Genomic DNA, 54,337 nt, shown 5'->3' with positions numbered 1-54,337 from the left:
CGCTTCGCCGAGCTGCATCGCCAGCGCGCTGGCGATGCAGCTCAACTCCCATCAACCCCCAACACCATCGATTAACCTTCGCCCCGGACTTCCACTTCTGATTGGTACGTCTACAGGGGGCAGGTCAAGGTCAACAATCACACAGTTGCCCAGCCTGGCACAGTCATCACTGCCGGTGAGTTGCCATGTGAGCCGGTTGCAAAGTCATGGACCGTGTCTGGCTCCACTTGCAACGCAAGTTTGCCGCGGACATTCTCACGGCTGGCTGGTACGGCTGTTGACTCGTTGAATCCCACTACCGGGCAAGCGACTTACACTTGTTCGAATGGCGTCTGGGCTGGTACACCTACGACGTCAAGTTGCATCACAACGACCTGTGCTGCTCAAGCCAACTATTGGACAGCGAGCGCTACTTGTGGAGCGAATTTTCCGACGCTCAACAGCGGTCAGTCTCTAACCCTGCCAAGCGTGAACGGTAATACTGGCTCTGCAACCTTCATGTGTAACGCTGGCTCGTGGCAGCTGACGTCAAATGGTGGATGCGCTGCGCCCGCTCCACCCAAGGGATGCACTACTCAAGAGGCAGCTACCGGGCTGAACCGCATCCCTGGAACCCAGTATCGTCTGCGCAACCAGATGGAGAGCGGCACGGGCTACTCAACTGGTCAAGCATCAGGTAGACCCGTGGGACCTGATGGATACCCTGGCGTTGGGATCCCGAACATCGCCAGCGGCGGTGTCATGTACATTGGAGCAGCTATGGCTGAACAGGTGTTCGCCAGATACCAGTGCAATAACGGCTACCTCACTCGTCAATCAGGGTGGATCTACTGGAACAGCCGTGAGGCATTCACGTCATGGATGCACAACAACAGAGGTTGTATCGGCCCCCACTGCCTCGGTGTAAATGGTGGCGTGTGGGTTCCCGATACCCTGTACCTTCCAAATTGATGGTCTGAACCGCCCTAGTGGCGGATCAGTCTGGCGACATGTCTCGTCAGGCTTCCAAGTGCAGTGACAGAGGATCACAAGCAGGTTCGTTTGACTAGAAGAATCTTCCCGGCGACGGTAGAATTCAACCACCTTGCTCTCCCGAGCATTCGCACGCCCACCGCGTGACTTCAACCTGACGGGGTCTATCCCGTCGACGAGGCCCCATATCAGGGAACTGATATGCACAGCTGCTTCGCCATGTCGGACTGCTCGTCCATGTTTGCGCCTTCACTGGGCAAGCATGTTCAACGTCAGCCGAGCATCACCGAGAAGACAAATGGCCGTTGACACGGAGCCCCTCCGACCAGTCAATGCCACGTTTGATGACAACTGATCATCAAGCACGTCTCCACTACGCAACCCTGCAGGGAATTCTCCCTGCAGGGAGGGTTCCTTTGCGCTTTTTACCCAAAGGAAATCCCATGAAGTTCAACATCGTCTCCAAAATCCGGAACACTCCCGCCAGCTCGATCGCGGTAGCGATGACAGAGATCCTCGCGTTCATCGTCGTCGCTTTCATGATGATGATCCCTGATCCGGCACAAGCCCAGTCGGGCAACGTGTATGGCAACGGTCAAGTGCAGGTCTATTCGCAGGCCGAAGAAGCAGTCGTGATGCAAGTCCGCATCAAGGCCGCCGAACCGACTTGGCAGACTCGCACAGCTGGCGCCGGTATCGGCGCTGCTGTCGGTGGCGCAATCGGCTCCAGCGCGAAGAACCAACATGTGGGTGCCCTCGTGGGTGCCGCGCTTGGTGGGATCTTTGGCGAGCGTGCCGCGAGCGCTGTGATGACGAGTGACGCGCAGGAAATTGTGCTGCAGGTCTTCGGACCCAACGGCAGGCCTGCGCGGGTAGTCACCATTGTGCAACCTGCTCCCTATGACCACCTGGTCTCGGGCGAGCGTGTCTACTTGAGCAACACTGCTGGCAAATGGCGTGTGATCAAGCGGTCGGAAGGTAACGTCGCCTTCATTCGTTGAAGGTCGGAACGCACAGTGTCTGGTACAGCAACGCTAGCCAGATTCTCCAGAAACAAGAAAAAGGCCGATCGCTCACGCGGTCGGCCTTTTTTGTTCTGCAGTGGCTGGCGCCAGGTCTCGGCACAGGCCTACTTCAACCCGGACAACTCACGGGGCTGCTCCGAACTGTTCGCGTAGAGCTCGAGTGAGACCTTCTTCTTTAGCTTTCGCGCATGGGCAATAGCCGCGTCGTGCCTCTTGGACTGTCGCTCCTCAAAAACCACAACCTGGTCGGCGTGCTCGACAAGGTCTACCAGCATGCGGGGATTGAGTTTGCTCGTTGGCGTGCCAAGGTATTCCACGGGGATGAAGTGGCTCAGGCACCAGTCGTGTACGCGCCAGGGCGTGCGACCCATCGACGTGCTCACCAAGGTCCAGGTGGGCAGGGCAGATACAAGCTTGGCCACCGCCTTACCCACAATCTGATCGGGCGCCGCGTCAGCGCCGATGAAGGCGATGCGAGGGCCACCACGCCACACGTCAAAGCGCCCAAGGCAGGCTTCCACAAACCGCTCTGGAAGCGCCATCGGGGCGAGTCCGGCTTTGACGGTGGCCAGATCCAAGGAGCGAAGGGAGAGCTCAGGCCGTTGAACTGCCAGGAAGCCCAGTCCTGCGATGAGGATTGATGGGCGAACGAGGTTCCAGTCCGAGCGCCAGGCGCTCTGGCGCAGCTTGGTATAGCGCCTGACCTCTTTCAGGCTAGGTTGAAACAGCACTGCGTCGCGGTGTTCAGGGTGATGCGGCATGAACTTGGCCGCCTCGTACCAGTGGAGCACGGATGCGTAGACATGCTGCATGCGCGAACTATCGCCACCTGAGCGAACCCATGGGCCGAGAAAGGCGGTGGTCAAGAGGTCGGCGGCATTGTCCATCGGACCAATGTACGACCAAAGGTTGAGGCGCCTGCCCGCGCAACACAGGGGTTTTGGCCCGTAGAACGCGGTCAGTCCAGTGCTGGGCCAGGTTCTTTGACGAAGCACCTTTCAACCCCCTATTATGGGCGCTGATTGGCAGTTTCCTGCCTTCGCTGGCGACATGCCAGCATGCAACGAATGACCAACCCGGCCCCCGGGTGCTTGAGGCAAATAGCCTCGGCGCAGAGGTCACATCCCAAGGCGAGTTCGACCAGTTGACGCAGATGCGCCGACAGAGCCGAGCTACGTCCTGGCCAAGGTCGACAGACCAAACTGGAAAACACAACATGAACGACAACAAACGAAGCGGCGCCGTGACCCCCACGCGCGGCGTCGGGCTGGAGCTCGAGCGCCAGCGGAAGGGACCCCATGGCACGAAACCACTTTGACATCGAGCGTCCGCGCCGAATCAGCATCGCAATCGCCGGCTACGACGGCGCAGCGAGCAGCAAGGCGCGCGACGAGCGCAGAGCCAAGGAGAAGGCGCGAAAGCAACGGGCGATGGTCGTTGCTCAGCAAACGCGCATCGAGAAGGCAGTGAAAGAAGCAACGGTGGCCGGCGCGCAGGCGCACGCAGACCTGGAGCAGATCAACCAGCTTTGCACATCACGAAAGCAAGCGCACGACATGAGCGCGCTGATGGATGCATTCCACCTCGGTGGCAGCAGCGACTCGGAAGACGACGCGATCCGCGAAGAAGCACTTCGGCAAGAGGAGCTGCGCGAGGAAGAGCGCCGCGAGGAGGAGCGCCGCGAGGAGGAGCGCCGTGACGAGGAGCTTCGCGAAGAAGAAGCCAACCGGAGCTGGGGTTGAGAAATGCGAGTTTCGCAATACAACCAGTTCCGCGTCCTGGACGCGTCTTCACCCGACTACGGCGCACTTGTGGCGAGCGGTGCAGTCGTTGATGTCAGCGCGATTGCTTCACGAACCACCAAGACAGCGTCGGTGGGTATCGAAGCTGATACCTACGAACGTTTCGTCGAGTGGAGCGCCCGCGCCATGCGTGAGCACGGAGTTCACCTGGAGCAGGGGCACCGCTTGACGGCGCTGATCGATGCGATCTCGCCCGTGTGGCCACAGGCGATGGCTGGCGAGTTCGTCTGCCGCACGGTCGACGCGCGCGGGCCCGATTCCCGGGCGCGACGCGCGCTGTTCACGCTGCGAGGACTCAAGCACAACGCAAGACAGGCCTGGGTTATCGAGGCGGCCAAACTCTGAACAACAAGTAACGAAGGTTCCCTCGCAAGAGGGGGCTTTTTCAAGGGTCCTGCATACAGAGTCCTTGAACAAGTTGGCGAATCGCCTATGACGATGCCGCCTTCACCGTACATCAGGAAGCCTTAGCGCGACCCGATGCTCCTCTGGAGTTCAAAGCCCAGGGGGGCCGACACCAACCTCAACAACCTTCGCGGGAATGCACGCCACTCCCGCAGGGGGGGGTGTGTTTCCCGCATTTCTTCGACAGAAATGGAGAAACGCATGGCATCCAATGCCCAACACAACCCGCGCAACGCCCAGGCGTCGCTGTGGGTGGGCGGCCTCACGCTGGAAGACTTCGAGATTCCGTCTCAGAAGTCCGAAATCGCGATGGTTGCCTCCGTCATCACGCAGGTGGCATTCGACATGGCAGAGCCCGTGTCGCAGCCGCCGCAAGATGGCGAGAACGTCGAAGTGCTCAGCAGCGCCCAGGCCGACAACGATGATGCTCTTGGCAATATCGTTGACCAGGTCCTGGCGGGGTGGGGTGAGAACGACAACGATCTGGACATTGCGATTCGCAAGACGCTGTGGCCCCTGATCGACTCGGATGAATACCGCCCCTCGGCTTCGGCCGAGCAGCGCATCCAGGCCAACATCGATGCAATCAGGCTGATGCAACGACTGTCGCAAGACAAGTCCAAGCCCGGTGCGCAGGAAATGGTCCAGCTGCTGAAGTACAGCGGCTGGGGTGGCTCCGCAAGGGTCTTTTCGCCGGACGGTTCGTCGCCGCACGCCTTCTCGGCGCTGCGCGATGAACTCAAGGCGTTGACCAGTGAGCGGGAGTTTGCAGCGATGCAGTCTTCCGTGAACACCGCGTTCTACACCGACCCGTATCTGGTGCAAGCGCTCTGGCGAATCGTGGCCCAACTCGGATTCGAGGGCGGCCGGGTGCTGGAGCCAGCGGCCGGCGTGGGCCACATCATTGCCGGCATGCCGCAGGCGATGGTGGCCAAGAGCGAACTGACCGCGGTCGAACTCGATCCGGTCAGCGCAAGCATCCTCGAGGCCAACTTCGCCCCGTACGGACTGCAGGTGCATGCCTGTGGACTGGAAGAAGCGAAGCTGCCCACGTCGTTCTACGACCTCGTCGTCACGAACGCTCCCTTCGGCAAATTCAAGACGAAGGACGTGAGCAAGGCCCCGTATGCCGACTGGAGCATCCACAACTACTTCCTCGGCAAGGGGTTGGAGCTGGTGCGACCGGGCGGCCTCATGGTGGTGATCACGACTCGACAGAGTCTTGACAGCGTCTCGGACAAGCATCGCCAGTGGCTTTCGGCTCATGCCGAGTTGCTGGGGGCGTTTCGTCTTCCGACCATGGCGTTCGAATCGTTTGCCAACACGCAAGCGGTGACGGACATCCTGGTGTTCAAGCGCCGTGAACTGCCCGACTACGCCGCCAAGGCGGCCTGGGTGGAAATCGGTAGTGCGAACGACGCGATGTTCAAAGCGGGGGAGACAGCGGAAAGGCACGTCTACAACCGCTCCGTCGGCCGGTCGCTGCTGCAGAAGGCATCGATCAACAGCTACTACCTGCGAAACCCCGAACACATTCTGGGCAAGCTGGTGTGGACGTCAGGTCAGTACGGCGAGGAGGCGCTTCCAGTGTTCGATGCAGGCATCGGGGAACTGGGGGAGACACTCAACCAGCTGATCGACAAGAAGATCCCGCAAGGGGTCTACGAAGCGCGCAAGGAAGGCATCGGCGAACCCCCGGTGAGTTCGATGCAGCGCTACAACAACAGCACGCAGGCCCAGCCGGGCTCGTTTGTGCTGCGCAACGGTGCCATCTGCATCTCCGAAGGGGAGGAGCTGATCGACGTGGACTCCCTGTACGTGGGCACGGCGCGCAAGCGCTTGCTCGGGATGGTGGAGGTGCGTGATGCGGTCAAAGCCGTGATCGAGTTCCAGGCGTCGTCGCAAGACGATGCACAGCTTGCAGTGCACCAAGCCCACCTGAACCGGGTCTACGATGGCTATGTGGCGCAGATGGGCTACCTGAGCACCACGGCAAACAGCCGTGTGATGCGCGGAGACCCCAGCTGGCCGCTGATGCTGGCGTTGGAGATTTGGGACGATGAGGAAGGCAAGGCTGTCAAGGCCGACATCTTCACCAAGCGCACCGTTGGACAAGTGGAACTGCCTGCCAAGGTGGATACCGCAAAGGACGCGATGCTGCTGAGCCTGGCCGTCTACGGTCAGATCGTTCTGAAGGACATGGCCATCCGAACCGGCAAGCCGGTGATGGAGGTCGTGAAGGAACTCAAGGAGCACGGCACGGCGTTTCGCGACCCGGTGCTCGCGCGCTGGGTTCCAGCCGATGAGTACCTCTCTGGAAACATCCGCGAGAAGATCACTCAAGCCAATGCCGCGGGGCCCGCTTACGAGTGCAACATCGCGGCGCTGGAGGCAGTGGTCCCGGCCGATCTGGGGCCGGCGGAGGTGGAAGCCCGTTTGGGCGCACCTTGGATTCCGAGCGACGTCATCGAGGCGTTTGCGACGGAACTGGTCAACGCGAAGAAGAATGACATCACTGTGGCGTATGACGCGAACACGGCAACGTGGAGCGTCAAGGCGCAATACCAACTGCAGTATGTGGGCGACCACACGCTGCAGCGAACGAAGTGGGGAACGGACAAGCGCTGTGCGCTTCAGCTGGTGGAAGCCGCGCTGAACCAGCAGCCTCCTACCGTGACGGTGCTCATCGACGGAAAGTCGGTGGTCGATCCCCAGGCGACGCTGAGTGCACGCGAGAAGTGGCAGGCGATCCGCGACCAATTCCGGTCGTGGGTGTACCAAGACGACGCGCGACGCGACAGACTGCTGCGCCTCTACAACGACACGTTCAACCAAGTCGTCCCACGACGATTTGATGGATCACACCTTCAGCTGCCGGGCATGAGCGCGGTGGTTGTGCCTTACCCGCACCAGAAGGACGCCATCTGGCGGATCGTCGTGAATGGCAACACCCTGCTGGCGCACTGCGTTGGCGCGGGCAAAACGCTCACGATGATTGCCGCAGGTATGGAGTTGCGCCGACTCGGCAAAGCTCGCAAGCCGCTGCATGTGGTTCAGGGTTCGACCCTTGAGCAGTACTGTGCCGAAGCATTGCGCCTGTATCCGCAGAGCAAGGTGCTGATGGCAACAAAAGAGGATCTCAGTGGCGACAAACGCCGCACTTTTGTGGCACGCGTGGCCACGGGGGACTGGGATGCTGTGGTGATGACGCAATCGACCTTCGAGAGGCTGATGCTGAGTCCTGCAGTGCAACGAGAGTTCATCGAATCGATGCTGAAGGAGGCGCGCATGTCGCTGAGCCTGACGTCGGATTCGGGCGCGAAGAGATCCATCAAGGAGATCGAGCGCCGAATGAAGGACTACGAAGCCAAGCTGGAACGCCTGGTGGAGAACGAGAGGGCCGATGAAACGACCGTCTGGTTCGATGAGCTGGGCGTGGATCACCTGTTCATTGACGAGGCGCACGCCTACAAAAACCTGCAGAAGATCACCAAGATGCCACGCATCGCGGGGATTCCGAACACCGCCTCACAGCGGGCGTTCGATGTGTACATGAAGACGCGAGTCATCATGTGCGCGCGCGGGAACAAGGAGGAGGGCCTGACGATGGCAACGGCGACGCCGCTTGCGAACTCGATCTGCGAGATGCACACATTCCAGGTGTACTTGCAGCCGCAGACGCTTCGGCGCTACGGCATCTTCGAGTTCGACGCCTGGGCCGCAAGCTTCGGCGAAAGCGTCACGGGAATCGAGCTGGCACCGGATGGAAGTGGCTTCAGGACCAACACCAGGTTCTGTCGCTTCTCGAATCTGCCAGAACTGATGGCGATCTTCAAAGGGGTCGCTGATGTGAAAACGAAGAGCATGCTGAAGCTGCCGACACCGACGATCGAGGGCGGAAAACCCCAGGTCATGGTGGCAGAGCCCAGCGCGGTGCTCAAGGAGTTCATCAAGGGGCTGGTCGCGCGCGCGGACAAGATTCGCAACCGTGGCGTCAAGCCTGAGGAAGACAACATGCTCGCTGTCACCAATGACGGGCGCCGCGCGGCGATTGACGTGCGAATGGTTCTGCCGTTCGCGCCGTTTGATCCTGTAGGCAAGCTCGCGAAGGTGGCCAACAACGTGCACCGCATCTGGCAAGAGGGAATGCAGCAGCGGGTGACGCAACTGGTCTTCAGCGATCTGGGAACGCCCGGAGCGCCGGGGCTTTCGGTGTACGAGGAGGTCAAGCGACTGCTGATCACCAAGGGAATCCCCGAAGGCGAGATCGAGTTCATCCAGGACCATGCGAGCGACAGCGCTAAAGCGAAGTTGTTCAAACGGGTTCGGGACGGCGTCGTGAGGATCCTGTTCGGCTCCACGCCCATGCTTGGTACAGGCACCAACGTGCAGACCAGGCTGAAGGCGGTCCATCAGATTGACGCCCCCTGGCGTCCGTCGGATGTGGAGCAGCGTGACGGCCGATGCGATCGCCAGGGCAACCTGTGCGAGAGCGTGGAGCTGTGGCGCTATGTGACCGAGGGGTCGTTCGACAGCTACAGCTGGAACCTGCTGGATGTAAAAGCCAAATTCATCGACCAGGTGATGACGGCCGAACAGGGGCTGCGCACAGTGGAGGACATCTCCATGACGGCGCTGTCCTATGCAGAAATCAAGGCAATTGCGTCGGGCAACCCGCTGGTGCTTGAGAAGGCATCGGTGGACGCGACGGTGCAGAAGCTGTCGCTCAAGATGGACCACTACGAGCAGGACCGCTGGAAGATGGGACGCCGCAAGGCTGAACTGCAGCACCGGCTCAACTGGATCGAGCACAACATGCCGAAAGCCGAGGTCGTGGCGCGGGAAGCCGCGGCGATCACGGAGCAAACGCCATTCAAACCCCTGCTGGCAACGGCAGCGGCGGCGATGACGGGTGAGGTCGACAACTGCACGGCGGTGGGCCTGGCGCTGAAGGCTGTCTCGGGCGTGCTTCGCGGTGACGTGAGGTTCGGTCAGATCGGCACGTTCGCGCTGGAAACCAGTGTCTGGGGCGGCACCACCGACCTCGTGTTGGTGGATCAAACCATGGGCACTCGTGCCCGTGTGGATCGGCCGGCGATGCACGACAGGCATGGCGTGGGTGTGGCGACCTATGAGGGCATCAGAGCCTTTGTGGAGTTGCCCTCAAAGCTGCGCGAGGAGTTCGGTCGAAAGACTGAAGAACTCGCCGGCATCCAGACCATGCTCGACCAGGGCTTCGAGTTCCGCGAGGAGCTCGAGGCCGCGCGCAAGCGCCAACGCGAAATCGAGGCGGAACTGGACCTCGACAAGTCAGCGGCCGGCACTTCAGCCATGGAGGCCGAAGCCGCGTGACATCTGTACAACCCCCCGTTGCCGAAAGGCGCGGGGGGTTTTTTTTGGTCGACGCGTACGCCGCGGCCATCAGCTGCTGAAAAAACAGGCAATCTAGATCGATGTCTTGGCCGACAAGGGGTTGCGCGCTGCGGGGTGTCGCCAAGGGGGGAGTTATCCCCAGAAACGGTGGGTAACTCGGGCCGTGCTTTCCTGCGCCTTTGCTGGACCGGGTGAGCGGACAACACGCCGCGTGCGCGCTACATTGCGCTCACCTTCGCTGCTGCGAATCGTCAAGCCTGCCTTGACCGTTTCCGGGGGATCTGCGGTTTTCTCAGTCCCCCATCTTCTCCAACCCTGCCGGGCTCTATCGCCTGGGGCGGGGGGTCTGGCGAAATTCCAGTTTCATCATGAATTCCCAAGACCTTGTGCGCAGCGATGCGCAAATGCTGCAAGCCGGTGCGAAACCGCTGGCGCAGAACCTGCTGTACCTCAATCGGGCTTGCCTGCTAGGGCGGCTGGATGCGCTGGCCAGGCGTGCGTGCGAGGATGCGGTGGTCGCGACATTTCCATCGCGAGAACATGCGCAGCGCCTGCTTGCCGCACACGGCAAGACGTGCTGGCCGGGCTCCATGGGCCAATCGCCCTACGGTGAGATCTTCGATCTGGTGCGCCTGGCGCTGGCCGGGCAAGTGCATCGTCGCGCTGCCTCGTTGGCCGAGCAGGCGATTCACGCGCTTCTCTTTGAGCGCTTGGCACCGGCGGCGGCACGCGCTCGCGTGCAACTGGACGGCAACGGCCGCGAGCGCCGCTACGGGCGGCTGCTCTTTTGCATGCGTGAGACGGCAATCCTCACCACCGGGGAGGCCGACGCGGTGTTGCGCCAGCTGCTCAAAGCGCATCCGAGTGAGCGCACGCAGGCCTTCCCGGCTTGCGAGGCCGCGGCCAACTTCGGTGGCAACGCCCGGGTGATCGCACAGGTGATGCGTCGACGCGCGTCGCTGCGCGAGATGCGCGCGCGCGCGCTGGCAACCTGAACGCAGAAACATCAACTGAAAAGCCCCCTCTCGCTCACGCGAGGAGGGGGCTTTTTCTTTGGCTCGCGCGGCGCTTAGTTGCCGCTGTAGAGCAGATCGGGGTCGACCAGGAAGAAGCGCTTGTCGGTGGCCAGGGCGGTGCTGAGCGCATCAACTTTGACGTAGGACCACTGCGGTGCCTGGACGGGGCTGTGCACGACGGCCCAGGTGGGCTCGCTGGAGATGGAGGTCTTGGCGCTGTAGTGCTCGACCCAGGTGAGGCGCGCCAGGGCGGCTTGAGTAAGCGAAGCCAGATCGCGTCTGGGGCGCCAGAACTCCCAGGCCTTGCGCGCCGGCGCGAAGTGGTCGAGGGCGCCCTTTTCGGCCAGGGTTTGCAGTGTGCTGGCCACGATGGTTTCGACCGCGTTGGTGACTGAGGGGCCGTTGTAGTGGCTGAGCTGCGCGCACAGGATGAGCAGTCGCTGCGCGCTGATGTGGGCGCGGATGAAGCATTCGCCGTCGAAGTGACCGTGCTGGAAGGGCTGGCGGGGCAGGCTGATCTGCTGGGGAAGATGGCTCAGGTGGGCGGTGGTCATGTGGAAGTGGTGTGCTCGGGTCGTGGGCTGTGTGCTCAGGCGTGCGCGGCGCGCCGCTCCAGCTGCTCCCCCGGGGAGCAGCGGCGCAGGCGCGCGAGCTCGGCGTTCTTGGCGGCCTGGGCGGCGTGCATGGAGGGGTAGAGGCGCCCGCGCCAGGTGATGGTCTGCCGGCGCAGGAGCCGCAGGAGGCGGGTGGTGCGTCGCTCGATGGGGGAGGCGCCGATCGCTTCGATGAGGTGTTGGCGGCGTGCCTCGAAGTCACGGGCATGGTCCCGCTGCAGGGCGTGGGGGTCAGGGGTGAGGCGTTGCGCGGCACGCCAGCCGTGGTGCTGGAAGGTGTAGACGCCCATCTCGTAGACGCCTTTGGCGACGTCGTGCTGCAGCAGTGGGCTTGTGGGGCAGGCGCGGGCGAGTTCGGCCAGGGCGGCATTGAGGATGGCCAGGTCACCGGCGTGCTGAGCGCGCAACTCGCTCGCGCTTGCGTCGGCGTCCTCGGGGTAGGCCATGACGGTGCTGCTGTAGACGGTGATGGGTGCGCGCGCGCTGCGGGTGCGTGGCAGCAGGCGAAGGAGGGAGCGAAGGCGGCGGGGCATGGCCAGACGATAGAGCGCGGCGGGGGTTACGCGCGCTGGCCAACGAGGGAGGATGGCGCTGTTGCGCCGGCTCGGGTGGTGTGGAGGTGGATCGAGTCCTTTCAATAAAAGATAAATAACTAGCCGGCAGCCTTCCCCACAAGGCACGCGATCCTGAGCCGCCCCGGCGGGGGGGAGGCCCTATTGATTGACCTTCCCCCCTCCTTGAGCCCACCTTGCACCTATGGCGCCCGCACCCACCGAGCCCCACGCACCCCGCGGCACGTGCGTCGAGGTTTATCAGGAAGGAGGGGGAGTCGGGGTTGACGTAGCCAGCTATTCATATATGTTTTATTGAAACCCCACCAACACCGAGCCCGACCACACCCCATGAACACCTTCCAACCCATCCCCAATCTGTACCTGGGCAGCGGCCTCGACGCCATCCCCGCCGACGTGGGCGGCATCTGCGTGGTCGTCAGCCGCGACGAGGTCGACAACCCGCGCGTAGGGCGCAGCGTCGATGACCTCATGCACCTGTGCGGCACCCGCGAAAACACCGAGCGCTTTGCCAGCTCTGTCCTTCTCGTCTTTGACGGCTACAACGACGATCCCCGCGCCATCCACGAAATCCCCGAGTGCCGCCAGTACCTGGCCCAGCTGCACGCCCAGTGGCCCTACTGGATGCACTTTCTCGCGCCCATCCCCGACCAGTGGAGCATGCTGCTGCTCTCCCTCTTGCCCCAGGCGCAGCGCATCACCATGCCCAACGGCGCCGTGGCCAGCCAGTACGACGAGCAGCACATGCGCGAGTTGCTGCTGCACCTCACCTCGGCCATGAACAACCTGCACAAGCAGCACGGCATCGAGCGCGCCCAGGCCAAGCAAGTCTTCGACGACGCCATCGCGGCCATCGATCAGTGCACCGCACCCAACCCAGCCAAGCGCTGAGCACTCATGAAGTCCGCACCCATGCGCAGCGCAAGCGACCCCACCCCAACCCCCGCCAACGCACCCACGCCCAAGCGAGGGCGCGGTCGCCCGCGCATCCACCCCATCGCACCCGACCTCGGCCCCGAACCGGCCCCACATTCACCACCACCCCAGGGACGCGCCAACCCCAGCGCCCCCAACCACCTGCAGGCCGTACAGCGCTGGAGCGAGATCTGCCGCACAAAGCCCCGCCCCATGGCCCCAAGCAGCATCGCCGCCAACGAAATCCTGTGGGGGGCTTGGTGCCAGTGGCTGGCCGCCCAGGCGCTGCACTGGAGCGACGCCACCACCGCCCACGTGCGCGCCTTCCTCGATGGCCCCGCGCCCAGCCTGCGCCGGCGCCGCCGCCCCCCGCGCAACCCCGCCCGCATGTCCAGCCTCACGCGCGTGCGCTACTTTCGTGTGCTCAAAGGCGTCTACGAAAACGCCGCGATCCAAGGGTGGATCGAGCAAGCGCCCACCATGGACGCGCCTCAGCCCGCCTACAACGCCAAGGACGCCCAAGGCGCCGTGCTGCCCCCAGGGGTGCTCGCGCGACTGCAAAACACCAACCAGCTGCGCCAGACCTTTGCACCCAGCACCGACAGCTTTCGCCAATGGTGGCTGCTGCGCGACCGCGCCATCGTCGCCCTTGTGGCCGAGACAGGCGTCACCAGCGCCGAGCTGATCAACCTCAAGCTCGCCGACCTGGGCGCGGGCGGGCTGAACATCCTGCAGGCCATGGACGCGGCCGCGCAGCCCCCCCTGCACGGCGAGGGCAGCGGCACCAGCACCGCCACGGCCCCCACCGAGTTGAGCGTCAATGAGGCCGGCGTGGACAACCCCTGTGGCGCGCGCATGCCCCTGGCCCCTGTTGTGCTCACGATCCCGCCCTCGCTCACCCTGCAGGGCAGGAGCCTCACACTGCCCGCGCGCGTATGCGAGACGCTACTGCCCTGGATCAAGCTGCGCGAGCACCTGCTCACGAACATCGCTGCGCGCCTGGGCGGGCCCAGCGAGCGCGCCGCCTTCCTTCGCCGGCACAGCCTGCAAGGCCCGCTGTTCCCTTCGCGACAAAGGCGCCGGCGCGCCGAGCCGTCAGAACCGGCCGCCCCCGCGCGCGAGAACGTGCAGATGCCGGCCAGCGCCACTTTCTCCCCCATGGAGAGCGCTGCGCTCTACCTGATCTTCAAGCGCGCCTTCGCAGGCCTGAGCAGCACTACCACCAAGCGATCAGCCCAGCGCCAGGACGGCCAGCCTGCGCTCGAGCACCACGGCGCTCAAGGCCCCTCGGTCATCCGCAACACGCTCATCCAGCAGTGGCTGAAGACGCTCAGCGAGGAGGAGGCGCAGTGGCGCGCGGGCTTCAAGACCATCGAGAGCCTGCGCGTGATCGCGCGCGGCGCCGGCATCGAAACGCGCTCCGAGACGCAAACCAGCACGCAACCCGCCCTGCAAGTGCCCACGCTGCACGCCGCGCAACTTCCGCAACAACCCGAAGCCGCTGCCGGAGCACCCCTGTGAACCCCGAAGACTTCGACGACATCACGGCTCCCCAGCACCAGGCGGGCGGGATTTTCGACCCCACACTGAACCTGAGCGACACAACCAGCGCTCAGCCGCGGGCGCCACGCGTGCCCGACGCCCCGGCCGGCGCACCCACGCCCCGCGCGCGTCGCACCACCGAAAGCGGCCCTGGGCTGGAAGCCGCGTGTGCGCCGCCCGCATTCGACGCCGCCCTGGCCAGCGCCGGGCCAGACGCCGCCACCGCCATGCTGCGCGTGCCGCCGCACTCCATCGAGGCCGAATCGAGCGTGCTGGGCGGACTGCTGCTGGACAACTCGGCCTGGGATCGCGTCGCAGACGTCCTCAACGCTGAAGACTTCTACCGCTATGAACACCGACTGATCTTCGAGGCGTGCGAGCAGCTGATCAATGCGAGCAAGGCCGCAGACGTCGTCACTGTGTTTGAGCGACTGCAGAACCACGCAAAAGATGACGCCTGCGGCGGCCTGGTCTACCTCAACTCGCTCGCCCAGTACGTCCCGAGCGCGGCAAACATCCGCCGCTACGCCGAAATCGTGCGCGAGCGCTCGGTTCTGCGCCGCCTTGTCGCCGCCAGCGACGAGATTGCCACCGCAGCACTCAACCCCCAGGGTCGCGACGTGGCCACCATCCTCGACCAGGCCGAGCAGAAGGTGTTCCAGATCGGCGAGCAGGGTGCGCGACTCAAGACGGGCTTTCAGTCGATGACCTCGCTGGTGACGGCCCTCATCGACGAGGTGAGCGCGCGTGCGGAGAACCCGCAGGATGTGACCGGGCTTGCCACCGGGTTCACCGACCTCGATCGCATGACCACAGGCCTGCAGCCGGGCGACCTGGTCGTGCTGGCGGCGCGTCCGAGCATGGGCAAGACCTCGCTGGCCATCAACATCGCGGAGAACGTCGCCCTCAATGAAGGCAAGGCGGTGGCCGTCTTCTCCATGGAGATGGGCGCATCGCAGCTGGCCGTGCGCATTGTGGGTTCGATCGGGCGCATCAACCAGAGCAACCTGCGCACCGGCAAGCTCACCGATGACGAATGGCCGCGCCTGACGGACGCCATCGAGCGGCTGCGCAACGTCGCCCTGCACATCGATGAGTCACCAGGGCTCAAACCCAGCGAGTTGCGCGCCAACGCGCGCCGTCTCGCTCGCCAGACTGGCGGTCTGGGCCTCATCGTCGTCGACTATCTGCAGCTGATGTCGGGCAGCAACGACGTTGACAACCGCGCCAGCGAGTTGGGCGAGATCTCGCGTGGCCTGAAAATGCTGGCCAAGGAACTGCAGTGCCCGGTGATCGCGCTCTCGCAACTCAACCGCTCCGTCGAGCAGCGCGCTGACAAGCGCCCCATGATGAGCGACCTGCGCGAGTCCGGCGCCATCGAACAGGATGCGGACATCATCATGTTCATCTATCGCGACGAGTACTACACCAAGGACGCGTGCAAGGAGCCAGGGGTGGCTGAGGTCATCATCGCCAAGCAGCGAAACGGCCCGACCGGCACCGTCAAGCTCGCCTTCCTCAACTCACTCACCCGATTCGAATCGCTGGCAAGTCTGGGCGACTGAGCACGCGGCACACAGAAGGATCTCAGCCAGGGCATCTACTGGGTCGCCGACGCCATCACCGCCGGTACTTTTCTCAGCCCGCGCGCCAAGGCCAGCGGCTCCGCGCACGACCCGGCCGAGTTCGATCAGCGCTGAGCCAGGTTGCGAGCGCAAAGACCAGGCCCCCCCTATACTGGGCGCACCTTTCGCAACTGCGACTGCAGCATGCCCTGCGCATGCATTCACCACCCTGACGGGCACACTCCGTCAGGGGTGCTCCTCGTCAGGTTTCCAACAAACCTAGAGGGAGGAGTACTTAGTGACCCATTTCCAAATCCTGGCGGTTCTCGCACCGGTATCGCTCTTGGCGATGCTGGTGTTCAAGGCCGCACTCCCCGCGCTTCGGCGCAAACTTGAGGTGCTCGAGCAGCAGCCTTATGCCGTCAGCCGGATGCGCGAGGTCGCACACGACTTCTCGGCTATCGGCTCGGCCGCAGGTACCTACTTCGGCTACAAAGAAACGGACATTCTCATGTTCGCTTTCACGCTGGCGTGGTTCATCGTGTTCTACACGTTGGCCAACCGCTACGCGAAGCTGGAAGCAGACCTGCAGGAGCGGGAGTCAGCCAAGGCCCATCGCAAGATGGCCGGCACCGTGCGGGGCATTGCGCAAAGCGTGTTCCGAGCTGAGTTTGAGCGGCGCAGGCGCAACGACTGAAAAGTCGTTGCCTCGCGACGCGCAAACCTTGCGTTTCTTGGGGGCAACCCTAAAATCTGGAACATCCACATGCAGCAACTGCTTCAACACCTCATGTCCGGCGCCGACATTCTGAAAATTCTCATGTTCTTGGGCATCGCAGCTGCGATACCGCTCAACATCCGATTGGGCAAGATCAACGAGAAGATGACGAAAGAACTTGAAACCGAGCGCAAGCGCTTCGATGAAGAGTTCATGGCGCCCAACGCCACCCGACGAGCAGGCCGCGCATAGACGCTCTGTTCGCGAGCCGCAAGGCTCACCACCGAAGCCGCCCGCAGACCCAGGTCTGTGAGCGGCTTTTCTTTTATCTGCGCTGCAGCGTACCCAAGCGCTGCACGCTTGGAGCCATGGCAGTGCATCAACACACACCAAGCACCATGGAAATCCACCAGATGCTGTGCCTGAGCACGGCCCACCTCACCCAGATCACCCGCGAACAGTTGGAAAACGACGATCTCGAAGGCGCGATCTACCATCCCAAGAGCATGCACGGCTGGTTCCTCTACGTGCCAGAGCCAGCGCTGAAAGACTTGCTGAGCAACCTCGCGTTGCCTCAGGATGTGCGCGATTGCCTGAGTTTCGCCAGCGAGCGAGACATTCAGTGGCTCATGTTCGATGCCGACGGCCCTGTCGTGCACGAACTCGCGCTGTACGAGGAAAGCGAACTCACCACCGCGCTATAACCCACACAGGAACAGCGAGCATGGCTGATGTGCGTGAGAAAAGCACGCGAAAGCAGCGATGCTCGATGACAGCGTGCGCCATCCGACACGACAACAGTGTGCGCCCACCGGCGCAGTTCACGATGTGTTGCGATGGCCGCGCGCGCGCCCGTAGAATTCGCCTCACCTTGGTGTTCGCACCATTTGCTGTCCCTGTGACCGCATTCAACCGAGGCTTCGTCTTCGAGGCCGCTGCCTGAAATAGCTGCAGCTATCCAGAGGTCCGGCGCTCTACGCAGCGCCGCTCCCAGCTGCCCCGCCAGAATCATCTGGTGGTGCAGCGCCCATGGTTTATGGGTCTCTCGTCGCCGGTGCGCGTCGTTCCTTGTGTGCTTTCTCCCATGTTCCCATGAGAGTGCACAAGGGGCGACGTGCCCGGTAACACTTTGGAGAGCCCCCATGAACACGACGACTTCCGTCTCCCAGATTCGTGAACCTCTGGCCACGCCCGTTTTGATCCAAGCTGGTGTGCCGGTGCAGCACGTCCTGTGGTTCAACCGCTTGAGCCCCAGCGCGAAGATGCGTGCACTGGCCACCCAGCGCGGCACCGAAATCCTGAAGTGCGTTCGAGACTTCATGAACGTCTCGGCCGACGCGGGCAAAACGACCATGGCCGCCTGAGGCCACCCTTCCGAAGCCCCCTTGCAGCAATGCGTGGGGGCTTTTCCTTTTCCGGCCATTCATGTGCAACCCATCGCGGGTGAAGGTGGTCACAGTGGCTTGCGGCGGCCAGCGCGCGCACTCACAATGCAGCCACCTCAGTGCAAGGCACTGTTCGGCGACCCTGCGTCGCCCAATCATCAACCCGATGGGGCACATGCTCCCTTGGGGGCTCGTGAGCCCGCAAGAGTGAGAACAACATGAGTCAGCCATCCGACATCCTTTTCGAGAAGATGCGTGCCGTAGTCGAAGCACCGGGCTATCCGCTGCTGCAGCACTACAAGCAGGATTTCTACCAACACGATCGCCAGACGCTTCAGGAGACCTATGCCCCAGGCATGAGCTACCTGTGGGTCGTGCGCGCACACGGCACGGACCTCGAACCGTTGCACATCGACCGCCGCGCCAGCGAGCGCGCCTTGGTTGCGCTCAACCAGTGCGCCGAAGCGCGAAGCTACGTCGTGAGCGAAGCCGGCGTTCGAGAAGTGACCCGTCAGCAGGCCAAAGAACGGCTCGCCAAGTTCGACTACGAAGTCCGCGATGGCTTTGTCATGAAGAATGGCACCGTCAACCTGGGCTTCATTGAAGTCAACTGCATGCCCGGACGCGGCCAGCGAAAGACCACGGTTCACTACCATTCCGCCCAAGCACGCGATTCGCTCAGCGAGCGCGATCTGGTGGCCCTCAATCGCATCGCGGTAGGCCAGGCCATCGTGCAGGCTCAAAGCCTGTTCGTGCCGTGCCTGGATGTGACCTACAACGGCGAGAGCATCGCTGCGCCCAAACGGCGCCTGGAGGCGCTATGCGAAGCGTGAGTAGCAGCTGGTCACCACCAGCGAAAACGCTGCGACTGACCCCCGGCATGCTCGACGCCTGGACGATGTTGCTGCTCAGCGAGGACCAGGCGCAATGCGTCCAGTTCGAAACGCCGGGCGGCTACCTCATCAAGGTGCCGAGGCCAGAGCACGATCTGGGAGACCAACCCGAGGAGTTGCGTGAAGTCATTCGCGCCGCGCGCCACACCAAACGCGAGTGGATTCTGGTGTGCACCCCGGACGTGCCCCAGGAGCATTCCATGTGCCACTGACGTTCACGTCACACGCACCGAAACGACGGCTCCACCTGACCCTTGGGATCAGGTGGATTCCTTGAGCCTCCCGAGCCGGGGGTTGAAGGAATCCGGCAAGGCCGAATTCGCTGCCCACGCGGCAGCCTCTACCTCAACCCATTGGGTGCACCGTCGCCCGCTGGGAGGTGCATCCTGCAAAGGACTCACCATGAAACCCGCAGTCACTTCGGACCTGGACGATCGCTTCTTCGAAGGCATGGTCCAAGGGCACACCCACCTGTACGACGCCATCGAAATTCAGCCGGTGAGTGATCTGTATGCCCACCCTGAAGAGGGAATGGTCTACGAAACGGACTACGTGAACCCCACGTTCTTCTCGGTCTACGTCCACCTGAAAACCGGTGGCGTCGAATGTGTCGGCGATCACGGCACGCACTCACTGGCCTTGGCCTACGCGAGCGAGTTGAGTGAGGAGCACGGCTGGCCTGTAAACGACTACGTCCCCCGCAAGTTCCATGACAAGCCCGCCACAGAACCGCGAGACGCAGCTCTCGCCTGAGACTGTTCGCCGTCTCATGCGCGAGCATCGTAAGACCATCCGCGGCCTGGCCGAGCAGATGAACGTGTCAATGAACCGAGTTCGCGCGGTGCGTGAGCGTGGTGTCACCGGCGCCGCCTACTGCCAGGATTGGATCGAAGCGTTGACCGCCCCCTCCGAAGGGGAGCCACGTTACGCGACAACGTCGCAGCCGTAGGGAAGAATCACACCAGTTGCCGGCACTGCCGCACAGACGCTCACCGAGCGTCCTTCAACCAACCCGCTGGGGCTTCTCAATGCCCAGTGGGGCGAGGGGCCCTGGCGCTTTCACATCAAAGCACCATGAACCTCAAAGAAATCGCCCGCGACTGGGTCAAAACCGTTGTCGGCGCTCACGTCGGCAAGAACATCCGTTCGTACAAGTTCACCACCTACCTCGGCGAGGTTGGTCACAACGCCCTCGGCGGTGTGAGCTACCTGCAGCCGGCAGAAGGCAAGGTGGTCGAGCAGAGCGAGGATTTCACGCTCATCAAGACCGGTCCCGCGACTTTCTGCATCGTCAAGACGCTGCTGCTCAGCGAGCCGGTGACGATCGGCGACAAGGTCAACCTGAAGTTCTACCAGTTGCGCCGTTTCGATGGCACGGCAGCGGACGGAAGCGACGACCCCAGCCACGGCGGCTCGCGGACCATCATGCTCACCGGTGTCCAGACCTACTTCCCCGTGAAATGGGAAGGGCGCTATCTTGGTATCAACGAGCTCCTGGCAGGCGACTACACCGAGATCCAGAACCCCTACCTGCGCGACATGCTCACGCAGATGGAGGAACTTCGTGTCGACGGTGGCCTACGCCGCGTGGTCAATGTGCTGATCGACGCTGGCGCCAAGGACCTCGCGTTTGTGGACCCGCCCGAAGAGCAGTCGGCCATCGTGGCGCCTGGCGTCACCTGCACCGTGGACACCGAGAAGTTCAAGGGCCCGGTCATGATCGGTTACGACCGTTGTTCGGACACGTACTTCATCGGACTCGGTGTGCCCGGCCAAGACAGTGCGCGCCGGCGCGAGAACGTGCACTTCGACGAGTTGGGTGAACGCCTGATCGATGCCATTGACGACCGCGATTGGCTCAAGGCCAAGGTGAACATCGTCAAGAAGGCCCCGAAGAAGAAGGTGACGCCCGAGCCGATCTGAACGACGACAACGCGTACTCGAGCCCGTGAGGGCCTGAGCAATCTGCATACTGCAAACCGCAAATTAAAGCCCCGGTCACACGTAAAGTGTGCCGGGGCTTTTTCTTTGGCTCCTTGCGATTGGTCAGGGGGGTGCGCTGGATCCGTGGGTAGTCTGATCAGTTTCCTGCCAGAGGAGAGTGGGGTGAGGGGGAAATCCATCACGAGAATTTTTTTGCATCAGGCGAAAGTCCATTCGGGCAGCGGCTCGCCGCGGCTGACGGCCAACATCGAGCTCGAAGCGATCTTCATGAACTTGAGGGTTTCCCACGCCGTGCGGGGCTTGGCCACCTCGCGCAGCCCGAGGTCGTCGACCATGCGCTCCAACTTCGGATCCAGATGAGCGGCGTATTTCCACTCTGGCACATTCAGATCCGGTTCGACCTGGCGCAAGCGCATCTTGAGAAGGTCCCGACCAAAGGCCGTCCCGAGCAGCCAGTGGGGATCAGGGGTGTAGTGCTGGCGGAAGTCAGCGGTGGTCATGTCAAGTTCGGTCACATGAGGCATTGCAGCTCCTGGGTTTGTGTCTGGTTGAATTCAGGTTCTCACGAAACAACCAGTTGTCAACAGGTCCCCCAAAAAAAAAGGACCGTGCGTGACGGCCCTCGGTCTGCAAGCGATAGGACCTAGTCGGCCGGCAACATCGCCCCCAGTGAACCAATGCGCTCCCGGGCAGTTGCCCGAGCCACAGAAACCGCCTCGGTCACTGACTTGGTGGCGTGATTCTCAGGAGTTGAGCGCTGGCGTGCCGCGCCTGCAGTCCGAAGTGAGACAGTCGGCTTGGTTGGTTCGGGTGTGGGCACTCCCATCGCTGGCACGACAGCCGCGCTGCCTCGGAACAGCTGCGCCTCGTACATGTACCCAAGAACAAGTAGCTGATGTATGCGAGAGGAGCGCATAGTTGCCGGCAGCGCTACGAGGTGGTCGTAGACCGGGCCTATCGTAGGAGGCAGGCGAACACGCGCTCGAAGTAGTTCTTTCTCTTCATCATCAACGTGGGTTGCGGCCCGAGAAGCGTCGTGCATAGCAATCTCCTTTCACGGTATCAGTGGACGTCCTCGTGCACCATTTCGGCAACGACCTGAAACCCCTTCACGTTGGCGTACAAGTTGTCCGAGTCCACGTGCAGGATGGGCTTCAGCTGCGGATAGTTGTCACACAGGAAGGAGTAGAAGATTCCTGCCGCCCCCCCCGTAACCAGGATGTAGTCCAGGTTGTCGGTCTGCGTCACCGACGCCATCATCTTGTTGACGCTCTCGCGCAGCACCACGTCCACGGCTGCGCGGTATTTGGCCAGGAGGTACTTCACCCCCTGCACCTCGAAGTAGTCCGATGCATTGCGCAAGGCAAGGTCAATCCGATTCACGATCTCATACTGATCCTTCCAAGCCGGGTTGATCTGATCGGCCACCGCGTAGCAGCAAGCCAGCATCGATTTGTTGTGAGCGCCCGACCGCGGCCAGTTGGGCTGCATGCGGTTCGAGACGAACCAGTCGAGCGTTCCCCCGCCTGCGTCAACCACCATCGTCCAGCCCTCCAGCGCCGTCTCGCTCGCACCGATGCCATGGTGATATAGAGCGCCGAGCGGCTGGACGATCACGGAGACGTGTTTGACATGAACCAGGCATTTCGATTCACCGTCGCCCAAGACCCCCAAGACATGGTCGCCCGTTGCACGAGAGGCAAGGGCCTTGTGGTGTTGGCGCCAGGTCGACAGCGGCAGACCGAGCACAAGCGTTTCGATCGTCATCGATTGCTTTGCTCCAACGTCCTTGGCGATGTAGTGCAGGGCGCCACAAAGAAGGGCCATGTATTCATCCGACTCACAGTAGTTACTGGGAACCGTGCGCGGCTCCGAGCCATTGGAATGGAAAGCGACTCCCTTGCCGACGAAGTAGCGAGTTCCGCCCAACGTAACAACTGTCCCATCGGCGGCCGGCGAACCCTCCCGAACCTGGAAGCCGTCGTTCGACAGCACGGGTGCAACGGCGGGGAAGACGCCGGTACGGATCACGACCTGGCCGCGGACTTGCGCGCGCCCCGAGCTGTACTTGACGTTGGCATAGCCGACATCCACCGCGCACGACGCGACGACGGTGGTGTTCATATCACGATGCATTTGGACTCTCCGATGTTGAAGGAAACAGCAAACTCACAAGGAGATTGTCCGAAGTCGTCGCGCATTTGTCGCGCGACGTGGTCCATCACCGCCAACACTGGGTCGTGGTGGGCCTCCAGAGGCCCAGTACGACCCAGCGCGGCACGCGCCGGGGCCGAAAAGCAGGTTCCTGGGTCGTGGTGGGCCTCCAGAGGCCCAGTACGACCCAGCGCGGCACGCGCCGGGGCCGAAAAGCAGGTGCCTGGGCCGTGGTGGGCCTCCAGAGGCCCAATGCGACCCAGCGCGGCACGCGCGGGGGCAGCGAGGCTAGTGCCTGAGCCTTAAGCGGTCCTCGCGAGGCCCAAACGAGCCCACGCACACCGGCAGCGCGAGTGGCTCAATCGTGGTGGTCCTGGCCGGCAGCAACCAGGCTGGAGAGACTTGAATGGCAGATCCACCTCGAGCGCGGCCGTCACCAAGAGGCGGCCCATCAGCAAACCGCAAAGCGATTTGTCCACACCTACCCGCAACGAGGCTTTGGAAGGAAATAACGGAGACGGAGTGAGGACAGGGCCCAGGATTGACGCGGCCTGCCAGTCGATAGCGGAGGCATTGTCGGCAGTAGGATCGATTTGTCCGTTCGGTGGATAACCGCGTCCGTGGTCTGCGATGTTCACAGCAGGGCCAGTTCGCTTGCGAGCATGTCCAAGCGTGCATAGAGTACGCATCACTGCATCCACGTGATGTATCGAAAGCCGAGTGCTTTCAGAAAACCGCTCCCCTGCTGGAGCAACTGCTTCGCCCTCCAAGTTGAGAAACGCAGTGCAAGGACCAGAAGGTCCAGAACCGGGTCAGCAGACCCAGCTGCCTTGTCCCTAGATGCGGACAGGAAGTGGCGGCCCCGCATGGGGTTCAGCCCGCTAGTAATCCATCAGGTCCAAAGACTGGACCCGCCATCACGTGCTGTTTTCTACAGAAGCACCTGAGCCGGCGCCCTTCGGGGAATCAAGCAATCGCTTCACGTTCCGACGCACGCATCCACCGACAGTGGCAAGTCAAACCGCCTGGCAAAGCTGGGAGCCCACGTGGCCTACAAAGGGGGAGACGGGAAAACATGCGTGCGGACCGGGTCAGTCGCAACGTCCGACTGACAAGTGAAGAAACGGGGCCCGCGAATAGCGGGTCGAGGCTGGCCACCGGAAACGGCCCTGACTTCTGAAGTCAGTTACCCCCCCTGAGCCGCCTCACAGGCTCAGGGTGCCCCTTGCAAAAGGGTTGCCCAACGGAGTCGCTTCCCGTGACGGCAGGATGGATTACTAACGTCCTCAGCGAAGAACCAAGACGAGTGATGAATGCCCGCCAGGGGGTGCAAGACCTGGAAGCTGTTCTGTAGAGGAGCGCCACGATGGGGTGCGCGTTGTTCTTTTGCGTTTGCGAGGCGGGGCCAGTGGCTGGGGGCTTTGGCAATAGCAAGAGAAGAGCTCGCATCTGGCGCTCGATCGCCTGATTGGCGAATCTGCAACTAGCCCCGCTGGGGATACGGCATAGGCCGGGAAAGGAATGTGAAAAATGGATCGAGATCAAGCCATGTCAGACGACGACTTCGAGTTACCGGATCCACGTGAGGTGAATCGGCAGATCAGCGCGGTTCTGAGGCGAGAGAGGCTGAAGGAGAGGGCAGTACGGCGCAACACTGGGGTGCTGGCCAAGTCGGTGAGGCAGGCGCAGCAACGCCATTCGAACGACATCATCAAGCAGGTGGTGTACGTGATGACGAATGAAGATCTACCGGTGAGCACAGGTCGCAAGCGCAGGATGTCGGAAGGGACGCAAACGAGCTCGAAGGAGGGAATCTTGCGTGCGGTGCGCGAGTTGAAGCAGGAGCGGATGGCGATTCGCAACCTGGACGAGCTCGGACGCAAGCACGTTCTGGCCCTGATCAAGCGATGGATGGCCGATGGCCAGTCGTACCAGAACATCCAGAACAAAGTGAGCATCTTGCGCACGTTCACGACCATGATGGGCAAACCCAGCATGATTCCCCGCAATGAGGAGTACTTCGCCTGGCTGGAGCGCGAGGGGGTGGATTTGCTGGAGCGGCGCAAGAGCAAGGTTGCGCTGGAACCGAAGACCTGGAGTGCAAAGAACGTGGACCCGATGGAAGTAATCGGGAAGATGGGGGAGGAGTACCCGGTTGTCTCACTGTGTCTTGAGGCGATGCTGGCGTTCGGGTTGCGCGCGCGGGAGGCGACCCATCTGGAGCCGATTGGGGGAGACCTTGGAGACTCGCTACACGTCCGGGAGGGCAGTCGTGGTGGTGCAAAGGGGGGGAAGTCACGAACAGTGCCGCTGTCGGAGGACATCGCGCTTCGGACTTGGCAGCGGGACGTGTTGGAACGAGCGAAGTTGCTTGCGCGCAAGCATCGACAGCTGAAGCTGGCTGTTCCTGGCAAGGACTACGTACAGATGCTCCGGCACTTCTACTACGCATGCGAAAAGTACGGGGTGACACGGGATGGGCTGGGTGTGCTGCCACACGGTCTGCGCCACATGTATGCGGGCCGGCGCCACCTGGAGTTGACCGGTCTGCCGGCGCCTGTGGAGGGCACGGTTCCGATGGCGATCTACCGGGCAAACGCTGATCTTGTGCGTGAAGGGGCGCAACGGCTGAGTCTGGAAATGGGCCACGTGCGCCCGACGATCACGGGGGCGTACAACGGAAGTGTCTATACGCAGTCCAGGGAAGAGATTGCACGGGCCAAGGCCTGGGTGGAGCGAGTTGAGGGATGTGCTGGCCTGGCAGCGGTGCTGAAGCTGTGCGGGGTGCGCACGGCGTACCTGGGCGGCAAGGCGGCGCAGGGGGTGAGGCTCGTGAGCGGTGACAACGTGCGGTTGCTCGTTGAGCGCGAAGGCGTGAGCGCCCAGACGAGCAGCCTGGAACTGCTGCAGCAGGCGGCGGCGGCGGTGCTTCGCCCGGGAGATGGGCTTGGGGTGGAGGTGCTGGACGTTTCGCAATGCGAGGATGACCGGGACAGCTACCTGGAACTGAACGTGCGCGAGTGATGGCTGTGCAGGAGACGCAGAACTTGGAACGCGACTCGCGCACTGGCGCCCGGGATGAGCGGTCGTTCGCAAGGCAGCTTGACGTGATGCAGGCGCAAATTGCGAAACTACTTCTGGACGGACTGGGGAGGTCGGCGCCGCAGGCGGCTGGAGCCGCTGAGGTGGCGCGGTCGCGGTAGGGCTTGGGCGGCTGGGGCGGATAGGCGAAGAAGGGGGGGACTGCGAAAGCGGTTCCCCCCTCTCATTTAGGCGAACGCGTTTTGAGTGAGCGCGGGGGCGGTCGCGGGCTGAGCGACTCGCTGGATGCAGAAACGACACCTGAACAGCAATGGCAGGGGGTGTGGGCGGGCGCTTCTTGGATTTGTCGGGCGGCGCGCGCCGGCGCACTGGACAAACGCGCCTCTGGGCGTAGCTTGGAACGCAGGTAACGACAGAACGCACATCAACCCACGCGCACCCCCAACATGACCAATCCCAACCTCACCCCGGCCGTCTTCCAGCTCGACGGCAGCGACGCCTGCTACTACGGGCTGCACGACAGCAAGCAGACGCATTCGATGGGTCTTTGCCCCGTCTTTGCTCGCGAGGAGGTTGCGCGCATGAACGAGGTGCAGGGCGACACGTGGGACGCGCTCAAAGAAGCCGGCATTGCGATCGATGGACTCTTGATCGGCTTCGCGGATCTGGGTTGGACGTGGAGCATCGTTCCCATGGGGGCGGGCCGTGAGTTCTTGCTGCAGCCCTTGCTCGATCGGGAGCAAACCGAGCAGTTCATCCTGCGCCTTGAGCGCGCGGGACTGAGTTTTCACTTCGACGACCCGGCTGATGAGATCGAGGGGCCGGGCGGCGAGCGCGTGTTCACCGATGCCGAAGCGGCCGCGGTGCGCGTGCGCGTGAACGAGTTGTTCGCGCTGATGGGTGACCCTCACGGCATGGCCATCGTCGCGCTGGAGGCGGCCGGGGGCGCCGCCGTCTACCGTCTGGAGCCTCTGACCCCGGACGGCGCTGATGTGGACCACGACAAGGGCGTGGAATACCACACGCGTGAATCACTGTTTGAGGCCTATCCCGAGGCGAAGAACGGGCCCGAGCTCGACTTCACGGTCGGAGAGTCGGTGGGCAACTACCGATCTGCGGCGATCGGGCTGTTTCATCTGACCCGAATCGCGTGAGGTAGCGCCGCCCTGCCAGCGTCCGACGAGGGCAGGCGGCTACAGCGCCGGGCCGCCCCAGCTTGATTCGCCCAATCGGCGAACGCGCCCCAGCGCTTCCAAGGTCTCCAAGATGGTTGGCAGGCGCTCACGCCAGCGCCCACGCGCAGTGAAATGGCCCGCGATGTCCTCGATCTCCATGGGGCGTGAGCCTGCCCCAAGGACGTCTGCCACTGCCTTGATCTGCTCGGGGATGCCCGATGGCCAAGCCCGACGGATCGCAACGGGTGCTGCAGCCGCGGGCGAGGTTGCGCCTTCTTCTTCCTCTTGCTCGGGTGCCACGCCGGACAGCGACGCCTGTGCGCCGCCTTGGGCGAGCTGCTGCAAGTCCGGGCGCAACCACCGCACCTGCCCGGTAGCCTCCTCGCTTGCGCGGCGCTGGTTCAGGTCCACCAGACGCGAAAGCAGTTCGTCGGCGTCGGTAGGCAGCGTGAGGTCTGACCAACCGTAGGCGACCAGGACTGCTGCGTCCAGGTCTTCGTGCAGGGAGCGCAAAACGGAGAGCAGGCCCTTGGCGTTGATGCTTTGCTCCTTGCTCGTGAGGGTCTCGCCGGCGCGCAGCTTGTCCAGCACGTTGTACATGCTGGTCATCGTGAGATCGGAATGTGCTGCCTGTTGTGCCTTGCGGTGAGAGTCGATCTGCTCGGCTAGGCTGCGGATGCGTTCGGCCAGTTCGGGCGTGAGGCCGCTATCGAGGTCGGGGAATGGGAAAGTCTCAAAGCAGGTGGACTTGCTGTAGACGGGGCGATCCTCGAGAAGGCCTCCGGCCGCCAGCGCCCACGCCACATGCACGGCACTGGAGAGCACCCCCAGGTGCAGCGCATCGGCGCTGGCCACCGCGATGAGTTTGTCATCGGGCAGGATTGATGCATCCAGCCACTGGAAAAGCCGGTGCTTGGCGACCTGGCCGGTGACGATGTAGCGGGGCAAGCCATTCAAGGCGCGGCGCATAACTACGCGAGCCTCGGCGAAGATCCACCACAACTCGCGCACGCGCTGGCGGTTGTTTTCGTCCCGCTCGGGCTTGACCCGCTCAAGCAGCCACTGATAGACGGCGGGGAAGCGCTGGCGCACCTCCTCGGATTGCAGGCCAAACAGATCGATGACCATCACGCCCCGAGGCGTACCGGTGAGGTCACGCCCGTTGCGGTAGGGGCGGATGTGCTTCTCCAGTCCGCTGACTGTGCCCAGGCCGAGCGCGCGCGCCTCCTCGGGCGAGACGATAAAGCCAGCACCGTGTGGGATCACCCCCCGGTTGGACACCCCGGCGTTGGCCTGCAGCTGCCTGGCTGAAGCCACATTGGCGCCCACCTTCAGGTCCGCATGGATGACGCCTTGACGGGTGGCCACCTCAACCGCCACCTCGCCACCGTCAGCCTCAGCCTCCCGGGTGACGCTCTGCAGGCGGCCTTCGGCCTGGCCGCACGCTCCGACCGACATCGAGATGCGCACCGCCGCGCCGTCCGCGCTGTCCACCCAGGGGTGGTCGGGGATCGCAAAGACCAGACTCAGCGGCGGTGTTGCGTTCTGATGCGCCTCAATCACCCGCCGATTGAAGATCATGGTCAGGCTGTTGGTGGTGATCAGCCCGAAGCGCTGCGCCTGCCCGTGGCGAACCGTCTGCGCTGCCTTGTGCCACCAGTACATGACGAAGTCAGCGCTCTCGGGCACCTCCGGCCAGGCGTCGCGCAAGGCGTCGCAGTAGCCATGTCCCAGCGCCAGGCGCATGCGCTTGTTGCCGATGAAGGGTGGGTTGCCAACGATGAAGTCGGCCTGGGGCCACGCAGCCTTGCCCGGTTTGAGATACCGCAGCTGAACCACCCGGGCCGACTCATCGGGCACCGGCTGGCCAGTGGCCGGGTGCGGCTTGAACGTCACGCCATCCCAGTGGGTGAGGGGCTGTCCGCTGGCGTCGGTGGCGGGCTCGCAACGTTCGTAGGTGAGCACCGCGTCCCGATGCTCGATGTTGCCGTAGTCGTGCACAACCGGCTCCGCAACACTGGCCAGCCCGCGCGTGCGCACCTGCCATTGCAACCAGCCAATCCACAGGACCAGTTCGGAGAGTGCCGCCGCGCGCTCATTGAGCTCGATGCCACGCAGCTGCTCTAGCGTCACCGTCTCCCCGCTCAGCCCCAGTCGGGCCTGCGCCTCGCCCAAGGCCTCCAGCTGGATGAGCACCTCCCCCTCCAGGCGCTTCAAATGCTCCAGCGTCACATACAGGAAGTTGCCACTGCCGCAGGCCGGGTCAAGCACGCGCACCGTGCACAGGTGGTGGTGAAAGCTGCGGATCACCTCGCGCGCCTCGCGCAGCTTGTCGTCGCGCTTCTTGCCCTCGAGTTCGCCCGCCTCCTTGGCCAGCAAGAGCGCCGCGGCCTGGACATCCGACCACTGCTGCCTCAGCGGCTCGATCACGGCAGGTAGCACCAAACGTTCAACGTAAGAGCGCGGCGTGTAGTGCGCCCCCAGTGCGTGGCGCTCACCCGGATTGAGCGCGCGCTCAAGCAAGGTACCGAAAATGGAGGGCTCCACCTCGCGCCAACTCGCACTCGCGGCAGACAGCAGCCCGGCGATCTGGGCCTTGTTCAGCCGCAGCGCGTAGCCATCAGAGCGCGGCTGCTTGAACAGCTTACCGTTGAAGTGCAGGACCTTGGTGGCCAGCGCGGCTGAAAACCCGCCCCGGTCCATGTCTGCCCAGAGCGCGCCCATCATTTGTTGCAGCGTGGCGGGATCGTCCCCGAAGCGCTTGAGCAGCGAGACGAACGCGCCATCACCGTTGGCGTCGGCCGGCAACAAGCCAACGTCCTCGGCAAACATGGAGAACAGGCAGCGCGTGAGGAAAGAGGCCACCAGCTGCGGCGCGTGTCCATCGGCCTCCAGGCTGCGCGCAACCTCTGCCAGGTCGGCCGCCACCTGACGGGTCAGGCGCGCGTTCGCCCGGGCCGGGTCGAGCGACAACGGGTCTGTCCAGATCGCGTGCAAGCGCTCCAATACACCGGGGCTGGCCAGGCTGGACAGAGAGATGCGGTGGCTTCTGGGATCGGGGTATGGGGTGTAGGTGCCGCCACTGCGGCTGAACTCCGAATAAACCTCGATCACGTGGCCCACGTCGACCACCAGCACGAAGGGGGGGCGCCCCTCGGCGGCGGGCAGCGCACGCGCGTAACCCTCGGCCTGGGCACGCGCGCGCATGAGCGCGTCATCGAACCCCCTGGTGTGAGCGCCTGCCTTGACCTTCTTGGCCTCAAGCACGAAGTGCCCGCGACGGTAGCAGTCGATGCGCCCCGGGCTGGTACTGCCATCACCGTGCTGGAACGTGATCGGGCGCTCGAACATGTAGTCCTGCTCAGCCGTGGGGTGAGGGCGCTCGACACCCAGCAGCGCGCACAACTCGATCACGAAGCTCTGCGCCGCGGCAAGCTCACTCGCCTGAACACCCTCCCAGCGCTGGATGAATGCGGTGATCTCTTCTGGTGTTGCCATGTGTGTGAGGGCACCCACGCGGACTGCGGCGGGTTGGAATGGGTAACGACAAATGAGCCCGCAGCATCGTAGCCGAGACGAAAGAGCAACGCGGGCAGCTCTCACGACAACCAAAGTTCGCAGCGCCAGGCGCACTCCCGCGCCAACGAGTGCGTAGGGCCCCAAAGCGCCGGCGCGCGCGCGTGAGAAGCGCTCCTATCCTCGCAGCACCCGTTGCTGCAGCAGCGCAGCACAGAGCGCCACGGCCCACACCAGGCGTGCTTGCAGGGCGTACGCACAACGTACACACCACGCTCGACCATGACCAACGACCACTACGACGATCTGCACGAACCAGACGTGCAAACGCCAAGCAGTCTGGCCTCGCTGGCGCCCATGCTCAGCGAGTACACGAGCAGTGAGCACGCGCAGCTACAGAGCAACGTGCACAAGTCCAGCGGCGTTCGGCGCAGCGTCATGTTCACCTCCCTCATGCGCGCGTGCCTGCGAGAGCCGCGCGCCCAGCACGGCGACCAGTCACCCCCAGAACACCACGCCTTGCATGAGGCCCACCGGCTCTACGGCGATCTGGCATGCGCCCTGGTGCGGCTTCACCTGCGGACACACACGCGCGCACTCACGGAAGCGCATGATGGCCAACAGGTCCCGCGCGATGCGCCCAATCCCACCGTCCAGGCCAGCGCCCCGCTCCTGTTGGGCGTGCTCATCTCACCCTACTGGCATGGCGACTACAGCGTGCGCGAGTTCGATCTGCGCGCTCTCCTGAGCCACGCCGGCAACAACCCAAGCGTTGAGCGCACACCTCTTGCCTGGGCCCTGGGATGCGAACTCATGCTGCAGCGCCAGTTGCCCACGATCAGGAAGAAGGGCTATCGCGACACCCACCTCGCGTTCTCGCTTTCGCAGACCAGTGGCCGGCAGGCCCTCACCGTGGTGCTGTCCATGGATGACCAGGGCCACAGCCTGTGCAGCGTGATCGAGGGCGACGGCCAACAGCGCTTCATGCTGGGATCGCTCAGCGCAGCCGAGGTCGCATTGCAGTGCGCGGTATTGCACACCATGGGTCTGCCACCCATCATCAATCGGGGCCTTCGCGCACAAGCCATGCGCGCCATTCAGATCGAGCAACAACAACTGGAGCAAGCCCAGCGGCAAGAGCAGGGTCGGCAAAGCCCCCGGCTGCCGATGCTCCTGGCCGAGTACAGCGCCCACACGCTGGCGCGCACACAGACCGATGCGCAAGTGTTTCGCGCTATGGAGGCGCTGCAGGAAGCGCAGATGAGCACTTTCGCACAGGTCCTGAGCGCCGAGCGCGACAGCGTCATGCAGCCCGCGGCCAATGAGTCGGCTACCGACCCGGGCCTGCGCCGCTGGGTGTTGCGCCAACTCGACCAGGGGCGCGTGGATTCCCCGCGCTGGTGTCACAGCTCATTCCCGCAACTGAGCCAGTCGGACCGATTGAGCGCTGCTGCGCACTAGGGGCACGCCCCGTCGACGCCGCAGCGCGCAGAGGTGGGCCAGGTCACTGGCACAAAACAGCTGTCCACCGCAGACTCACACGCATCAAACCAAGCAGCGCACGCGCTTCACGTCAACAAACCAGAAACGGCGCTCCACGCCACACCGCAAGTTTTGAGCCTCTCGTCGATCTCCCCAACCGCCAAACGCGGCTCCATGCCCAGCACCCGCGAGTGCTTTGAGCTTCATCGCTACCTTCTGCTCGCGCTCATGTCCAGCGAGAGAGCGCGAGCCGGCGCGGCCAAGGCTCATCCGAGCGGCAGCGCCATTCTCCTGCGCGTGGTCTACCCCGTGGCTCATCCCCTGCTGGCTGGCCAGGCGAGGACCGCTCTGCGCTGTGCGCGCGCCATCGACCCGATGGCCATCTTGGCGGCGCCGCACCCGCTGCATCGCCAACTCCTTGCGTGGGCACCGCGCCCGAGCATCGATGATCAACTTGAGCAAGCCGAGAAGGCGCAGATCATCTCCACGCGGGCAGCCATTGACCACGCCAGCGTCGTGCATCTGGCCTTCGCGCCGGGCACACCCAACGAACCCATGTACGTGATGAGCACCAGCGCCCGCGAAGGGACAGGCGACATCGATACCGAGCGCCCCAGTGCCAACGTGAGCATTCACCGCTACGAGCACTCCACCTGGAGCGGCTGCCAACTGCATGGCGGGCTTCATGCCGAGATGCTCGACGCCCTGCGGCGCTCCCACGTCCATGCTGTCAGCGCCCCGAGCGGACAGGGCGCTCGCCTTCTCAGCGATGAGGACCTGAGCGACCTTCACGAATCGCTGCGCGTGCGCGCCCTCGCCCAGCGCGCCAAGGCAATAACCACAGGCGAAATCGGCTCGGAACACCCCTTCGTTCCCTGCCTGAATCTGCAGGCTCTGAACACCATCATCGCCTGCGACCAAGACGTCGAGGCCTTGCCCAGCGCGCGCAGCACCGACGAGATCGAATCGACCTTCGACAGCCTGCTCGTACGAGTGGCGTTGCGAGAGAGCGAGCGCCAGGGTCTCGAAAGTGGCTTTGGCGCCCTCCCCAGTGACCAGGAGACGCCAGCCAATGCAGGCCCGGCGCCCATGTCGCCCATGTCGCCCATCGAAGGCGAGCGCCCCGGCGCCGATCGAATCGTTCACGTCCAGGCTTGACGGCACGGGTTTGCCTTGTAGCTTCAGGACAGACCCGTTTCATAAGCGGTATCCCTCGCCACTCAGGAAAGCCCATGAGCGTTCACCTCCATCTGCCCGCGCCAGACGGCGTACTTGAGTTTGTCGATGAGGACGGCAAAACCAGTGCGCCGGCCTGGACAGAGGCCTCCATCCGGGCTGCATTCGCCCGAGCGACCCAGCCCACAGAGGCCACCCCCGCCGCGCAGGAACAGGGAATGAACCCCGATGAGCGCATCCGGGTCGCCTGCATCCGGCTTGGCGTCACCACTCTCTACGCCGAGGCCAAGAGCTTGCTTGCCCTGGGCATCGGCGAGGAGGGCGATGACGAGGTCTACACGCTCACCTTCAAGACCATTACGCGCGCCGAGTTCGACGCATTGGGGGAGTTCGATGGCTTCTGACACGACCCGGCCGCAGTTGCTCACGCGCACCATGTTCGCGCAGATCCGCGCGCGGTTGGGTCAGCAAGCCGAGGATGACATTGCCTGGGCCGAAGGCCTGGGCGCGCCGCCCAGCGCCGAGCAGTTCGCCCGCGAGGCCATTTTCGTGATCTGCAACAGCGGTATGCGCGCCACGGTCGCACAGGGGATTTTCGAGCGCTGCATGCACGCACTGCGCAGCGCCACCCCTGTGATCGAGGTCTTCGGCCACGTTGGCAAGGCAGCCGCGATCGAACACATCTGGGCGAACCAGGAGGCGCTGCTCAGCGGTTATCTCGCGGCCGCGGACAAGCTGGAGTTCTGCGCCTCGCTGCCCTGGATCGGCCACATCACCAAGTACCACCTGGCCAAGAACCTCGGCGCCGATGTCGCCAAGCCCGATGTGCACCTGCAGCGTCTGGCCGACCTGCAGGGCGTGAGTGCCCAGGCACTGTGCGAGGGGCTCGCGCGCGAGGTCGGCCTTCGCGTGGCCACCGTGGACACCGTTCTCTGGCGGGCCTGCTCCATGGGAGTGCTCAACTCTCACACCGCTGAAATCGCTGCATGAGTGGGGAGGCGAAACCCCTTCCAGAGGCCACTGAGATCCTCGCCCCTGAAACGCACATTGCGCTATCCATCCGGCAGCCCTGGGCGTGGCTCATCGTGCGACCCGATCTCATCGGGACAGAGCGCGCCGCCGCGGTGCACGCCGGCGTGCTCAAGGACATCGAAAACCGCAGCTGGCCAACCCGCTTCCGGGGTCGATTTCTCATCCATGCTGCACAAAGCCTGACGCGCGCCCAGTACAACGCGGCTGCACAGGTCCTGCGCGAGGCCCGGCGCGTGGACTTGACTGAGGCCGATATGCCCCGGATCGAGCTGCCGCCCCTGCAGGAGTTGCAGCGCGGCGGCATCGTCGGACACGCCACGCTGGTGCAGTGCGTGCCGCACAGCGAGCGCCAGTCCCGCTGGCACATGCAGGGCCATCACGGCTTCAAGCTGCAAGATGCCCAGCCGCTGCCGTTTCGCCCCCTGAAGGGTCGCCTGGGCTTCTTCAAGGTTCCCAACGCTTCTGTCGTGCCGAAATGAGCGTCTACGTCGACGACATGCGCGCCAAGTTCGGCCGCCTGGTCATGTGCCACATGCTGGCCGACACCGACGCCGAGTTGCACGCCATGGCGGACCGCATTGGCGTTGCGCGCCGCTGGTGGCAAAGCCCTGAGAAGACCAGCGGCAGTCACTACGACATCGCCCTGAGCAAGCGAGCCTTGGCGGTGCAGTCCGGTGCAATCGAGATCACCTGGCGCCAGGCCAGCGCCATGAACGCGCGCCGGCGCGTCTGCGGCGAGCTGGGTCCACCCGAGACCGCCCTGGCCTGGCTGATCGAGCACCGCGAGAAACAACGCAGAGCGAACGCGCTGCAGACAGGCCCGGCCGACCCACCCGCGCCATGCGCCAGCGCGCCCTTGACGAACGCACTTGTCCCTGTAGCTTGAAATCCACCACGTCAACCGATCGCAATCACATGAACCTCACCACCAACACCAAAGCTCTTCTCCTTGCAGCCGCTGCCTGCCTGTGCGCCAGCGCCGCCATGGCCACCTCGCCCAAGCCTCCCAAGTGCACGAAAGGCGAAGTCGGCGGCATCGTCAAGGCGGTCAAGACGGTGGGCAACAAGACCGTCATGACCTTCGTCGGCAGCACCATGAAGATCACCATCCCCAGCGAGCGCCCCGAGGCCAAGGCGCTGGCCAAGGTCAAGCCCGGCACGCTGCACTGCGAGATCGACGACACCGACCTCTGATCACGTTTGGCGCCGATCGCGCCCGCTTGCCCGATGCACCTTCCCCCCTTGAGCGTTGGCCACACGGCCGCAGACCTTCGTCGCGTGAGCCTGGAGCAAGCGCGCGGATCGACGCCGGCGGTCATGGTGCGTAACCAGACGGGTGAGCACGCCCTTCAGGCGCACCTGATTCCTGCCCACACCAACGGCAAGGATGGCGTCGCACTGTGCGGCGCCCGCCCACTGGGGGTCTTCACCAACTGGCAGCGAACCGAGCAGGCCGCACTTGCATGCAAACGCTGCGAGGCCATCCGCGCGGCCGTCATCCTCCATTCGAACGAATCCCTCACACAATGAGCGCGAAGACACACACCATCACGACGAAGAACGGATCCACCATCGAGCTCAGCGTGCTCGAAGGCACGGTGATCTCGGCAGGCTCACATACCAAATGGACCACGCACCATGAAAGCGCGACCGTGGTCGGCAAGACGGTCGTGCCGGGCCAGGTTTACAACGTGGCGCACAACGTGCAAGACATCTGGCTCACCCTCCCCGATGGCAAGGAACAGAAGATGCCGTTCGCCTCGGCATTGGTCGCTTCGCGAGAGGGGCATGGCCTTGTCCTGCTGCACGCCCGCGACAAGGACGGGAAGTCGCGTTGCATCGCTGGGTGGAACCGAACGACCGGCGAGATTCGCGAGAGCGCGGACGCAGCTGAATACCTCTACTACGGCGTCGATGCAAAGCGACCCAAGTCCTGGTTCGGGTTCTGGGCGATGTTCGCCATCGGGATGTTCATGACCCTGCTCTACACCTCTAGTGCGCGGTCAAGCGTCGTCGCGCTCGAATGGATCCTCGGCGGGCTCCTGTCGTTGCTTGGCTCCGCTGTACTTTCCGTCCTCTACACCTCCTTCGTCACGAAGGAGCAGGGCGCCAGCGCAGCCGCCGCGGCGGACGAATTCTTGCAAGAGCTCAAGTCCAAGGAAGGTACAGCACGGGCCTGAGCCAGGGCGCTTCAACTGGGCGCAACGCGGCTATTGGCACAGCGCGCGCGTGAAACCGATGCGCTAGCCTGAGCGACGCCAGCGAAGACAATGGCCAGGCGCTGAGTGACGAATCAGCTTTGGGGAACCGTCAGAGGCCCGCCAGTCCCATTGGGTCGGCGGGCCTCTTGCATGGGGTCGATGATGGCGGCGCGCCTTGCGTGCTACGGCTTGGAGCCGAGCAGGCCTAGCAGTGTCTGGCGCCTTTGTTCTTCCAGCCGTTTCCAGCCGGTGCTCGTTCCACGCCAAACGTCCCCCGTCTCCAAGTCAACGGCGAGCCACTTTGCAGGGCATTTCGTGTCCAGCTTCAATTCCTGGGGTACCGCGAGTTCCGCGACTGTCGACCCATCAATGAGCGTCCTGTCATGTCCGACCTTCGCCCAATGCTGATGGCCCTCGCGACGAATCTTGCCTGCGGCCGCCGCCTCCCGTAGAACACGGTCGCTTATCGCGTCAGCCCTCTCCCGGCTTCTGGGAGAGGTCATCGGATAGATCCGCTCCGACAGATCAGAGCGGCGAAAGCGCTTCTCGCCGAAAGCCTCGACGACTTGACGTAGCGCGTGTCGGTGCTTCTCGGTGATGACGAGTGTGTTTGTTGCCATTGGCCTGATGTTGGTGGGTTGTATGGGCGATGCGGCATGAACGCGCTTGCATCGAGTCTACGGGCGCTCGCAGAAACATCAAGCCGCGCGATGCCGTGGCGCGCCGTGAGCCACATCGCTTGCGCACGCGGCGCCAGCGCAGAACAATGGCCAGGCACTGACCCCTGAGTCAATCGCGTCGGCGCCTGCCGACATTGACCCCAACCCCCCCCCCGGGAAACCACTTCCCGGCCGGGAGGATGGTTTTCCCGTTCCCCTTGTGGAGCCAATCGTGAAAACCACCCCCAACTACCCCGTGCAGATCGTCGACGGCTTGGGCCTCAACCTCGAGCAGCGCCTGTACGTCATCGCCAACGCCGGCGGCGGCTTCAGCTGCTTCGGCTTCGACAACTGCTTTGCGGAGGCCCGGCACCTCGCCAGCCTCATGCATCTGCCCGAGCCCGACGCCGCGTTGATCGGCACCCGCGAGTGCTACGCGCTGCACCGCTCGCTCATCGCGGACTATGCCAAGCACCCCGCGTCCAAGAAGACCTGGTACCGCCCCGGCACGCCGGCCAAGGTCGCCAAGATCCTGGAAGCGGCACGCGCGAGCTACGAGGACTTCCGCGAGCAAGGCACGATGCTGCGGCTGTTCTATGGCTGCACCGAAACCGGCCGCGACTATTGCGAGCAGTTCAGCACCGTGGGCTTTGTCTCCCGCAGCATGGGCCCGATGCGCGTGCCTCTGCTCATCGAGCCGTTGCTGGACGATGAACGCAACATCACGACCGGCTCGTTCGGCGATGCGATCAACACCGCCGGCATAGTGCGCATTGTCGACGTGCGCCGTGCCCAGGAGGTCTATCGCGCCAACAACTACGTGCTGCCGCAGTTTCACCTCGGCGAGGCCAGCGGCAGCGTCAAGCCCGCGCGCGTGGCCGTGCTGCGCACCGACCAGGCTGAGCCCGCCGTGCAGGCCTACTTCGACACCGATGAGCAGGCCGCCCAGTGGATCGCCTTCATGCAGGGCTTTCGCGTGCATCAAGAGTTCCGCACGGCGCGCGAGGCGCGTGAGGAGATGGCACCGGTGAATTGACCTTGGAGGGACTGCAGGCCAACCCCTAAGACCTAGCTACCCCATTGAAAAGCCCCCCCGCTGAGAGATCAGCAGGGGGGCTTTTTCTTTCTGAGTAGCTCCACTGGAGCCTCCGCCTTGACGCAGGCCCGTGCCCATGTACCTTAAGTGAACACCGACCTCCCAAATCAACCCATAGAGATCAGGATGAGTTTCTACGTCTACCGACCCACCGCACGCACGTTTCTGGCCGACGACGAGAAGGCTTGGACCGATTGCCTGTTCAGTGCTGCGTGCTTCACCTCGCGGGAGTTGGCCGAGCAGATTGCCCAACGCCAACTTGGCCCAGGCCACGACGCATACGTGCTCGATGATGGCGTAGACGACTGAACCATGAGCCGCGGTATAGGCACCCACCTATTACAGTGCGGACGGCGCGCGGTGATGTGAGGCTCAAAACACCCGGTCGTGTTCGCTCATCTGCCGCGCGATCTCATCGCGCTCCTGGGGGTCCACCTGCGCATCATCGGCGAACTCGACCCATCGGCTGACAGCGCCGCGAACTGCCTCCACCGCAGCGTCCAGGTCAGCGAGCAGACCGAAACGATCTGCAACTACCCGCACATCGGCGAGAGTGATGCGGTCGAACTTGCCGTTGATGGACATCTGGTGCTGGCTCACCCAGACGCTGTCGACGCGGTAGGCATGCGTGATGTCGTACGCCGGGGCAAGCTCCCACTGCCCCCCCTCTCGCAGCAGGAAAGAGAAGTTCTTGGTGTGATCGTCGTTGTTGACTGCCAGCACGTTGAAAATCATTCGGCGCAGCAGTTGCGCCATGGCCTTGCGATTTAGCTTGAGCGCCTGGGCGGTTTGCAGCAGCTGGTTGTAGCTGTGTGTGCCGACCTGCTTGTAGTCCAGGTGTGCCATGGCGCACAGGGTCTGCATGTGCAGCCGCTCATTGCCCTCTCGGTCGAATCGCTTGGTCATGAAGTGAGCGCGGCCGTTTTCACGCAGCAGACGGCAAGGCGACATGTCGATGTCTGCGGCCTGAGCCATCAGGTAGTAGGCGAACTCGATGCGGCCGTAGCTCTTGGACGGACCAAGCTCGTTGTCCACGCCCATCCCGTCGAACTTGAGCAGCCACGCCTCAAAGCCGTCTGGGATATCGAACTGGCCGGTGCGAACCTCCTCTGTGGTCGGGTTCCAGGCGATGGTCGCCTTCGCGCGCGCGCCACCCGCAGAGGTGCCTACCTGGATGATCTGCTTGAGGGCGGTGATGGCGTGGTCGTCACCATCGAAGTCACCCTGCACCGCCTTTCGGGCCGACTCGACCAGCTTGCCCATCTCGATCGCCGTGGACTTGCTCGCGGGCGGGCCACGCAGGGGCCCGAAGGTGAGGGCGCCCATTCCGCGCTTTCCCATGTAGGCCAGGCGATCGAGCGCGCTCACCATGCCCTTGCTCAAGCCTCGCTCGGCCATCCAGGCATCGATGAGGGCATTGCCGAAGTCATCGGGCAGCGCATCGGCCAGCATCGCCGGCAAGCGCTTGTATGTCGCCTCGGGGAGATCCGTGAACAGGAAGGACTCGCTGGCTTGAGTAAGCGGCATTTGCAGCGGCGCCAACTCTATGCCTCGCTTGACCCAGGAGGGGTCGTACTTGAATGCGTAGTAGTTCTTCGTGGGCTCCAGCGCAACCGCGCCAACCAGCTTTCCCCAGGCGCGAACCTCGACCGCCCGCACGGGGCTATAGGCGCTCTTGCGCGTGGGTTTGGATTTCGGTTTGGTAGAGGCCATGGGTTTCAGCTCTTGCGGTTGACGCCGTGGGACTTGCTCGCTCGTTGGCGCTGAGCGCCTTGACGCAGCATGTCCAGCGGGTTGATGGTCACGGGCGGCTTGAGAGTGGCCAGCCAATCAGCTCGGCCCAGGACCCTGAGCACCGAAACGAATGAGCCCAACGTCGCGCCCTCGCCAAGTTCCAGGCGACGCACCACATTGATTGAAACGCCGGCGTCCTTGGCCACGTCCTCCAGCGTGAGGTTCATGCGCAGCCGCTGCGAACGCAGTTGCTCCCCCAGTTCGAGCAGGAGTTCCTCGGTAGTATGAGTTGACTGCATAACAATCCGATAACGACAATTTAACCGCGCATCACGCGAATAATTATTCGAAATCGAATTATAAACAGCAACAAGCATCACACGATCACCATCACCAAAACTATCCAAAAACAGACAACAATCGACGGAACGAGGCTACAACTAGCCAATATCGGATATTTATGGAACATCAGACCGAGCCGATGGGCGAATACCCCTCGACAACACCGCGCCTGGACCCACAAATCACGGGCAACGTGGGCCTGTACTACTGCTGCTATCGCCTCTCGCTGATGGGCTGGAACGTCATGCCGACAGCGCGCAACGCCCGCGGCGTGGACGTGATCGCCTACGACCAAGTCGCCAGCCGCATGATCAGCATCCAGGTGAAGGCGCTCAGCGCCCGAGCAGCCGTGCCGTTGGGCACCTCGCTGGACAAGGTGATGGGCCAGTACTGGGTGATCCTCAACCGGGTGGCCACCGCGCCTACTGCCTTCATCCTGGAGCCGGCTGAGGTCAAGGCGCTGGCCAAGTGCAACGTCAAGGATGGCAAATCGACCTACTGGCTCGATCCGCCCAAGTACGAGCGCGACGAGTTTCGCGAGGCCTGGCAGCGCATCGGGCAGGCCTCGCCCGCGCCAGGGCTGTAGCACGCCCCCAGGCGCACTACCGCCCAAAGTCGCCGCACATTCGGCTCAGCCGTTACCGCAGGTCATCGAACAGGGGTTCGATGAAGCCCCGACAGTGGGGCTCACACGTGCACTGGCGAGCCACCTGCTCGAGGATGTCTCGCCCAAAAGTCTTGCCCGTGTTCTTTTTGCACCAGGCGCAGTCGTCCCCATCATTCGCAGCGCGCCACTTGAACTCGCGTGCGCCGTACTTCAGCGACTTCTGCACGGTCTCTATGCGGCTCAGACGAAGCCTCGCGCCAATTGCTGGTTCGCTGAAAGCAGTCTTGGGGTCGCTCAGCTTCAAGCCCTCGCTGGACAGTACATCCACCATGCCCTGAGTGATGAGCATCCGAGGGTTCAGGCCCAGCGCCTTTTTCTGCTCGGGACTGAGCTTCGCCCCCGAGCGGATCAGCGACTCGCCCTTGATCCACGAACGGATCACGCGCTCGCGCGCCTCGGGTTTGAAGTACCGGCAGCGATCAAACTCTTCCCGCAGCAAGGCCTCAAGGGCGGCATCTGGCACCGGCGAAGGAGCCGAGCCCGACGCGGATGAAGTGGCCTTGGCAGGGGCGGCGCCCCCCAGAACAAGGCGAACGAGGCGAAACAACGAATGCAGCATCGCGCGATCGTAGCGCCCTGGCGTTCAGCGTGCCCGACCAGGCCGCGCGCAAGAACACGCTCGGCGCACCCACGGAAAGCAGTGGTGGGCCAGGTCACTTGAGCCACAAAAGCCCTACTCATAGGATCTGCACAAAACTGGCACCAAGCCAAGTGCAGCCGCTCCTCACCGAAGGCGCAGCGCTGACCGACAACAATTCCTTCAACCCGAGCGGGCCAGATCCCGTGCGGGGTGTGGTCCCTCCATTCACATGGAGATCCACAAAGTGAATCCACCAGCCAAGAACCTGCCCATGTTGCAGGTCAACGCACATCTGCAGGACCAGCTGGTCATGCGCGTGGGCATCCCGCACAGGAGCGGCACGCTGGCCGCGCACGCCTTCAATCAGGAATACCCGGTGATGGTCTCTGCCAACGCCTTCTGGTCGAAACAGCAGCAGGCATTCCGGTTTCCCGAAGCCACCGACCTCAGCGAGACCGACTTCGCCATGGACAGCGCCGGCTTCGTCGCCATGAAGATGTGGAAAAACCACGGCCGACAGCCAGGCCTGGGTGGCATCTTCCCCTGGACGTACGCGCAATACATCGAGTTCGCCACCAAGTCGGGAGCCTCCTGGTGGAGCCAACCTGATTGCTGCGTCGAGCCCGAGATCGCCAAAAGCGAGGAGGAGATCGACTTTCGCATCCGTGCCACGGCCACCTTCCTTGAGGGCGTGCTGCGCATCCTCTACGAGTGGCAGAACGAGCTTGCCAAGACCTCCAGCGAGCGCGTGGTTGCCAACATGCTGCCGCCGCCAGTCCCAGTCATCCAGGGCTGGAGCGTGCAGCACTACGTGCGCAGTCTGGAACTGATGCATCAAGTCTGGTCGCGCTGGCAACCCTGGTTGGCACCGCCCGCCCTCATCGGCGTCGGCTCAGTGTGTCGCAGGCCCCTGAAGCACCCCACACACGGCCTGTATGCGATCCTCGATCGCCTAAAAGGTCAGCTTCCGACCGGCAGCCGCTTACACCTCTTCGGGGTCAAGGGTGAGGCGTTGAGCGAACTGGGTGACCAGAGATGGGTCGCGTCGGCGGACTCGATGGCCTACGACTTTGGCGCGCGCCTGAAGGCTCACCACGCCGGCGTCTCCAACTCCATGCTGCACCGCTGCAGTGAGATGGACCGCTGGATGAGCGCTGCCATGCAGCGCATCGAGAGCAGGGTTGCAAACCAGCCCGGCATGCAGCTTGCGGCATGAGGCTCAAAACAACGCCAACGCAAGGAAAGGGCGACCCACAACGGTCGCCCTTTTTTTGTGGGCCCGGCAAATGGGTAGCTGAGCCACATCACTTGCAGCAAGGCGGCGCGCTGCCTACCATCGACGACGAACTGGCACCATGCCATTTGCAGCAACCGCCGGAGACGGCGTCGCGCTGACAGACACCAACTCATTCAACCCAAGCGGGGCCAGATCCCGCGCGGGGTGTGGCCCATTCACATGGAGTTCCACACAATGAACCAACCCAAGACCACGAAATCCGGCTTGGCCGGCAGCGTGATCAGCTTTCCCGAGCGAGGCCCGTGGGGCGACAGCAAGTGGCGCGGCAACGCCTCTGGCCACGTCTACCGATTCCTTTTCGAGCAGCTGCGCCCGCAGGTGTTTGTCGATCCCATGGTCGGCAGCGGCACCAGCGTCGAGGTTGCGCGTGAGATGGGCATCGAGGCATATGGCCTGGACCTGCACCAAGGCTTCAATGCCGTCTCGATGGACATCCTCTGCCACGTGGGCAAACACGCGGACTTGTGCATTTCACATGCGCCCTACGGCGGCATGATCAAGTACACCGGCCCCGGCGGCATGTGGGGAAACGAGCCAGACCCCGGCGATCTCAGCCACTGCGCTGACGATGCCGAGTTCCACGAGAAGATGCAGATGGTGTTGCTCAACCAGCGCCGCGCCACGCGCCCCGGTGGCTACTACGGCACGCTCATCGGCGACTGGCGACGCAACGGCGTCTACACCTCCTATCAGGCCGAGATGATCGCGCGCATGCCAGCCAACGAACTGGCCGCCGTCATCATCAAGACCCAGCACAACTGCGTGTCCGACGCCAAGAGCTACGGCACGATGAAGCTGCCGCGAATCCTGCATGAGTACTTGCTGATCTGGGAAAAGCGCAGCGTCTCGGCCGTTGTGCTGCTCTCCACCATGGTCAAGGAACAGGCCGCCCGCGTGAGCGGCACCTGGAAGAACATTGTCCGCTGTGTCCTGCAAGGGCTGGGCGGGCGAGCCACCCTGGACAGGCTGTATGCGGCCATCGCCGCGGCAGCGCCCGAACGGCTCGCCACGAACCCGCACTGGCGCGACAAGGTGCGACAGACCCTGCAGCTGCACACGGACCTCTTTCGCAATGAGGCGCGTGGGTTGTGGGCTATCGCCTGAGCCGCAGGCATCGCAGATCAACCCCAACTGCCCGGGACCCGGGCCACTGCACGGAGCCCCTGACCAACCTGGTCGGGGGCTTCTTTTTTTTCCTGAGCCTCAAACGGAGACGAGGGCTGCGGCTACTGCGGCGGCCCGGTCGTGACGCCGTTCGCAGTAGAACCTCAGCACGGCCTTCCTCCCTGACACCACGATGTCCTCGCTGAACGGCCTTGATGCGCGCTCTGCGGTGGCGCACTTTCTGGGGGGTCGAGCCCGCGCAATCGCTGCAGTGCTGGTGGTCCAGATCGCTGGCGCGCCTGCCGCCGACCACTCAGAATCATCGTCACCACGGCACTTGTGCCATGTCGGCGAGACGCTCAGGCCTCCTCGCCAGTGACCCTACCGGTTACCCCCAGCCCCTGCAGGTGGACCTCCCCCGGCAGGGGACAGGTGCATCTGCGGTTCAACCTCACTGCCTCGAAAGAGGCGTTTTCAAGGAAACCAAGATGCATCTGACGACCACCGAGCCCTTGACGGTCATCAACCTCGTCTCGCGCAAAGCCTACAGCCTGCTGCCGGTTCGCCTGGCATGCAGCGCACCGAGCAAGCACCCCGACATCTGGCGCAAGTTCATGAAGCTCGGCGGGCGCGTGCTGCCGATCTCCAAGGACGATACCGAGCGAGTGCGTATCTACTTGCGCCACCACGGCACCGAGGCCGTCACCGCTGACGGCGCCATTGCCTTCACCCTGAACGGGGACTTTCTGGCTGAGTGCGTTCCCGAGGCCTGTGGCCAGCAAGAAGACGTCGCCGTCGACCTCACCTGAACGCTCCTGACACCAAGAGCACGAAACCCATTCCAACCATGACCATCAACCAAGACACCCGAATCCAGCGCCGACTGCTTGTCACCTTCGTGCCGCAGGCCTGGATCAACGACATGGCGATCCCCATCGGCAAGCCCGAGCTCAAGGATGCGACCGCGCACCTCCTGCAACTCTCCCTGGCCGAGATTCACGGACTCAAGGACAAAGACGCGAGCAGCGACGAGTTCGTGGATGCCATCGCCTGGGCTCACTACGGCCCATACGAGGTCCAGGCCGTCGAAGCGGTGAAGTACTACTTCGCCGTGCAGGATCTGCGTGAGATCACGCAGGAAATGCTCGATGAAGCTCGCCTCGGACTGCTGAGCGCGCAAGCGCAGGTGCAGCACCAAACGCATCCCGAGTCCGCTTTGGAGCACTGGATCGTCACCTATGGTGAGGGCGCCCTGATGTTCTCCTGCCAAGCAGAGGGAATCGTGCACGCCATCGAGCAGTGCGAGAACGCCTACCCAGGTGAAACCGTGCTCGGCGCCTTCCTGGTGCCGACCTCCAGCGACCACGCCAACGCAATGGCCGCGAACCTCCAGCGCGCTAACAACGCGATCACAGCCGGCGAACTCACGCCGGTCTGATACCGATAGCAAAGCACCTTGCACCAGCCCCGCGGCCTCACAGCCCGGGGCTTTTTCTATGGATCGCCACAGCAGCTGGCCCCACCTAGAATGGGGAGGTGTTCACCGAAACGAAGGCATGAGGCAATGACGTCGTTCGCAGAATCCATGAAGCGCGAAATCGCGCGAGTCGCGCGCAAAGAGACCAAGGGCGAGATCTCCGCGCTGCGCAAGGCGAGCGCCTCGCACCGCAGCGACATCGCCGCCCTAAAGAAGCTCGTCAAGGCGCAGGACACGCTCTTGCGCCAGATCGTTCGGTTGGTCAACCGCGCCAACGACGCCAACAGCACCGCCCCCAAACAGCCCACACAAAGTCCGACGCGCGCGAAGCGCGCTGCAGCGGGAAAGTTTGACCACCAAGCCTTCGTCGCCCATCGACGCCGGCTGGGCCTCACCCAGGCACAGATGGCCAAGCTGGTGGGCGTCTCCTCGCTGTCGATCTACAAGTGGGAGACCGGCAGTGTGCAGCCGCGCCAGGCCCAGCGACAGAGCATCCAGGAGGCCCTCAAGCTGGGCAAGCGCCAGGCGCTTGCCATCGCCAAGGGCTGAGCGCACGAAGCGCCGCGCCAAGTCCGCCTTCGAGGCTGATCGGGCTCGTTGCGCCGGAAGACTGTGTGCGAACTGGTCCCAAACTGGGGGCCAGTATGAATGCAGAAACCCAAGCCCTCGTCCCGGTGGCCATCGTGCCGGTCTACGGAGTCATCCGCCTGACCAATCGCCCTCCCCAGGATCATCTGCTCACCGAGCACGAGCTGAGCCTTCGACGCGACACCTATCAGCTCAACAGCGAAGAATTGCTGGCGGTACTGGCCGGCGCCAAAGCGCAGTCCCTGCTGCAGCGCTGGCGCGAAGGGGCGAGCGATGCGCAAACCTGGGTTGAAATCGACCGGTTGCTACGCGAACAGGATCTAGACCTGATCACGCTCAAGTACGAGCGTCAACAGCGCATGCGGGTCTTCGAGAAGCAGCGCGAGGCGGTCAGCGCTTGCGCGGCCGCCGTCATCGCCGAGATCGACGGCAGGGCAATGGTCGGTATGCTGCGCCAGTGCGAGCGCTCGCAAGAAGACCAGATGCCGGCCAGCGTGAAGACCTACAAATGGGCCTACGAGATCGCGGCCAAGGCTCGCGAGGAGCTCGCTCACGGCTTTGACCCGGCCTGGGACTTCGAACTCGGCGCCGCCGTCTTTGGCGACGAGCTCGACCTGGAGCTGTGCTACATGCTGGCGCAGTTGCGCCAACGCGCGCACACCGAGACCAACTCACAAACCGAGCACCGACCCGAACAGCAGCCAGAGCACGCCACGGCCTGAGACCGCACCGCGCTCAACTAGCCCGCCGGCGCAACAGGTCGGTCGTCTTGATCGCCGGGCGATGAGCCAGCCTGACTACCATCCAATGGCAGGGTGAAGTAAAGCGCACAGCCCGTCTTGGGCGAGCTGTCGGCCCAGATCCGGCCGTTGTGCCGCTGAACGATGCGCTGCGCGATGGCCAGCCCCGTGCCGTCCCCGGGGAAGTCGATCGAATGGTGCTGGCGGGCGAACATCAGGAAGAGGTTGTTCGCCTTGCTCACGTCGAAGCCCACGCCGTTGTCGACCACGAAGAACTGCCCACGGCCATCGCCATCAGGACTCCAGCCGATCTGCACCTCTGCCGGACGCGCGCGGGCGCTGAACTTCACAGCATTGTCGATCACGCTGTTCACCAGCTGGCCGAGCATCATCGGGTCGCCCAACACCGCTGGCAGATCTTCTTGCACGATGAAACTCACATCAACGCCGGGGTGATCGCGGCGCGCGCGCTCGATGGCGCTGTGCACAAGCGTGGTCATTGCGAGCGGGACCGGGTGCAGGTCGATGCGCCCAAGTCGGGCGTAGCTCAGCAACGACTCGACCATGTTGTCCAGGCGGCGTGTGGCCGCGCGCAGACCTTCTCGGTAGCGCGCAAGTTCCGCGTGAGCTTCCAAGCCGGCAGCGTTCTCGAGAATCAGGCCCGCAAAGGTGTTGATGTGCCGCAGCGGCGCGCGCAGATCATGCGTGATGTGGTGGGTGAACACGTCCAGGTCGTGGTTGGGCACCAGGTACTGGCGCACACGCTCGGACACGCGCCGCTCAAGCTCGGCGTTGAGGTCGTTCATGACCCGGTCCAGATCGCGGGCAACGGTCATGTCGCGGCTGATGCACGACAGGCCTTCGACCGTGCCGTCTTCGCCACGCAAGGCCGTCAACAGGGTGTGCCCCCAGAACGCCTCGCCCGAGGCGCGCCGGCGCCAGCCATGCACTTCCCACTGGCCACGTTCGCGGGCCAGGCGCACGGCGTCATTGCTGGAGAGTTCGTCTACCTCGCCGGGCAAGGCCACCTGCAGCACGCTCAGGGGCATGCCCACGATCTGCCCAGCCGTGAAACCATGCAAGCGATGCGCGCTCTCGCTCCAATCGCTGATCTTGCCTTGAGTGTCGACAAAGAAGATGCAAGAGTCCTGCAGCGCATCGGCCATCAGGTGAAAGCGCCGCTCGGCCTTGATGAGGGCTTCATCGGCCTGCGCACCGCTGGAGTCGGAAACACCAGGAACCGCAGAAACGTCCGCGGCCACCGGCTCAAGGCTCAAGCAGGCGCCAGCCAGCGCCCCTGCTGGCGTTTGCAACGCGCCCACCGTGGCTCGCACATGCACCGGCACGCGCGGGTTGCCCAGCAGCACCAGCTCCAGCACCGGCGAGGCCTCGCCCAACAGCGCCCGCTCGATGCGCATGCGCAAGGCTTCTGCGCTGGCCTCATCACGTACACCCAGCACTACCAAGGGGTCCGAACCCTCACCCAGGCCGCCACCTGATTGGCCGCAGAGTTCCCGCAGCGCGCGGTTGATCGCCACCACCTCGCCCTGGGCGTCCAGCAGCAAGGCAGCGTAGGGAGCGGAGTCGAAGAAAAGGCTTTGCATCTCGGCAGAAGGCGCATCTGCAGCAGAAAGCAAAGACACGGGATCAGTACTCAAGTGGGCCGAATCAGACGACATGTGCGAAACGTCACGGGGCAAGGCAGGCGAGGGCCATGGAACAAGGCGCCAGGCGGGCAGCGCTAGCCCAGATTATCAGCAGCGCGCACCGATTCTGTCTCGTAGCCGACATGGGGCAGGGGCATGGCTGGGCGCAGCAGGGGTCGAGGTGGTCAACGTGGCGCGACAAACCCGGGCCGCCTCGATAGGATCGACGCGTTTTGGCATCACGCCAACACGCAGCTATCTGGCTGCCGGCATCCATCAGCCCATCCTGGGCACCCCACCCGACCGGGAACACAGCCCCGAGCGGGCAGAGGTGTTTCCGGTCCTTCCACCATCCAAGGATCTCAATGGAAACGACCACCACCCCAGAATCGCAAACCGTTCGCGCCAGCGTGAACCATCGCGAGTTCTTCAAATCGATGCGCCACCTCTTTGCATCCAGCTTCTCCGTCATGGGCGAGCTGGTGCAGAACGGCCGGCGCGCACAGGCAACGCGCATCGGGATCACCTGCGATGCCAGCGCGCGAACCATCACCGTCAGCGATGACGGCATCGGCATTCAGGACTTCGATACCCTGTTGGACCTGGCCACCAGTGGCTGGCAGAGCAGCGAGGTGCAACTGAGCGAGCGCCCGTTCGGAATGGGATTCTTCTCCTGCGCCTTCGCGGCCGAGACGGTCAACGTGTACTCCAAGGGCAAGTTCCTGCAGATCCGCCAAGAAGATGTGATCGAGCAGCGAACCCTGATGGTGCGGGAACAGACCGCCCAGCAGCGCGAAGCCATGGCCGGCTGGAGCACCCGCATCGAGCTCCTCGGTGTCAACAACGATGTGCTCGGCAGCGCAAAGGACCCGGAACGCCTGCAGCATGAGTTCCGCAACCGTCTCGAACGTCTGGTACGCGCTTTCGCGCTGCCGGTGACGCTCAACGACGATGCCTTGAAGCAGGACCACGCACTGCACGCGCTCGAGGAGCAGGCCACGCTCAGCGAGGTCGGCCATGTCCACGTGCCCGCCCTGAACCATCAGGATGACACCGTCATCGACCTCGTGCCTCCGCGATCGAGCAACGTGCAGATGTACCTTCAGGGGTTGCCCATCGGGACCTCGCAGGCCCATATGTATGGCACGCTGCAAAGCGCGTACATCGTGCATCTGGATTCGGCGCAGTTCGTGGCGCGAATGCCTGACCGTTCGCATCTGTTCGATGAACAAAAGCAGGTTGCTCGTATCGAGGCGGCAATCGAGCAGATCGTGCGAGATCGCATCGCGCGCCTGAAGGAAAGGCTGTCGCCGCAACAGTTCGTGCTCGCCGCCTGGCGTGCTGCGCACGACTTCAACGTGGCCCACCTCTTTAACGATGTCCCGTTCATACCAAGGGACAAGACGAACTACGTCGACAACGTCGCGATCAACACCGACTACACCGACGTGCTCGTCATCCCGTGGACCCAGCTACACAACCCGGAACAAAGCCTCATCAGCTACGAGGACGTGAAGTCCGGGCGGGTGAAGATCTGGCGTGACGCACCCAGCTGCGTAAGCGATGAACCATGGGCAGCTGTGGCGCTCAAGGTCATGCAGGCCAAGGACATTGTGACGGTTCATCACAGCCTCAGCAATGATCACTGGGCCAACCGCATCACTCCGTCGTTCAACGACCTGATCTGGGAGGTGCGAGTCGAACAGCCTGGCACCAAGTTCGTGGGCTACTGCTGGGAATCCAACAACGCGCGGGTTCGACAAGCGGCGTGGGCCGATGTCATCGTGACTTCGCAGGTCGACCCCACCTTTCGCGAGGTGCACCGCATCGAGAACAACTGGCTGCTTGTGCCAGACGATGAAACGCTGGAGTCCCAAAAGGAACCCGCCAGCTTCGACATCAACTACGACTGCTGGCTCCTCGGCGACGAGAACCAGGCGCACGACCATCCGGTCAACTGCCTGGCAACCTTCACCGACGACAGCGGCCGACATGTCGAGGAGTACGAGGACGACGCCAAGCAGGACTGGGACATCAAGGTCTCGGTGCTGCGCGACAGTCACCTCAGTGCCACCGTGACACGCCTCATCACCGATGATCACCCGTACATCGGCCCGCACAACCTGGAGCAGATCGCGCTCACGCGAGTGACGCAGATCAGCATCGGCCAAGGCGATGACAAACGCTACGGCTCACCGCGACTGGAGGTGAGGGCGCTGGACGAGGAGTTGCTGCAGGAGATCTGCACGCATCTGAAGCGTAGCACCGGCGTGGAGCTCACCCTGGAGCAGTTGGGCAACGCCATCTGGCACGCGGCGCGACCGGGCGAGATGCATGGCGGCCCCTTCGATGGGGCCTTCCGCAAGTCGGGCGCGATCGTCATGCCCGAGCAGACTGAAAATCAAGGCGACAACTGATCGTCCAACCCACTACCCCCTGGCGCGCCGCGCTGGGGGGTTTTTCTTTGGTGCTTCCAGGTTCGCGAGCAGCGCGCGCACCGCACCCCGGGGCAAGGCCCACCTCGCGGCCTGCGCGTCGGGCATGATCCGTCCGCGCAGCCGCAACTCAAGACGCATAGGAGTCAATCATGGGCCTCCTCTCAATCTTCCAATCCAAGGACCCGGCCAAGGTGGCTGGCCAGCTCGCGCGCGAGGCGCTCACCATGGACATCACGCCGGAGGAGGCACAGTGGATCGAAAAGCTGGGCGTGGAGCTTGCCAGGTTCATTGCTGAGCGCAACGCCCTTCGCGTCGGCATGACGGAGGCGGGGGTGTTTCGAGTTACGGGCGACAGCCCACGCGCGTCTTCGCCGGCCTACAAGCTCATGCTGGCGCTCTCGGCGGAGTTCGAGCAGTACTTCGCATCCATGCCGGGTGTCGAGCCGAGCGAAGGGCGCGCGATGTATCACCGCTTCAGCCGGCGCTACATCCTGCGTATGCCAGACGAGGTGGCTGGCATCTTCCACTACAACCTGTTGCACCCGGAGAACTGGAACAACGACGAGGACGTGAGAACGCCACCGTCAGAGCTACCTGACGACTTCGTGGAGTTTGTCCGGCTGCTGATGAGATCGCCGATGAAGAAGGCCTTGGAACGGGCACAGGAAATCGACGTGTAGTCGCCGTGCGTGAGTGCAAAGGCCGCTTGAAAACAGCGGGTTGTCCGGTAAGTTTGTCCGCATGCAGCTCGACCTCTTTGCCGCGGTACTCGATGAGTACCTTCACGCCGGAAACCTCCCCAACGAGGCGCTTTATGGCAGCCTCTGCGCCCGCGGCGCTGTCCGCCCAGGCGCTTTCCAACAGCGCGTGCCGATCGGCGCCAGCGGCGAACAGCACAGCCTGGCCAAGCGCCGGGTGCGTTGGATCCAGCAGACGATGCGAGCCATGGGCCTTATCGAGCGCATTCCCGAGCAGCGCGGCGTCTGGCGTGCCACCGCGAAAGCCAAGGCCGAGCTCACCCCAGCGCAGCCCAAAGTGGTGATCCTGGGCTTTCACACCGAACTGGGTATCGGGATCTGGGGCAACGCGGCCGACGTCATCAGCCGCATCGACCAGCCCGTCAGCCTGTTCCTGACCTCGCCGCCATACCCGCTGCGCCAGCCGCGCGCCTACGGCAATCCCGGCCTGAGCGAGTACGTCGACTTCATCACGGCGACGCTTGAGCCCATCATGCGCACGATCGCCCCTGGCGGGGTGGTTGCGCTCAACGTGACGAACGACATCTTCGTGGAGGGCTCCCCAGAGCGCTCGACCTACCGCGAAGAACTGGTCCTGGCCATCAAGCGCCGCTGCGGACTGGCGCTTATGGACACTCTCATCTGGCACAACCCCAGCAAGCCCCCGGGGCCCATCCAATGGGCGAGCAAGCAGCGCATGCAGCTGGGCGTGGCCTACGAGCAGGTGCTGTACTTCACGAACGACCCGCACCAGTGCAAGGCCGACAACCGCCGTGTGCTGCAGCCCCACAGCGAAGCTCAGCGCCGTCTCATCGAGCGCGGGGGAGAGAAGCGCCACGCGATCAACGCCGATGGCGCCTACCGACTCAGGCCAGGAAGCTATGGCAACGCCACGGCCGGCAGCATCCAGCGCAACGTGCTCAACATCTCGCACAACTGCCCATCGCAGCGCGCGCTGCGTTCGAGAACGGACGCGCTGGGCCTGCCTCGGCATGGTGCGGTCATGCCGCTGAAGCTGGCCCGGCTGCTAGTGGAGTTCTTCTGCCCACCGGGCGAGCTTGTTGTCGACCCGTTTGCGGGATCGTTCACCACCGCACGAGCCGCAGAGGACAGCGGCCGGCGCTGGATCTGTGGCGACAAGCACCTTGAGTATGTGCTGCTGGGCAAGCACCGGATGGAAAGCGCGCCATCCTGAAGCCGTCAAAAAAAACCCGGACGAAAGCCGGGTTGGGAAGCCTTTTTGCTGTCACACATCAAGGCGCCCGCTCAGGGAGGTGAAGCGGGGAAGCTTTTCAGCTTCGGCGCAAATCATAACGGAACGATCACGAACTGCGACCGCACTGAGGGGCTGCGCATGCCCTGAGATGGTGAGCCAACTCGCTTGCCAGGCCTATTGGGCCCGAGGAAACTCACCAGTGCTCGTCACCTTGACGATCGCGCCGGCGTGTTCTCGCGCGGCGCATTCACCCAACCCATACGGGGCTCCAACGCCCCTGAGGGCGCGGGGGCTCCATCTACCAGGAACCCCCAATGAAGAACCACATGACGCTCCTGGCACGCCTGGAGCGGATCTCCCCCATCCTGGCGCTGCGCACGCTTTTCGCGTGGGAAGCGCCCGTGCTGGAGGACGAAAGCGGGCTCACAGTCGCTGAGCCGGAGGACGGCGCGCGCGAACTTCGCGACGCCCAGGACCGCGCCTTGCTCAGCGCGCGCACCGTGGGAGACGACATCCAGATCGTCTCCCATGAGGCCTTGCTGGAGCAGCCCGATCACGACCTCAACCTGAGCCTGCAGGCACTGGGCTTCGCCAAGAACCCACTGCGCATGAGCGCGGAGCAGTTCCACGACCGAGTGCTTGGCATCGACGCCGCATGGTGTCTGCTGCAGCGCTTCAAGGACGCGGGAGCGCAAGATCCGCAAGAGGTGACCACACGCATGCTGCAGATCGCTTCCGAGTGGAACGCGCTGCGCATCGACTGCTTTGAAGGGCGCACCAGTACCAGCAAGGTCGCCCGGGTCGAGGAACTGCGCGAGCTACTCGCGCACCCGCAATGGAAAACAGCGGGCGTGGAGAAAGTCACGCTCAACGAAGATCCGCGAGGCTCTGCGCTGTCGCTCAAGTTCGCCAACCGCACCTGGGAAACCGAGGTGCCTGCGGTGAGCATGAACTGGCAGGTGGCGCAGCCCATCGCGCAGGCCAAGCCCAAGGCGCGCGACAAGAACAGCGTGCGCGGTACCGGCGCGCCCTCCAAGGCCATATTGCTGCCGCGCGCGACCAAGATTCGAGCCGAGGTCCTGGCAGTGCTGCAAGCCGTACAGATCACAGGCAGCGAGGTTCGAATCATCGAGCGCTTGTCACCGAAGCTCTACAAGGCCGTCAACGACGTGCTCACGGAGTTGGGGGGCAAATGGTCCACATCGCGCCAGGTGCATGTCTTCGAGGCGTGCCCGCAGGAGGCGATCGGTGCGGCGATCACGAACGGCGAACTGCTCACGGCCAAGGACTACGAGTTCTTCCCCACGCCAGACGAACTCGTCGCAGAGCTTGTCTTGCTCGCCGGCGTGTCGCCAGGCATGCGCGTACTCGGGGTCCATTTGATTTCAGTGCAGAAAGTGACGGTTCGTGCCTCCCCGCAGAGCGAGGATTGGCGCGGGGTCTGCTCCAGGGGCGAGCGTAAGTGCTTGTCACGCTTTGAGTTTCTGTTGGTCTCCT

The 54,337-nt window shown here is 63.5% G+C and carries 50 protein-coding genes; 40 read left to right on the top strand and 10 right to left on the bottom strand.

Annotation, left to right across the window (positions count from 1 at the left end; translation table 11 throughout):
• The first annotated feature begins 1,415 nt into the window (after window positions 1-1,415).
• Window positions 1,416-1,973 carry a glycine zipper domain-containing protein gene (locus tag BHU06_RS21115; protein ID WP_070401203.1) on the top strand — a complete coding sequence of 186 codons (558 nt, stop codon included), beginning with the start codon at window positions 1,416-1,418 and terminating at the stop codon, window positions 1,971-1,973.
• Window positions 1,974-2,101: 128 nt separating this feature from the next.
• Here BHU06_RS21115 and BHU06_RS21110 read toward each other — a convergent pair whose 3' ends face one another.
• Window positions 2,102-2,884 carry a hypothetical protein gene (locus tag BHU06_RS21110; protein ID WP_083293367.1) on the bottom strand — a complete coding sequence of 261 codons (783 nt, stop codon included), beginning with the start codon at window positions 2,882-2,884 and terminating at the stop codon, window positions 2,102-2,104.
• A gap of 411 nt (window positions 2,885-3,295) precedes the next feature.
• Here BHU06_RS21110 and BHU06_RS22895 point away from each other — a divergent pair, with 411 nt between their 5' ends.
• The 4 genes from BHU06_RS22895 (at window position 3,296) to BHU06_RS22690 (ending at window position 10,572) form a co-directional block, all read left to right on the top strand.
• The gene (locus BHU06_RS22895) at window positions 3,296-3,739 is read left to right on the top strand and encodes a hypothetical protein (protein WP_070401201.1); all 444 of its coding nucleotides are present in this window, start codon (window positions 3,296-3,298) and stop codon (window positions 3,737-3,739) included.
• A 3-nt stretch (window positions 3,740-3,742) separates the two neighbouring features.
• Window positions 3,743-4,144, top strand: coding sequence for a hypothetical protein (locus tag BHU06_RS23070; RefSeq protein ID WP_254668214.1), 402 nt, complete (start codon window positions 3,743-3,745; stop codon window positions 4,142-4,144).
• Between the two features lie 261 nt (window positions 4,145-4,405).
• A complete protein-coding gene (locus tag BHU06_RS21095; protein ID WP_070401199.1) occupies window positions 4,406-9,556 on the top strand; it encodes a DEAD/DEAH box helicase family protein in 5,151 nt (1,716 codons plus the stop codon).
• Window positions 9,557-9,945: 389 nt separating this feature from the next.
• The gene (locus BHU06_RS22690) at window positions 9,946-10,572 is read left to right on the top strand and encodes a hypothetical protein (protein ID WP_139147162.1); all 627 of its coding nucleotides are present in this window, start codon (window positions 9,946-9,948) and stop codon (window positions 10,570-10,572) included.
• Between the two features lie 74 nt (window positions 10,573-10,646).
• Here the strand turns inward: BHU06_RS22690 and BHU06_RS21085 are convergent, their stop codons facing one another.
• Window positions 10,647-11,147: a hypothetical protein gene (locus BHU06_RS21085; protein ID WP_070401197.1), complete on the bottom strand. Its 501-nt coding sequence runs from the start codon at window positions 11,145-11,147 to the stop codon at window positions 10,647-10,649.
• Between the two features lie 35 nt (window positions 11,148-11,182).
• Window positions 11,183-11,740 carry a hypothetical protein gene (locus BHU06_RS21080; RefSeq protein WP_070401196.1) on the bottom strand — a complete coding sequence of 186 codons (558 nt, stop codon included), beginning with the start codon at window positions 11,738-11,740 and terminating at the stop codon, window positions 11,183-11,185.
• A gap of 369 nt (window positions 11,741-12,109) precedes the next feature.
• On the opposite strand from BHU06_RS21080, the gene BHU06_RS21075 reads away from it, so the two are divergent.
• From BHU06_RS21075 to BHU06_RS21025, 11 genes are all read left to right on the top strand, one after another.
• Window positions 12,110-12,670, top strand: coding sequence for a hypothetical protein (locus BHU06_RS21075; RefSeq protein ID WP_070401195.1), 561 nt, complete (start codon window positions 12,110-12,112; stop codon window positions 12,668-12,670).
• A gap of 237 nt (window positions 12,671-12,907) precedes the next feature.
• Window positions 12,908-14,215, top strand: coding sequence for a hypothetical protein (locus BHU06_RS21070; protein WP_070401194.1), 1,308 nt, complete (start codon window positions 12,908-12,910; stop codon window positions 14,213-14,215).
• 248 nt (window positions 14,216-14,463) lie between these two features.
• Window positions 14,464-15,801 (top strand): replicative DNA helicase, encoded by a 1,338-nt coding sequence (gene dnaB, locus BHU06_RS21065; RefSeq protein ID WP_083293370.1) that lies wholly within the window; start codon window positions 14,464-14,466, stop codon window positions 15,799-15,801.
• 298 nt (window positions 15,802-16,099) lie between these two features.
• A complete protein-coding gene (locus tag BHU06_RS21060; RefSeq protein WP_070401193.1) occupies window positions 16,100-16,498 on the top strand; it encodes a hypothetical protein in 399 nt (132 codons plus the stop codon).
• A 69-nt stretch (window positions 16,499-16,567) separates the two neighbouring features.
• Complete coding sequence (locus BHU06_RS21055; RefSeq protein ID WP_070401192.1) at window positions 16,568-16,771, top strand: hypothetical protein; 204 nt, start codon at window positions 16,568-16,570, stop codon at window positions 16,769-16,771.
• 146 nt (window positions 16,772-16,917) lie between these two features.
• On the top strand, window positions 16,918-17,223 hold the full coding sequence (locus BHU06_RS21050; RefSeq protein ID WP_070401191.1) for a hypothetical protein: 306 nt from the start codon (window positions 16,918-16,920) through the stop codon (window positions 17,221-17,223).
• A gap of 438 nt (window positions 17,224-17,661) precedes the next feature.
• Window positions 17,662-17,883, top strand: coding sequence for a hypothetical protein (locus BHU06_RS21045; protein ID WP_070401190.1), 222 nt, complete (start codon window positions 17,662-17,664; stop codon window positions 17,881-17,883).
• Window positions 17,884-18,122: 239 nt separating this feature from the next.
• The gene (locus BHU06_RS21040) at window positions 18,123-18,737 is read left to right on the top strand and encodes a hypothetical protein (protein WP_070401189.1); all 615 of its coding nucleotides are present in this window, start codon (window positions 18,123-18,125) and stop codon (window positions 18,735-18,737) included.
• Window positions 18,738-18,784: 47 nt separating this feature from the next.
• Complete coding sequence (locus BHU06_RS21035; RefSeq protein ID WP_070401188.1) at window positions 18,785-19,009, top strand: hypothetical protein; 225 nt, start codon at window positions 18,785-18,787, stop codon at window positions 19,007-19,009.
• A gap of 190 nt (window positions 19,010-19,199) precedes the next feature.
• Window positions 19,200-19,550: a hypothetical protein gene (locus BHU06_RS21030; protein ID WP_070401187.1), complete on the top strand. Its 351-nt coding sequence runs from the start codon at window positions 19,200-19,202 to the stop codon at window positions 19,548-19,550.
• A 321-nt stretch (window positions 19,551-19,871) separates the two neighbouring features.
• Window positions 19,872-20,720 (top strand): hypothetical protein, encoded by an 849-nt coding sequence (locus BHU06_RS21025; RefSeq protein WP_070401186.1) that lies wholly within the window; start codon window positions 19,872-19,874, stop codon window positions 20,718-20,720.
• Window positions 20,721-20,938: 218 nt separating this feature from the next.
• Here BHU06_RS21025 and BHU06_RS21020 read toward each other — a convergent pair whose 3' ends face one another.
• Together BHU06_RS21020 and BHU06_RS21015 are read right to left on the bottom strand one after the other, a co-directional pair.
• On the bottom strand, window positions 20,939-21,241 hold the full coding sequence (locus tag BHU06_RS21020) for a hypothetical protein (protein ID WP_139147161.1): 303 nt from the start codon (window positions 21,239-21,241) through the stop codon (window positions 20,939-20,941).
• 562 nt (window positions 21,242-21,803) lie between these two features.
• Window positions 21,804-22,865, bottom strand: coding sequence for a ParM/StbA family protein (locus tag BHU06_RS21015; RefSeq protein WP_139147160.1), 1,062 nt, complete (start codon window positions 22,863-22,865; stop codon window positions 21,804-21,806).
• Between the two features lie 1,578 nt (window positions 22,866-24,443).
• On the opposite strand from BHU06_RS21015, the gene BHU06_RS21010 reads away from it, so the two are divergent.
• Both BHU06_RS21010 and BHU06_RS21000 read left to right on the top strand, forming a co-directional pair.
• Window positions 24,444-25,919 carry a phage integrase N-terminal domain-containing protein gene (locus BHU06_RS21010; protein ID WP_070401183.1) on the top strand — a complete coding sequence of 492 codons (1,476 nt, stop codon included), beginning with the start codon at window positions 24,444-24,446 and terminating at the stop codon, window positions 25,917-25,919.
• 464 nt (window positions 25,920-26,383) lie between these two features.
• Window positions 26,384-27,091: a hypothetical protein gene (locus BHU06_RS21000; RefSeq protein WP_070401181.1), complete on the top strand. Its 708-nt coding sequence runs from the start codon at window positions 26,384-26,386 to the stop codon at window positions 27,089-27,091.
• A 39-nt stretch (window positions 27,092-27,130) separates the two neighbouring features.
• Here BHU06_RS21000 and BHU06_RS20995 read toward each other — a convergent pair whose 3' ends face one another.
• A complete protein-coding gene (locus BHU06_RS20995; RefSeq protein WP_070401180.1) occupies window positions 27,131-30,610 on the bottom strand; it encodes a DNA methyltransferase in 3,480 nt (1,159 codons plus the stop codon).
• Window positions 30,611-30,910: 300 nt separating this feature from the next.
• On the opposite strand from BHU06_RS20995, the gene BHU06_RS20990 reads away from it, so the two are divergent.
• The 11 genes from BHU06_RS20990 (at window position 30,911) to BHU06_RS20945 (ending at window position 38,583) form a co-directional block, all read left to right on the top strand.
• Window positions 30,911-32,089 (top strand): hypothetical protein, encoded by a 1,179-nt coding sequence (locus BHU06_RS20990; protein WP_070401179.1) that lies wholly within the window; start codon window positions 30,911-30,913, stop codon window positions 32,087-32,089.
• 195 nt (window positions 32,090-32,284) lie between these two features.
• On the top strand, window positions 32,285-33,268 hold the full coding sequence (locus BHU06_RS20985; RefSeq protein WP_070401178.1) for a hypothetical protein: 984 nt from the start codon (window positions 32,285-32,287) through the stop codon (window positions 33,266-33,268).
• A gap of 74 nt (window positions 33,269-33,342) precedes the next feature.
• Entirely contained in the window at window positions 33,343-33,690 is a 348-nt protein-coding gene (locus tag BHU06_RS20980) for a hypothetical protein (protein WP_070401177.1), read from the top strand.
• Window positions 33,691-33,721: 31 nt separating this feature from the next.
• Complete coding sequence (locus BHU06_RS20975; protein WP_139147159.1) at window positions 33,722-34,276, top strand: hypothetical protein; 555 nt, start codon at window positions 33,722-33,724, stop codon at window positions 34,274-34,276.
• Entirely contained in the window at window positions 34,273-34,797 is a 525-nt protein-coding gene (locus BHU06_RS20970) for an ASCH domain-containing protein (protein ID WP_254668213.1), read from the top strand. The genes BHU06_RS20975 and BHU06_RS20970 overlap by 4 nt, the downstream gene beginning before the upstream one ends.
• Window positions 34,794-35,204, top strand: a complete 411-nt coding sequence (locus BHU06_RS20965; protein WP_083293365.1) for a DUF4031 domain-containing protein — start codon at window positions 34,794-34,796, stop codon at window positions 35,202-35,204. The genes BHU06_RS20970 and BHU06_RS20965 overlap by 4 nt, the downstream gene beginning before the upstream one ends.
• 29 nt (window positions 35,205-35,233) lie before the next feature.
• Window positions 35,234-35,512 (top strand): hypothetical protein, encoded by a 279-nt coding sequence (locus BHU06_RS20960; protein WP_070401175.1) that lies wholly within the window; start codon window positions 35,234-35,236, stop codon window positions 35,510-35,512.
• 84 nt (window positions 35,513-35,596) lie between these two features.
• Window positions 35,597-35,848 carry a hypothetical protein gene (locus tag BHU06_RS22685; RefSeq protein WP_139147158.1) on the top strand — a complete coding sequence of 84 codons (252 nt, stop codon included), beginning with the start codon at window positions 35,597-35,599 and terminating at the stop codon, window positions 35,846-35,848.
• The gene (locus BHU06_RS20955; protein WP_070401174.1) at window positions 35,845-36,498 is read left to right on the top strand and encodes a hypothetical protein; all 654 of its coding nucleotides are present in this window, start codon (window positions 35,845-35,847) and stop codon (window positions 36,496-36,498) included. Before BHU06_RS22685 ends, BHU06_RS20955 begins: the two co-directional genes overlap by 4 nt.
• Window positions 36,499-37,410: 912 nt before the next feature.
• Window positions 37,411-38,214 (top strand): hypothetical protein, encoded by an 804-nt coding sequence (locus BHU06_RS20950; RefSeq protein ID WP_070401173.1) that lies wholly within the window; start codon window positions 37,411-37,413, stop codon window positions 38,212-38,214.
• A 147-nt stretch (window positions 38,215-38,361) separates the two neighbouring features.
• Window positions 38,362-38,583, top strand: coding sequence for a hypothetical protein (locus BHU06_RS20945; protein WP_139147156.1), 222 nt, complete (start codon window positions 38,362-38,364; stop codon window positions 38,581-38,583).
• Window positions 38,584-38,646: 63 nt separating this feature from the next.
• Here BHU06_RS20945 and BHU06_RS20940 read toward each other — a convergent pair whose 3' ends face one another.
• Both BHU06_RS20940 and BHU06_RS20935 read right to left on the bottom strand, forming a co-directional pair.
• On the bottom strand, window positions 38,647-39,987 hold the full coding sequence (locus tag BHU06_RS20940; protein WP_070401171.1) for a type II toxin-antitoxin system HipA family toxin: 1,341 nt from the start codon (window positions 39,985-39,987) through the stop codon (window positions 38,647-38,649).
• A 5-nt stretch (window positions 39,988-39,992) separates the two neighbouring features.
• Window positions 39,993-40,385 (bottom strand): helix-turn-helix transcriptional regulator, encoded by a 393-nt coding sequence (locus BHU06_RS20935; RefSeq protein WP_139147155.1) that lies wholly within the window; start codon window positions 40,383-40,385, stop codon window positions 39,993-39,995.
• An 83-nt stretch (window positions 40,386-40,468) separates the two neighbouring features.
• Here BHU06_RS20935 and BHU06_RS20930 point away from each other — a divergent pair, with 83 nt between their 5' ends.
• A complete protein-coding gene (locus BHU06_RS20930) occupies window positions 40,469-40,936 on the top strand; it encodes a hypothetical protein (protein WP_217494365.1) in 468 nt (155 codons plus the stop codon).
• 52 nt (window positions 40,937-40,988) lie between these two features.
• On the opposite strand, the gene BHU06_RS20925 is transcribed toward BHU06_RS20930, so the two are convergent.
• The gene (locus BHU06_RS20925; protein ID WP_070401169.1) at window positions 40,989-41,576 is read right to left on the bottom strand and encodes a hypothetical protein; all 588 of its coding nucleotides are present in this window, start codon (window positions 41,574-41,576) and stop codon (window positions 40,989-40,991) included.
• A 292-nt stretch (window positions 41,577-41,868) separates the two neighbouring features.
• Here BHU06_RS20925 and BHU06_RS20920 point away from each other — a divergent pair, with 292 nt between their 5' ends.
• From BHU06_RS20920 to BHU06_RS20895, 6 genes are all read left to right on the top strand, one after another.
• The gene (locus BHU06_RS20920; RefSeq protein ID WP_254668212.1) at window positions 41,869-42,813 is read left to right on the top strand and encodes a hypothetical protein; all 945 of its coding nucleotides are present in this window, start codon (window positions 41,869-41,871) and stop codon (window positions 42,811-42,813) included.
• A 255-nt stretch (window positions 42,814-43,068) separates the two neighbouring features.
• Window positions 43,069-43,998 carry a hypothetical protein gene (locus BHU06_RS20915; protein ID WP_070401167.1) on the top strand — a complete coding sequence of 310 codons (930 nt, stop codon included), beginning with the start codon at window positions 43,069-43,071 and terminating at the stop codon, window positions 43,996-43,998.
• Between the two features lie 488 nt (window positions 43,999-44,486).
• Entirely contained in the window at window positions 44,487-44,807 is a 321-nt protein-coding gene (locus tag BHU06_RS20910) for a hypothetical protein (RefSeq protein ID WP_070401166.1), read from the top strand.
• Window positions 44,808-44,845: 38 nt separating this feature from the next.
• On the top strand, window positions 44,846-45,436 hold the full coding sequence (locus BHU06_RS20905; RefSeq protein ID WP_070401165.1) for a hypothetical protein: 591 nt from the start codon (window positions 44,846-44,848) through the stop codon (window positions 45,434-45,436).
• Between the two features lie 147 nt (window positions 45,437-45,583).
• Window positions 45,584-46,024 (top strand): DNA-binding transcriptional regulator, encoded by a 441-nt coding sequence (locus tag BHU06_RS20900; protein ID WP_175442900.1) that lies wholly within the window; start codon window positions 45,584-45,586, stop codon window positions 46,022-46,024.
• Window positions 46,025-46,119: 95 nt separating this feature from the next.
• Window positions 46,120-46,785, top strand: coding sequence for a hypothetical protein (locus tag BHU06_RS20895; protein WP_139147153.1), 666 nt, complete (start codon window positions 46,120-46,122; stop codon window positions 46,783-46,785).
• A 17-nt stretch (window positions 46,786-46,802) separates the two neighbouring features.
• On the opposite strand, the gene BHU06_RS20890 is transcribed toward BHU06_RS20895, so the two are convergent.
• A complete protein-coding gene (locus BHU06_RS20890; RefSeq protein ID WP_175442899.1) occupies window positions 46,803-48,446 on the bottom strand; it encodes an ATP-binding protein in 1,644 nt (547 codons plus the stop codon).
• A gap of 368 nt (window positions 48,447-48,814) precedes the next feature.
• Between BHU06_RS20890 and BHU06_RS20885 the strand changes: the two genes are divergently transcribed.
• The 4 genes from BHU06_RS20885 to BHU06_RS20870 form a co-directional block, all read left to right on the top strand.
• A complete protein-coding gene (locus tag BHU06_RS20885; RefSeq protein ID WP_070401161.1) occupies window positions 48,815-50,866 on the top strand; it encodes an ATP-binding protein in 2,052 nt (683 codons plus the stop codon).
• 170 nt (window positions 50,867-51,036) lie between these two features.
• The gene (locus BHU06_RS20880; RefSeq protein ID WP_070401160.1) at window positions 51,037-51,567 is read left to right on the top strand and encodes a hypothetical protein; all 531 of its coding nucleotides are present in this window, start codon (window positions 51,037-51,039) and stop codon (window positions 51,565-51,567) included.
• Window positions 51,568-51,628: 61 nt separating this feature from the next.
• A complete protein-coding gene (locus tag BHU06_RS20875) occupies window positions 51,629-52,819 on the top strand; it encodes a site-specific DNA-methyltransferase (protein ID WP_070401159.1) in 1,191 nt (396 codons plus the stop codon).
• A 335-nt stretch (window positions 52,820-53,154) separates the two neighbouring features.
• Window positions 53,155-54,337 (top strand): hypothetical protein (locus BHU06_RS20870; RefSeq protein WP_083293363.1); only part of this gene is annotated, 1,183 nt, incomplete at its 3' end.

The organism is Hydrogenophaga sp. PML113 (genome assembly GCF_001777155.1).
Lineage (GTDB): Bacteria > Pseudomonadota > Gammaproteobacteria > Burkholderiales > Burkholderiaceae_C > Hydrogenophaga > Hydrogenophaga borbori.
Note: the sequence above shows the minus strand (reverse complement) of the source record. Positions and strands in the feature narration are given on the sequence as shown.

Excerpts from the sequence above, each read along its gene's own strand:
- BHU06_RS21115 (WP_070401203.1), top strand. The coding sequence starts at position 1,416 with ATGAAGTTCAACATCGTCTCCAAAATCCGGAACACTCCCGCCAGCTCG.
- BHU06_RS21110 (WP_083293367.1), bottom strand. The coding sequence starts at position 2,884 with ATGGACAATGCCGCCGACCTCTTGACCACCGCCTTTCTCGGCCCATGG.
- BHU06_RS22895 (WP_070401201.1), top strand. The coding sequence starts at position 3,296 with ATGGCACGAAACCACTTTGACATCGAGCGTCCGCGCCGAATCAGCATC.
- BHU06_RS23070 (WP_254668214.1), top strand. The coding sequence starts at position 3,743 with ATGCGAGTTTCGCAATACAACCAGTTCCGCGTCCTGGACGCGTCTTCA.
- BHU06_RS21095 (WP_070401199.1), top strand. The coding sequence starts at position 4,406 with ATGGCATCCAATGCCCAACACAACCCGCGCAACGCCCAGGCGTCGCTG.
- BHU06_RS22690 (WP_139147162.1), top strand. The coding sequence starts at position 9,946 with ATGAATTCCCAAGACCTTGTGCGCAGCGATGCGCAAATGCTGCAAGCC.
- BHU06_RS21085 (WP_070401197.1), bottom strand. The coding sequence starts at position 11,147 with ATGACCACCGCCCACCTGAGCCATCTTCCCCAGCAGATCAGCCTGCCC.
- BHU06_RS21080 (WP_070401196.1), bottom strand. The coding sequence starts at position 11,740 with ATGCCCCGCCGCCTTCGCTCCCTCCTTCGCCTGCTGCCACGCACCCGC.
- BHU06_RS21075 (WP_070401195.1), top strand. The coding sequence starts at position 12,110 with ATGAACACCTTCCAACCCATCCCCAATCTGTACCTGGGCAGCGGCCTC.
- BHU06_RS21070 (WP_070401194.1), top strand. The coding sequence starts at position 12,908 with ATGGCCCCAAGCAGCATCGCCGCCAACGAAATCCTGTGGGGGGCTTGG.
- dnaB (WP_083293370.1), top strand. The coding sequence starts at position 14,464 with ATGCTGCGCGTGCCGCCGCACTCCATCGAGGCCGAATCGAGCGTGCTG.
- BHU06_RS21055 (WP_070401192.1), top strand. The coding sequence starts at position 16,568 with ATGCAGCAACTGCTTCAACACCTCATGTCCGGCGCCGACATTCTGAAA.
- BHU06_RS21050 (WP_070401191.1), top strand. The coding sequence starts at position 16,918 with ATGGAAATCCACCAGATGCTGTGCCTGAGCACGGCCCACCTCACCCAG.
- BHU06_RS21045 (WP_070401190.1), top strand. The coding sequence starts at position 17,662 with ATGAACACGACGACTTCCGTCTCCCAGATTCGTGAACCTCTGGCCACG.
- BHU06_RS21040 (WP_070401189.1), top strand. The coding sequence starts at position 18,123 with ATGAGTCAGCCATCCGACATCCTTTTCGAGAAGATGCGTGCCGTAGTC.
- BHU06_RS21035 (WP_070401188.1), top strand. The coding sequence starts at position 18,785 with ATGCTCGACGCCTGGACGATGTTGCTGCTCAGCGAGGACCAGGCGCAA.
- BHU06_RS21030 (WP_070401187.1), top strand. The coding sequence starts at position 19,200 with ATGAAACCCGCAGTCACTTCGGACCTGGACGATCGCTTCTTCGAAGGC.
- BHU06_RS21025 (WP_070401186.1), top strand. The coding sequence starts at position 19,872 with ATGAACCTCAAAGAAATCGCCCGCGACTGGGTCAAAACCGTTGTCGGC.
- BHU06_RS21020 (WP_139147161.1), bottom strand. The coding sequence starts at position 21,241 with ATGACCACCGCTGACTTCCGCCAGCACTACACCCCTGATCCCCACTGG.
- BHU06_RS21015 (WP_139147160.1), bottom strand. The coding sequence starts at position 22,865 with ATGAACACCACCGTCGTCGCGTCGTGCGCGGTGGATGTCGGCTATGCC.
- BHU06_RS21010 (WP_070401183.1), top strand. The coding sequence starts at position 24,444 with ATGTCAGACGACGACTTCGAGTTACCGGATCCACGTGAGGTGAATCGG.
- BHU06_RS21000 (WP_070401181.1), top strand. The coding sequence starts at position 26,384 with ATGACCAATCCCAACCTCACCCCGGCCGTCTTCCAGCTCGACGGCAGC.
- BHU06_RS20995 (WP_070401180.1), bottom strand. The coding sequence starts at position 30,610 with ATGGCAACACCAGAAGAGATCACCGCATTCATCCAGCGCTGGGAGGGT.
- BHU06_RS20990 (WP_070401179.1), top strand. The coding sequence starts at position 30,911 with ATGACCAACGACCACTACGACGATCTGCACGAACCAGACGTGCAAACG.
- BHU06_RS20985 (WP_070401178.1), top strand. The coding sequence starts at position 32,285 with ATGCCCAGCACCCGCGAGTGCTTTGAGCTTCATCGCTACCTTCTGCTC.
- BHU06_RS20980 (WP_070401177.1), top strand. The coding sequence starts at position 33,343 with ATGAGCGTTCACCTCCATCTGCCCGCGCCAGACGGCGTACTTGAGTTT.
- BHU06_RS20975 (WP_139147159.1), top strand. The coding sequence starts at position 33,722 with ATGTTCGCGCAGATCCGCGCGCGGTTGGGTCAGCAAGCCGAGGATGAC.
- BHU06_RS20970 (WP_254668213.1), top strand. The coding sequence starts at position 34,273 with ATGAGTGGGGAGGCGAAACCCCTTCCAGAGGCCACTGAGATCCTCGCC.
- BHU06_RS20965 (WP_083293365.1), top strand. The coding sequence starts at position 34,794 with ATGAGCGTCTACGTCGACGACATGCGCGCCAAGTTCGGCCGCCTGGTC.
- BHU06_RS20960 (WP_070401175.1), top strand. The coding sequence starts at position 35,234 with ATGAACCTCACCACCAACACCAAAGCTCTTCTCCTTGCAGCCGCTGCC.
- BHU06_RS20955 (WP_070401174.1), top strand. The coding sequence starts at position 35,845 with ATGAGCGCGAAGACACACACCATCACGACGAAGAACGGATCCACCATC.
- BHU06_RS20940 (WP_070401171.1), bottom strand. The coding sequence starts at position 39,987 with ATGGCCTCTACCAAACCGAAATCCAAACCCACGCGCAAGAGCGCCTAT.
- BHU06_RS20935 (WP_139147155.1), bottom strand. The coding sequence starts at position 40,385 with ATGCTTGTTGCTGTTTATAATTCGATTTCGAATAATTATTCGCGTGAT.
- BHU06_RS20930 (WP_217494365.1), top strand. The coding sequence starts at position 40,469 with ATGGAACATCAGACCGAGCCGATGGGCGAATACCCCTCGACAACACCG.
- BHU06_RS20925 (WP_070401169.1), bottom strand. The coding sequence starts at position 41,576 with ATGCTGCATTCGTTGTTTCGCCTCGTTCGCCTTGTTCTGGGGGGCGCC.
- BHU06_RS20920 (WP_254668212.1), top strand. The coding sequence starts at position 41,869 with ATGTTGCAGGTCAACGCACATCTGCAGGACCAGCTGGTCATGCGCGTG.
- BHU06_RS20915 (WP_070401167.1), top strand. The coding sequence starts at position 43,069 with ATGAACCAACCCAAGACCACGAAATCCGGCTTGGCCGGCAGCGTGATC.
- BHU06_RS20910 (WP_070401166.1), top strand. The coding sequence starts at position 44,487 with ATGCATCTGACGACCACCGAGCCCTTGACGGTCATCAACCTCGTCTCG.
- BHU06_RS20905 (WP_070401165.1), top strand. The coding sequence starts at position 44,846 with ATGACCATCAACCAAGACACCCGAATCCAGCGCCGACTGCTTGTCACC.
- BHU06_RS20900 (WP_175442900.1), top strand. The coding sequence starts at position 45,584 with ATGAAGCGCGAAATCGCGCGAGTCGCGCGCAAAGAGACCAAGGGCGAG.
- BHU06_RS20895 (WP_139147153.1), top strand. The coding sequence starts at position 46,120 with ATGAATGCAGAAACCCAAGCCCTCGTCCCGGTGGCCATCGTGCCGGTC.
- BHU06_RS20885 (WP_070401161.1), top strand. The coding sequence starts at position 48,815 with ATGGAAACGACCACCACCCCAGAATCGCAAACCGTTCGCGCCAGCGTG.
- BHU06_RS20880 (WP_070401160.1), top strand. The coding sequence starts at position 51,037 with ATGGGCCTCCTCTCAATCTTCCAATCCAAGGACCCGGCCAAGGTGGCT.
- BHU06_RS20875 (WP_070401159.1), top strand. The coding sequence starts at position 51,629 with ATGCAGCTCGACCTCTTTGCCGCGGTACTCGATGAGTACCTTCACGCC.